We start from the raw sequence: 57,169 nt of genomic DNA, 5'->3' as shown, positions 1-57,169 counted from the left end.
GGTCTGGCCACCCGTCGCGCCGAGATAGGGCTCAAGCTCGGCGAAGTAGTCCTGGCCGATCTCGAGCGTGCCCTTGCCCGAGACTACTGTGAAGCGGATCGGTGCCCGCTCCACGGATACGACCGTGCCGATGAGCTTGGCGAGTTCGGCGACCGGCCCACCGGCCTGACCGGTGTAGACCTTCAGGAGTGCATCTTCCTGCGCTTTGGAGGCATTGTCGTCGACGTAGATCGCTGCCGTCCAGTTGCCTTGCAGGATATTGCCGGGCACATGTGCGACAGCCGCGATGGTATTGCCGCTGACATCGACGCCGTCGACCGTTCCCTTGTCGATGCGCCACGCGACGATGGTGTCGCAGGTGCCGTTGTCAGGGTCTTCGCCGATCCAGCAGGGGCAGAGGACGTTGCAGTTGCAAACCTCGAGCAGACGACCTTCCAGGTGATAGCTCATATGGACCTCCGTTGAAGGTACACAGGTACACGAACACCGGCCTGTTGCCGCAGTCACGGCGACAAGTAGCAAATCAATCCTCTGCTACGGGGGGGGACAAGTCAAGGTCAACGAAGGTCGGGCAGGCGGTCGGGCGAGTGCAGCCGGCCATTCTCGCCCGGGGCTGTCGAACTGGCTCATTGGATACCCGCTTTGGGCGCGCCAACGCGAGACGGATTGCGGCCCGGTGTGATTTTCCAGTAATTTTAAGATTCGCTTGCCGGCGGATGACTGTCGCCGGAGGGTTCTTTGTCCCGGGTCGCGGCGCCGATCGTGATCGTATTCCTGCGCCATGTCGCGGGTGGCTTGCCGAACTCCCGCTTGAACGCGCGATTGAATGAGGCTTCCGATTCGTACCCGGCAGCCTCGGCGATCGACGCCAGCGACGAATCAGTGAGGCGAAGCTGCCGCGCGGCGAGCTGCAGGCGCCACAGCGCCAGATATTGCATCGGTGGCAGCCCGACCAGTTCGGTAAAGCGCTGTGCCAGCCCCGAACGCGAGATGCCAACTTCGCGGGCGAGCGCTTCCACGGTCCAGGCATACACCGGCCGCGCATGCATCAGCGCGAGTGCTCGCGCGACGAAGCGATCACGTAATCCCGCCAGCCACCCCTTGCGATCATCGGCCATCGTGCCGACGTAACGGCGAACCGCTTCGACGAACACCAGCTCCGCAAGCTTGGCCAGCACCGTGGCGCTGCCCGCCTGCGCCGAAGCCGCCTCCTCGGTGGCGAAGCGCAGTGACGATTCGAGCCACGACGCGCCGGATCCGCGCATGCTCACCTTGAACAGCCTGGGCAGCGCGGACAGCAGGGGGTTGCGCGAATTGTCCTGCATGGAGAGAAAGCCGCACACCATGCGAGTGATCTCGCCACCGCCGCCGTGGACGAGTGTCATGACTTCACCCGGTTTCGCCTGGACATGATTGGCCAGTATCGGCGCCAGGAATTCCGGCAACAGATCGGTGGAACTGCCTAACACGTGGGTCTCGCCCTGCGGTACCACGATGACATCGCCTGCTTCCACCTGCAGCGTGCTCGCCGGGTCGCCTGGCAGCATCGCCCAGCACCTTCCTTCTGTCACGAGATGGAACGAGACGACGTTCTCGGAGGGCGGCAGGTATGCCGAGCAAAGCGCCGAATCAGCCTGCCCGATGACGCACCAGGGCGCCGAAAAGCTGCCGTCGAGGTGAACCGCCCCCGTCAACTGGATGACGCGCAACACATCGGAGAGAGCATCCATGGCAGCGGTTGCCCAATGTTGGGGCCACGCACAAGAAATCCGGACGACCGGCTATTCAATCGCGTGCTTACCGTCAGGATACTAGCCCCGTGCCTGAAGGCCAACACACGCAAGAAGATTCGATTGAAGCAGGGCAGCAATAAGGGTTGTGGCGTTCTCCGCGAATCAGGCGGGTGATGCACGCGTTGTATGCGTCTACTCCAGACGAACCTGGCGATTTGCGAATGCACCGGCGCGCACGCTGCGACGTCGTCGGACCTCAATTGTCCCTCGACCGCATTTTTTGCAGCAGCACCAGCTGCAACCCCAACCCCGTCTCCCAAGGAGAACCGTCATGTCCGCAATCCATTCACCTTCTCTGCCCGATACCGATCCCGCCGCCCTCAGGATCCGGCATGCCGTTGCCGGTATTCAACCACCTCTCTCGCAACCTTACGTCGATTCCGCGCGCTACGCCAAATGCGTGGAAGTGTCCAGGCGCGTCCGGTGGGACATTGATGGCGACGTGCTTCGCCATCGGGATTTCGACTTCACGAAGAAATTCCTGCCTGATGGCCTGTCGTTCGTCGATCGCCTGCCGTTCCTGAACGGCAACGAGCGCCGCCTGCTGTCGCAGATCCAGGGTCGCTCGTATGCCAATATCTTCGGCCTGGTCGAGCGGTTCATCGGCGCCAAGATGCTTGAGGTGAGCCGCGACCACTGGCTTGGCGACCAGATCGCGCTTGAGGCGCTGGTTCGCTTCACCGACGAAGAGCTAAAGCACCAGGCGCTGTTTCGCCGTATCGAGACCATGATCGGCGCCCGGATGCCCGCGGGATACAAGTTCGAACCGCAGCCCGATGACGTCGCGTCGTTCGTATTGGGCAAGTCGACCTGGTCGGTGCTCGCGCTGACCTGCCTCATTGAACTGTTCACGCAAGCCCACTACCGGGCCAGCATTGCGCCGGACAGCGAGCTCTCACCCCTGTTCAAGGATGTGTTCCTGTTCCACTGGAAAGAGGAGTCGCAGCACGCGATTCTGGATGAACTGGAATGGGTCCGTGAGAACGCGAAACTTTCGCCGCAAGCACGCGATGCGGCCGTGGACGACCTGATTGCGCTGGTCCGCGCCATCGATGTCATTCTGCAAGCCCAGGCGGCAGCGGACGCGCGCTACTTCATCGAACTTTGCAACCGGCCCACGACAACGGCCGAGAAGGATAGCGTGATGAACACCGTCCTTGCCGCCTATCGCTTCCAATACATCGTGTCGGGCGTGCAGATCCCGCGCTTCGGCGAAACGCTCAACGCCATGATCTCGCCGGCGCAAGCGCACCGGATCGGGGCCGCGCTCGCGCCGATCATGGGCTGACAGGCAATCGAAAACACGGGCCACCGGCAAAACCGCGACTTGATTGGAGACCGTGATGGATATGCAGATCCGTAACCCAACGACGGTGAACCCGGCGCCCGTGATCGCATTGCATTGCTCGGGTGCGGGTGCGGGGCAATGGCGGCAGCTTGGCAGCGCGCTCGACCCGCGCCACGCGCTCTTCGCACCCGAGCATTACGGCTGCGACAGCTCTGGCCCATGGAGCGGCGTGCGCGCCTTTACCCTGGCAGACGAGGCGGCTAGAACGATCGACATCATCGATCGTGCCGGTTGCAAGGTGCACCTTGTCGGCCACTCCTATGGCGGAGGCGTCGCGCTCCATGCTGCTGTCGAGCGACCGCATCGAATTGCCAGCCTTGCCCTCTATGAGCCGTCCGCCTTTCACCTGCTGAAAGCGATCGGCGCGCACGGGACGGCCGCGTTCGCCGAGATCCGGGCGATTGCCACGAAAACCGCGGAGGCGGTGTGCACCGGCGACTACATCGGCGCGGCCATGTCGTTTGTCGACTACTGGAGCGGCCCGGGCGCGTGGGCCGCGCTACGGCCGTCCGTGCAAGCCGCGCTGGCACGCTGGACGCCAAAAGCACCGCTGGATTTTCGCGCGCTGATCGAGGAGCCGACGCCTATGGCCGCATACGGCGACCTCGATTTTCCCGTGTTGATCATGCGCGGCGAACACGCGCCCACGCCGACGCGACTCATCGCGGAAGCGTTGCCGGCACTCATGCCCGCCGCCAGTCTTGTTGTCATCGAAGGCGCCGGTCATATGGGCCCGCTTACGCATACGCTCGAAGTCAACGCTGCGATCGTGCGGCATATCGGCAGTGCGGGAGCGCGGCTGGCGCTCGCCTGACTCAGGAACAGGCGTGCTGGCTGGTACTCGTGTGCTAGATTAGCGCCTGACTTCGAACGGGGAGCGTGACAAGTGTGGCGGGATTCAGGTAGATGGATTCGCTGATCACCGCCGCGGCGCGTGCGCTCGCTGCGGGCGACCCCCTCGGCGCGCTGAACCGGGTCGCCTTGCGCGACGACGCGCCCGCGCTCGCGCTTCGCGGCATCGCGATGGCACAGCTCGGGGATCTCCCCCGGGCCAAGGCGCTCGTGCGGAGCGCGGCGCGCGCCTTCGGCCCCAAGGAAGCCGTGGCCCGCGCCAGGTGTGTCATTGCCGAAGCCGAGATCGCACTCGCCTCGCGCGACCTGGGCTGGCCCGCCAGGGTGCTCGACGCAGCCCGATCAACGCTCGAAGCGCACGGCGACCACGTCAACGCCGCGCATGCGCGGTATCTCGAAGTCAGGCGCCTCCTCCTGATCGGGCGCCTCGACGACGCCGAACATACGCTCGCCGGAGTCGTCTCCTCGCCCTTTCCACCTGCCGACTATCCACCTGCATTGAAGACCGCGCACGAACTGGTCGTCGCCGGGATCGCAATGCGACGCCTGCAATCGAAAACGGCGCGTGCCGCGCTCGATCGGGCCCAGCGCGCCGCACGCCTCGCGGGAATCCCAGCGCTGACGGCGGAGGTTGAAAACGCATCCCTCATCCTGAACACGCCCGCGGCGCGCCTGGTTGCGCGTGGCGAGGAGCGGCTCCTGCTGCTGGATGAGGTGGAAGCGCTGCTGGCGTCGAAAGCGCTCGTCGTGGACGCATGCCGCAATGTCGTGCATGACGCCGGCAAGGCGGTCTTGCTCGCCAGGCGTCCCGTGTTGTTCGCGCTAGCACGCACACTGGCCGAAGCGTGGCCCGAAGACGTAGCCCGGGAAACGCTCATCGCACAGGCATTCCGGACGAAGCACGCCGATGAATCGCATCGCGTGCGGTTGCGCGTTGAAGTCGGGCGGCTTCGCACCGTGCTTCGGGAAGTGGCCGGCGTGAGCGCCACGAAGCGAGGATTCGCACTGGTGCCGGGCCACGCGCGCGAGATCGTCGTGCTGGCGCGTCCCGTCGAAGACAAGCACGCGGCAGTGCTGGCCTTCCTTGCCGACGGTGAGTCATGGTCGAGCTCGGCCCTGGCGCTTGGCGCCAGCCAGCGGACCGTGCAGCGCGCGATCGATGCGCTGGCGGCAGCAGGCAAGGTGCAGTCGTTTGGTCACGGGCGGGCGCGTCGCTGGGTGACCCCGCCCGTGCCGGGATTCGCGACGACCTTGTTACTCCCCGCGCCCCTGCCAAGTGACTAGGATGTACACATGCAACCAGTGACGAGGACAGAGAAATGAAACACTCGGCAGCCGAAATCATCCGTGAATACGGTCCCTTTCCAGGTATCGACAACGTGCATGGCGTCACCTATGACGGTCAGCAAGTCTGGTTCGCCACCGGAGACAAGCTGAACGCCCTCGATCCGGCGAGCGGCAAGACGCTACGCTCAATCGATGTCGCCGCGCACGCAGGAACGGCCTTTGACGGCCGGTACCTCTATCAGATCGCCGAGAATCGCATCCAGAAGATCGACCCGGCAACCGGCCGCGTACTTGGCACGATTCCGGCGCCCGGCAGCGGCGGCGACTCGGGGCTCGCGTGGGCCGAAGGAACGCTCTGGGTGGGGCAGTACCGGGACCGGAAGATCCATCAGGTCGATCCCCAGACCGGGGCGATTCTCCGCACCATCGAGTCCAACCGTTTTGTCACCGGGGTCACGTGGATCGACGGAGAACTCTGGCACGGCACCTGGGAAGGCGACCAGAGCGAACTGAGGCGAATCGATCCCCGAACGGGCGTGGTCGAGGAGAAGGTCGAGATGCCTCCAGGCGCCGGCATCTCGGGACTCGAGTCCGATGGCGGCGACCAGTTCTTCTGCGGTGGCGGGAGTAGCGGGAAGGTCAGAGCTGTCCGCCGACCCAGGCGAGGCGCCGCGGCTGGCGGGGACGACGGGGTCGCCGCCGATACCAGGAGCAAGTAATCGAAGCGGCCGTCGCGGGCGAGGTTGCGCAAGCGGGGACGACAAGGCGCGCCACCATCGGCGGCAGCAATGCCGCTGCGCGGCAAGACTCAAGCGGCGCGCGACAAGTTGCGGGCGCAGATGGGTTTTGATTAATTGACCGCTCGGTCGGCTTATTTTAGGATGTTCCGGCGCCATAAGGAAAAGAGACCCCGGAGACATCATGCCCCTGCGCCCCCGCCTTGCCTGCGTTGCATCGACTGCCGCCATCCTCGCCCTCGGCGGCATCGTGGATATTCCCATTGGTGTTGCGACGGCCCATGCTGCCTCGGCCCCTGCCGCGCAGCAGGTCGTGATCAAGCGGGACGAGTATGGCGTGCCGCATATCTACGCGGACACCGCCTACAAGCTTTTCTATGGCTATGCCTATGCCGTCGCGCAAGACCGGCTGTTCCAGATGGAGATGGCAAAGCGCAGCACGCAAGGCACCGTGGCCGAGGTGTTCGGCGAGCAGTTCGCCAAGTTCGACCTGGCAACGCGCGGCAACTACTGGCCCGCGGCGATCGAGCAACAAATTGCAGCTTTGCCGAAAAGGGAGCGTGACATCCTCGATGGCTATGCCGCCGGGATGAATGCGTGGATCGCGCAGGTCCGTGCGCGGCCCGACACCCTGATGCCCAAGCAGTTCAACGACGCCGGCTTCAAGCCTTCGGACTGGAGCGCATTCGACGTGGCGATGGTGTTCGTCGGCACCATGGCGAACCGCTTCTCCGACAGCACCAGCGAGGTGGACAACCTCGCGCTGCTCACCGCCCTGAAGGACCGGTATGGCGAAGCGCGCGGCATGGATCTGTTCACTCAGTTGAAGTGGCTCGTCAACCCGAAGGCGGTCACCACCATCGCAGCCGGCGAGCGTACTTACCCGATACGGCTCGGCGCCGCGTCAGTCACCGGTGGCCTTGCCTACACGTTGCCGCGCTACGACGGACCGCCTCCGATGGCCGAGCGGCCCGCGCGCGGCGACGACGGCATGCTGCTCGCGCTCGACGCGCAGGCCAACCGCGACACCGTGTTCGCCCAGTATGCGCAGAGCGGCGCCAACGGCCTTGCCGGCTTCCCGACCACCAGCAATATGTGGGTGATCGGCAAGCAGCGCGCGCGCGATGCCAAGGCGATCATGCTCAACGGGCCGCAGTTTGGCTGGTTCAACCCTGGCTACACCTACGGTATTGGCCTGCATGGCGCGGGCTTCGATATCGTCGGCAATACGCCGTTTGCTTACCCCTGCATCCTGTTTGGCCACAACGGCAAGATCTCTTGGGGATCGACCGCCGGCTTTGGCGACGACATCGACATGTTTGCCGAGCGCATCGACCCCACCCGGCCTGACTTCTACTGGCACAACGGCAAGTGGGTGCAGATGCAAAAGCGCTCCGAGCTCATCCACGTCAAGGATGGCGCGCCCGTGACACTCGACATCTACCGCACCGTGCACGGCATCGTCATGCAGCGCGACGACGCCACGCATACCGCCTATGCCAAGGCGCGCGCCTGGAGTGGAAAGGAAGTCCAGTCGCTCCTGGCGTGGACCCGCCAGGCGCAGGCGCATGACTGGAAGAGTTGGACAGCCCAGGCCGCACGACAGGCCTTGACCATCAATTGGTATTACGCGGATCGCCAGGGCAATATCGGATACGTACACACCGGCGCCTATCCGCATCGTCGGACCGGGCACGACCCGCGCCTGCCCGTGCCCGGTACCGGGGAATGGGACTGGCGCGGCGTGCTGCCGTTCGCCACCAACCCGCAGGTCTACAACCCGCGCTCGGGCTATATCGCCAACTGGAACAACTCGCCTGAGCAGGGCTACCCGGCCTCCGATCTGTTTGCCTTTCTTTGGGGCGCGGCGGACCGCAACGTCGAAATCCAGCATCGCATCGAGGCGCACGCGACGCTCGACAGCGACGATGCCTGGCAGATACTGAAGGACACCAGCCGCTCGGACCTGAACGTGCGGCACTTCCTGCCGTTCATCCGCAATGCGGCGGCGGCGCTGCCTGCCGATGACCCGCGCCGCCGCCTTGCCGATACGCTGGCGGGCTGGAACGGCATCAACGACGACCCGCGCGACACCGGAAAGTACGCCCGGCCCGGCTCGGCAATCATGAATGCCTGGCTCACGTCGATGCTGGCAAGGACCGTCGTCAAGGCGGTTCCGGCGCCGTTCGACAAGTGGTACATGGCCAGCGGCTACGAGACGACGCAGGATGGCCCCACCGGCTCGCTGAACCTCAGCACGGGCAGCAAGGTTCTCTATGAGGCGTTGCTGGGGCCACGCTCGGCCATTCCCCAGCGCGTGGACCTGTTTGGCGGCGCCGCGCCGGACGACGTGATTCGCGCCGCACTGGGCGACGCCTGGACATCGCTGTCGGCCAAGTACGGGGACGATATCGCCCGGTGGCAACCGCCAGCCGTGATGCTCACCTTCCGCGCGAACAACTTTTTCGGCATTCCGCAGGCGGACGCGGCCGAAGCCATCCGCGTGCCGGAGTACCAGAACCGTGGGACGGAGAATGACCTGATCGTGCTCGGCAGTGCCGCCGCTGCCGGCAAGACGCAGGCATGGGATGTGGTGGCACCGGGGCAAAGCGGGTTCGTCGCGCCGGATGGCACCCGCTCACCGCACTACAGTGACCAGCTCGCCCTCTATACGGGCTTCGGCCGCAAGCCGCTGCGCCTGGAGGCGGGCGAGGTCGCGCGACATACGCGCAGCGAGGAAAAGGTCTTGGTCGCACCTCGGTAGATCGTCGCTGGCAGGGTCTGGCCGACGGTCTCGGCTTGATCGTTGGCGTCGGACCCGGTGGCGGTGTGAGCGCCATCATGGCAGCCAGCGCGCCAAGACGGGAGGCCTCGCTGGCGGGGTGATCGAATGACCACAGCGGACACGAAGACAGCCACACGTCTCCGCGCCGACTCATGACGCTGTTCGTTCGACAGACGTCTGCAAAATCCCCCCAACGATCGTTGCTCAAGCCATCTGTGCTTGCCTTCACTGCTAACAACTGAAAGCGCTTTTCACATTGCGGAATTCACTCCGAATTTCCGCAGCGGTTTGTTTTCGTTTCTCGAAAACGCGTTCCACATCATGAAATTCAAAGCCTATCTCATTGAAAAATAAGGATAAAGCAACTCTTATGTCTTATATAAGACTTCGCCGTGATGCGCCAGAATCGCCATACAATGATTCCACGCTGCTTGCTTCGACATCCGTAGCGGCACACGCAACCCTTTCTTCAATCGCGCTTAGGAATTTCACATGGCCCAGTATCAAGACGACATCAAGGCAGTTGCTGGTTTGAAAGAGAACCACGGCAGCGCATGGAATGCCATCAACCCCGAGTATGCCGCCCGCATGCGTGCCCAGAACAAGTTCAAAACGGGCCTGGACATCGCCAAATACACCGCGAAGATCATGCGCGCCGACATGGCCGCCTACGATGCCGACTCGTCCAAGTACACCCAGTCGCTGGGTTGCTGGCACGGTTTCATCGGCCAGCAGAAAATGATCTCCATCAAGAAGCACTTCAACAGCACCGACCGCCGCTACCTTTACCTGTCCGGCTGGATGGTGGCCGCGCTGCGCTCCGAGTTCGGCCCGCTGCCGGACCAGTCGATGCACGAAAAAACCTCCGTCAGCGCGCTGATCCGCGAGCTGTACACCTTCCTGCGGCAGGCCGACGCCCGTGAACTGGGCGGCCTGTTCCGCGAACTGGATGCTGCCCAAGGACCTGCCAAGGCCGCCATCCAGGAGAAAATCGATAACCACGTCACCCACGTTGTGCCCATCATCGCGGACATCGACGCGGGTTTCGGCAACGCCGAAGCAACGTACCTGCTGGCCAAGCAGTTCATCGAAGCGGGCGCATGCTGCATTCAGATCGAAAACCAGGTGTCCGACGAGAAGCAGTGCGGCCACCAGGATGGCAAGGTCACCGTGCCGCACGAGGACTTCCTGGCCAAGATCCGCGCCATCCGCTACGCCTTCCTGGAACTGGGCGTGGACGACGGCGTCATCGTGGCCCGTACCGACTCGCTGGGCGCTGGCCTGACCAAGCAGATCGCCGTGACCAACACGACGGGTGACCTGGGCGATCAATACAATTCCTTCCTCGATTGCGAAGAATTGTCGGCCGACGAACTGGGCAATGGTGACGTCATCATCAAGCGCGACGGCAAACTGCTGCGCCCCAAGCGCCTGCCTAGCAACCTGTTCCAGTTCCGCGCCGGCACGGGCGAAGCGCGCTGCGTACTGGATTGCGTCACCGCACTGCAAAACGGCGCTGACCTGCTGTGGATCGAGACCGAAAAGCCGCATATCGCCCAGATCGGCGGCATGGTCAGCGAGATTCGCAAAGTCATCCCGAACGCCAAGCTGGTGTACAACAACAGCCCATCCTTCAACTGGACCCTGAATTTCCGCCAGCAGGTGTATGACGCGATGAAGGCCGCGGGCAAGGATGTGTCGGCATACGAGCGCACCCAGTTGATGAGCGTGGAATACGATCAGACCGAACTGGCGAAGCTCGCTGACGAAAAGATCCGGACCTTCCAGGCCGACTCGTCGCGCGAAGCAGGTATCTTCCACCACCTGATTACGCTGCCGACCTACCACACCGCCGCACTGTCGACCGACAACCTGGCCAAGGAATACTTCGGCGACCAGGGCATGCTGGGTTATGTGGCTGGCGTGCAGCGCAAGGAAATCCGTCAGGGCATCGCCTGCGTCAAGCACCAGAACATGTCCGGCTCGGACATCGGCGACGACCACAAAGAGTATTTCAGCGGCGAAGCAGCCCTGAAGGCGGCAGGTAAAGACAACACCATGAACCAGTTCTGATACCAGTAGTACGCCCCAAACATAGCGCCAACCCAAAACGGGTTGGCGTTTTTTTATCCGGCGACATAGCTCGCGGGGGGCCTCATCGAACGTTTTCCAGTGCGCGTGAAACTGGAGTGCACGGTTCGCCACCTAGGAATTGAGGTGGACGGCGCTCTGGAGATGGCAGATCAAACAGAAGTCTGAATGGGAGCCAACCGACTCGGCCGGGGCTTCATGGTGTGGCTTCGAATGGCTCCGCGAGGAATAGGCGATGTAGTCGACGAATAGGTCGGCTAGTCTGCGGCCCACCCTGCGCCTGCCGTGCGGGCCATTGTATGGCGCCTTCCCTTGGCAGTTCGGATCTTTGGGAAAACCAAGGGTCCAAATCAGGCTTTTGAATGCCTTAGGGCCTCGAAGCTACGGCGCACACAGTCTGTCAGCCGATTAGCCAGGAATCCCACCGGAAAATGGTCCGATGTCACGGCGTAGCTATTGAACGGAACCTCTTCGGAAAAAGGTATCTCGGAAACATTTTGTATCCGAAGCGCTCGGGAATCTATCGGACTTATTATAGATGTTCCGAGGCCCTTGCTAACCATCGTGCAAATTGTCGAGGCGTATGGTGTCTCGATGGAAAGATGCCTGAGGTCATTGGGGAAATGACGATCTATCTGGTTTCGGTTGGGGCTACCCATGGGCAGCGATATGAAGTGTTCATTTTCAAAATCGCTTGGATACACGACATCATGCGTGGCCAGTCTATGCGAACTATTGACGATTGCCACACCGCGAGCGGTATTGATCAGTTCAAAATCCAGGCTCGGCAAATCAGTGATAATAGAGCAGAATCCAACGTCACAAAAACCAGTCGCCGTCCATTTTGCGACGACATCGGAGCGCCCCAGATTAACCACAATCGGTATGTCCGGAAACATACCCCTGAAAATCTGAAGGGCATCCGGCAACACGCAGTGTGCAATCGAGCCTACCGCGCCCACGCGGAGCAGGCCGGTCCCTCGGCGGCGAATCGAATCCGCACTTTCTCCCAGAGACTCCAGGCCGAGAAATGCGCGCTCCACATCGGCATAAAATGCCTCCGCTTCCGCCGTCGGGATCAGCCGCGTCCCGATTCGTTGGAATAGCGTGAACCCGACCGTCTGCTCCAGGAGCGAGATCCATCTGCTGACATTCGGCTGAGAGGTGTGGAGGAGTCCGGCTGCCGTGGTCATCGAACGCGTCTTCATCACAGCCCTGAACGCCTCGACTTGCTTGAAGTTCATATGAGGTCCTCAAAAGCGCACATTTTGGCCGACCCGCTCCGGCCCTGCACGCCGGATCCTATCATATCAATTTTGTATTAATAGCAGCGAAACACTGATTTGACGCATGGTCTGCTTCATTCCAAACTGGTTGTATCCTTCTAACAGAGTGCTGCCATCATGGAATCGAAAGTTAGCCGTCGACTCAAACAACCTCCGGCGAAAGAGGTTATTGATTACATTTTTCAGCCCCGCACGACCAGAGAATTCTTCGCGAAAAATTTCGCGATTCTGACTCAAATCAATTTCGCTCATCTGTTGATGCTTAACGACCAGGGCATTCTCGACCGGGCGACGTCGATTCGCCTGGCCAATGCTCTGATAAAGATGCAGGAGGACGGCCCCGAAGCGGTCGAGCTCGACGCAGCACGAGAAGATGCTTATTTCAACTACGAAGCTCATCTGATCAAGCTGGTAGGTCAGGACATCGGTGGCCGCTTGCATACGGCACGCAGTCGCAACGATATGGGCGCCACCAACGATCGTATTCGCGCTCGTGCTTTCATTCTACGCATCAGCAGGGCATTGACCGATGTCGCTGCCGTCGCGGCGGCGCAAGCGGAGAGATTCGCCACCTATGTGATGCCTGGATATACGCACATGCAGGCTGCGCAGCCCATCACCTATGGGTACTATCTGTCGGGACTGGTCGATGCCTGGTCCCGGGATATCGATCGCCTCATGCATGTCCTGGAAACGACAGACAATTGCCCACTTGGCGCCTGTGCCTTGGCCGGCACCTCGTTTCCCATCGATCGGACGTCGACCAGTTTGCTGCTGGGCTTCTCCCGGCCCATGCCGAACTCGCTGGACGGGGTTGCATCACGCGACTTCGCATTGGAGTTGAGCGCGGTGCTCTCGATCATGATGATCACTTGCAGCCGGATGGTGCAGGATTTTTACATCTGGTCGACGCCGGAGTTCGGATTCCTGTCGTTCCCCGACAGCATTGCCGGCACGTCCAGCATCATGCCGCAAAAGAAGAATCCGGTCGTTCTGGAGTATTTGCGGGGGAAGACGTCCCATCTGATCGGACTGACGTCGGCCGCACTGACGGCCGTCAAATCTACCCATTTTTCGCACTCGGGCGACAGCAGCCGGGAAAGCACGAGGACGTGCTGGGAAAGCTGCGAGGAAGCCGTAAAGGCTCTCGAACTGATGAAACTGCTTGTGGAACGCGTTGAGCCAAATCGGCCGCGCATGGCAGACCGTGCTGCGCAGGACTTCTCGGCTGTCACCGATCTGGCCGACCTGCTGGTCCGGAAAGCCGACCTCTCGTTCCGCGACGCGCATCACATCATTGGCGCTGTCGTTCGACAAGCGCTTGATCAAGGAATCCCTGCTACAGGGATTACGGCCCAAATGATCGATGCCGCAGCGCTCGAACAGGTGGGGCGAAGGGCCTCGCTATCGGAAGACGATATCGGCGAATGCCTGGATCCGGTTCGCAACGTTGCCGCGCGCCGGTCGTATGGCGCGCCGGCTCCGGATGGCGTCCTCCAGCACATTGGCGAGCAAAGACGCTCGCTCAAAGCGAAGACAGATGCCATCGATGCGGTTGGTCACCGGCTCGTCGAGGCGCAGACGTTGTTGGAACGGCGTACCCGCACGCTTGTTTCCCCTGAGTCCGACCAAGGCGCGTAAATCCTGCGCCTATTCACCGAGGAATCGAGCGATGTCCAAGTTCGTCGTGGTTTTCGCCTTTGCCATGGGTATCGTTTCGGCAGCAAACGCTGAAACCTACCCGGACAAACCAATCAATCTCGTAGTGCCGTTCGCACCCGGCGGCACCGTCAATCTCACAGCGCGCCTTCTTGCCACACGGATGTCGGAAGTGTTGGGGCAGCCGGTTGTTGTCGACAATAGGGCCGGGGCCGGAGGGAACATCGGAGCCGCCTATGTTGCGCGAGCGAAATCCGACGGCTATACGCTCTTGTACGCAACGCCGGCAAATCAAGTGATTCAGCCACTGCTATCCAAGAACCTGCCATTCTCGCCGTCAAGAGATTTCAAGCCGGTCGCGCTATTTGCTACGGTCCCGAATGTGTTGGTGGTGTCAGAAAACACCCCCGCCAGGAATATGGCCGAACTGCTGCGGTATGCCAAGGCAAATCCCGGAAAGCTGAACATGGGATCGGCCGGGATGGGATCGGCGAACCACATGGTCGGTGAACTGTTCATGCTCAGGACCGGCACGGCGTTCACCCATGTTCCCTACAAAGGTGCTGGCCCTGCTACTGCGGATCTCCTGGCTGGTCAGGTACAGGTGCTCTTTGTCAATCTTCCAACGGTGCAACCCTACATAAAGCCGGGCAAGGTTCGCGTGCTAGGCATTGCGAGCAAGGAGCGAAGCCCGGCGATTCCTGACATTCCGACTTTCGAGGAGTTGGGTATCAAGGATGCGAACACAGAATCGTGGTCTGCCTTGATGGCTCCGGCTAATACAAGTCCGCAGGTGATCAAGAAGCTCCAGGATACCGTGATCTCGATTGCGAACGACAAGTCCACGATCCAGCAATTGACTGCCCAAGGCGCACGCCCTTTGCCAGGCACGGCTGCCGACCTCCAGGAGCTGATCAACGAAGACAGCAAGCGTTGGACTGAAGTCATTCAGCATGCGAAGGTCCAGATTGACTAGCCGGCGCGGATGAATCTCATCGTCATCGCGCCGAAGGGTTAAGCACGCGGCATCACCAGGTCCAGGGACCACGCCTGCGGCGTTGCAGGCGTGGTCGGCCGCATTTTCTGACGAAGCCCGTCATCAGGGAAATATCGTCACCCGCGGTTCCGATGCCCCGCTTCGCCTCGCATACCTTTATCGACGAGATTCAGGCAGAGTCGTCCGTGCTTCCCCGAGCAGCCGCTGATTTTTCCGGCGTGCCAGAAATCCCGGCTCGACAGCCTGCTTCGCAGTGCTACGCATTGCCTGCGCAGCTGAACCTACTTGTGTAGGGCTCGCGCGAAAGCTGGCGCGTATGGCGCCCGTAAAGCGGGCTTGGCTGGAAAGGTCCCGCCACTATGCGATCCCCCTGTATGGCGAGGTTTCGCAGCTTAGAATTTTTCATGTCGGCGCGAGCACGAATCGCGCGTTGGCCCGGTATAGGTACGTCCCTCCGAGGCAAAGAGCCTGTACAGTGTCGCTTCGAAGACGCTACCGCAATCCAAAAAAGCCGAGTACAAACAGGACGATAACCACAGCTCCCACAAGCCAGATGATGTTGTTCATAACACTCTCCTTGAGTTCTACACTCACTTGGATACCATGCGCCGCGCGGGTCGCGAGCGACTTGGGAAACGTGCAGCGATACCGAGCGTTCCGCCTCAACAAAGACCTGGTGCATTGCGCCAGTTGCCGCCTGCCAGATATGCGTGCCTAGCGACAGCGACCCGATAGTCGCTGGCGCGCGCAGATTGCAAAATTACATTCTCACACTCGACGGGGTACGTCTGTACGGTAGCGGTCCAACAGCCGAGGGCGCCATTGAATTGAATGAGGCGTTCGCCGCGTGGGCCTGCGTTTTTCCGCCTGGTTTGCGTAGGACGGGCGGAGCCTGTGCGGCGGGAGGTACGCGGGCGAATCTGCTCTACACGCCAGACGCGCTTCTGCTCTGCTGGACGGCCTCCCAGCATCGTCCGCACCCAAGCATCGTGCGATCACGCTGACAAGCAAAGCCCCTCAGGAATACAGGTCACCGATCCGCGACCGCCAAGTGCGCGTATGAACCTCGGCGTGTCCGCCATCGTACCGACCTGAAGGCGAAATGGTGCCAGTCTTAGCCTGTCGGGGGCTGCGTGACGAAGGACAGGATCTTTCGTGATGCCAAGCCGGGCGGCTGCCTTCTTCAGGGCAGTTTGCGTACCGGAGCACTCCGCGTCCGCAATCACTGATTCGATCCGAATCGAGGTAGTTCAAATGAAATCCATCCCTCTTACCAAATTCGCCACCAGTGTCGCATGCATTGCGCTCGTGACGGGCTTCCATGCTTCGCTTAGCCAAGGCGCAACGAGTGCCCCGGCGGCATCGCTCACGAACCCCAATCCCACGCACGAGACGGCTGGCCAGGGCATCAACGATACGGAGATCACGACCAAGGTCAAGGCTAGCCTGCTCGATCGAAAGAATCTGAGTTCCACGAACATCCACGTGCGCACCCGCGAAGGCGTGGTACGGCTGACCGGCAGCGTTCCGTCAGCGGCACAGAAGCAGACGGCAGCCGATGTCGTCCACGGCGTCACCGGCGTGAAGTCAGTAGAGAATCAACTGCTCATCCACAAGTCGTGACGGGTCGGACAGCACGCGGCGAGCCTCATGGCCGGCAACGCCATACAGCCTTGCCGGCCTTCGCCGCTGACAGTGACAGGCTGAATCGCGCCGACACAGGAGCGATCATGCACAAACTGGTCTGGCCGGGATTGGCATTGGAATGACCACAATGTCCGGCGTCGTACCGACAGCCCGATCTGATTCCATCGGACAGGTCATGGCGCATGGCGCGGATATCTTCGCATCGGATTCGCAGATTCCGGTCCCCTTGGCGAGCTAGCCAAGGGTTCTAGCGAGGGCGATGGGGACCAATGACTGATGTCCCGGGGAACATCACCTTTTCATGCCCACCGGAAATCCGGCAGGACGTCACGGTGTTCCGCAACGCTGACGCCTCCCAATTCGCTAATCATCAGCTTCACGGATTCTTTTGTTCCCTTGCTGCAAGTTGCAACAAGCATCATTTCTCCTTGCGCAAGCTGCGCTTGCCGCCGGGCGATCCCGCCCCGCCGAATGCGTGCGCCAAGCCATCCGCCAAGCCGCCACCCGGACAGCGCACCGATAGCGCCGCCCCCCACGCAGGCGGAGCACAAACGCCAGCCCTCATGGTTCCCAAGATGTGGCGCCCCAACAAAGCCAAAATGGCATGGTTTCGTAGCGAAGTCGGTACGATGGCGGACACTGTGCGGGTCGGCAAGACCGCGCCCGCCATGGCCTGGGCACCGGGAGTTTCAAGCCGCCGTCACGGCAGGCAACAGGCGGTCGAACTCCCGCTTCACAACGGCATAGCATTCGCACGCGTGTTTTTCGAGCGCCGGCCGGTCGAGTACCGAAATATGTCCATGACTGTAGCGAATCACACCTGCGTTCTGCAGCTTCAATGCCGCTTCGGTGACGTCGGAGCGCCGCACGCCAAGCATGTTCGAGATCAGTTCCTGCGTCATCGTCAGCTCATTGGATGGGAGCCGGTCGATGCTCAGAAGCAGCCAGCGGCATAGTTGCTGTTCAATAGTGTGATGCCTGTTGCAGACTGCGGTATAGGCCATCTGGGTGATCAGCGCCTGGGTGTACCGCAACAGCAAATGCTGTATGGGACCGCCGAGGGTAAACTCCTGCTTCAGTACCTTGGCGCTTAGCCGGTAGCCATGGCCAGCGCTTTGCACGATGGCCCGGCTCGGTGTCGTCTCGCCGCCCATGAACAGGGCAATCCCGACTATCCCCTCATTGCCGACGTCGTCTGGTTCGACTGCACGCGTGCTCGATGTGCAGATGAGCATGCCCCATCGCTTGATGGCGGCCAGCGCGGAATAAGCCGGGACCGAACTCGACCTGAGCGCGCCCAAGTTGCCCGCCATGCTGTGCGGCAGCGAGCTTATCCCGCCGGCGCGTCAGCCTGCTGGCCTAATTGCCGCAGCAGGGCACCCACGTAAATTGCGGACGCAGCCGCGTTTCGCCGCGTGCATAGCTTTAGTGGCCGCACTGCCCATTTCTCACGCAGCGTCAACACGCGCACGCCGTCACAGTTGATCGACTGCAGCACCGAGCGCGGCACCATCCCGACCCCCGCGCCCGAGCGCACCATTGCCACCACCGCCGCGAACCCGGACACCTGGATGCGTACGTCCATGTGATGTCCCAGTGCTGCGGCCTTGCCCACCATGAAGGTATGGATGGCCGCCCCGCTTTGCAGGCTGACGAAGGGGCGGCTCAGGCAGTCCAGGAACGCTACCGACTGGCGCGCGGCCAGCGGGTCACCCTCGGGCACAACCATGACGACCTCATCCTGACGGTACGGCAGGAACACAAGTTCGGGATGCTCGTCATCCCATGTGACCACGCCGACGTCGGCGCGCCCTTCGGCCACGGCGGCCACGATGTTGTGGCTGAGACGCTCGTCCAGGGAGATACGTACTTCGGGGTAGTCGCGCAGGAACGTCTGCAGATCCCCCGGCAAGAACGAAGCGATCGCACTGCTGTTAGCAAAGATCGTGACCTGCGCCCGGACACCTTCGGCATAGGGAGCCAGGTTGGCGTGCATCTGCTCCAGCTCGGCAAGGCAGCGGCGGCAGTGCTCCAGCATGACCTGGCCAGCGCGTGTCAGCGAAACGCCGCGTGCCTCCCGCACGAACAGCCGGGTGCCCAGCGCTTGCTCCAACTGCTTGATGCGCAGGCTGGCCGACGAGGGTGCCAGGAAGCATGTGGCGCCGCCTCGCGACACGTTGCCTGCGTCGGCCACTGCCACGAATAGTTTCAGGTCTATCAGGCTGTAGTGCATAAGGTTTCGTATTTTACAAAAACTGTTTTCCAAACATCTCGTTTGTCCTGCATTTCACCCAGTGAAAGACTAAGCGCCAGCAATGCCTTGTGTCATCGATTTTGTGAAAAACGAACTGTTACTGGGAAAAACCCCTATGTGCTTGACTCTGGAAACCGACAATCTGGCCGCGCTGACCCGCGCGATCGACGCCGCAATGGCATTGCCGCCGGATCGCTTGCCCGGCGCGGTGCAACACGCCTTGCAGGCATCTTTCGCCGACGGTAACTGGCTAACGCCGGCACAGCGCCAGCCGGACCCGCAGCGCTATGCGCGCCACGTGCTGCAGGCCGACCCGCAGGGGCGCTATACGGTCGTGGCGCTGGTGTGGCAGGCCGGGCAGTTCAGCCCGGTGCACGCGCACCACACCTGGTGTGCGCTGACGGTGGTTCAGGGAGAACTGCAAGAGCACTACTACACCTGCGACCGCCAGAGCCTGCGCGCCACGCCGCTTCACTGGCAGCCGCGCGCCGTGGGCGCGGGCAGCAGCGGAACGGACGGCCTGGACCAGGTCCATCGGCTGGGCAACGCTGGCGCGGGTGTGGCGATCTCCGTCCACGTGTACGGCGTGGAGGCCGCGCGCGTAGCCACCGGCGTAAACCGAGTCCTCGCGCTGGCCCCTTGAATCCGCTGGATTGCGCAAACATCGAAGCGAGCAAACACATGCAGACCATGAATCATTGGCAGCGCATTGAAGCCGCCCTGCTGGGCGAAGCCACCGACCGCACTCCCGTCGCGTTGTGGCGCCACTTTCCGGAAGACGACCTGGACGTGGACAAACTTGTGCGGCACACATTGGAGTGGCAGCGGAAATGGGATTTTGACCTGGTCAAATTCATGCCACCGGGCACATACGGCGTTGAAGACTGGGGCGCCGCCACGGCATACCAGGGCAGTGCCAACGGCGCGCGCGCGGTGGTGGCGCCACCGGTGCGAACCACGGAGGATTGGCTTCGGATCCGGCCGCTGGATGTGAGACAGGGCTCCTATGGCCGCCAGAACGAGGCGCTGCGCGCCGCCGCGCGGTCCCTGCGTGGCGCGGTGCCCATCCTGCAAACCGTGTTCAGCCCGCTAACCACGGCGCGCAAGTTGAGTACGGACAAGCTATTTGCCGACCTGCGCTGCGAGCCGGATGCGCTCGAGGCGGCGCTGCGGGTAATCACGGACACCACGATCCGGTTCGCTTTGGACTCGCTGGAGGCCGGCGCGCACGGCGTGTTCTTCGCGACGCAACTGGCGTCGAGCCGCATGCTGACGACCCAGGAATATGAGCGTTTCGGGCGCCGCTACGATCTGGAGGTGTTCGCGGCGTTGCGTGGCCAGGCGCAATTCAACATGCTGCACGCGCACGGCGATGACATCATGTTCGATCTCCTGGCGACGTATCCGGTCGAGATGTTCAATTGGCACGACCGCCTGACTAAGCCTGGCCTGGAGGCGGCGGCGGCGCGCTTCCCGCGCCTGCTGGTGGGTGGGTTGAACGAGCACGACACCTTGCTTCATGGAAGCGAACAGGAAATTGCGGATGAGGTGCGCAACGCCATATCGCAAACGGACGGCCGCCGCCTGATGGTCGGCCCGGGCTGCGTTCTGCCAGTTGCGACATCGGACTCGGCGATACGCGCCGTGGTCCGCGCCGCGCGCGCCCCCCAGGAGCAAGCGCTGTATGCTTGACGCCGCCGCGAGCCGGTACCAACCAAGAATAGGGCAGCGCCTAATTGCCGCCTACAAAGATCAAGGAGATAACATGCGTCACGTCCTGGCCTGCCTGGCCGCTGCGGCGGCCCTGGTTCCATGTCTGCAGTCCTCCGCGCTGGCGGCGGACTGGCCCGACCCGTCCAAGCCCGTGCAGATCATCGTGCCCGCGCCAGGCGGTGGCGGCACGGCCGACACCCTGGCCCGTGTGCTAGCCGAGCAATTGCACAAGCAACTGCACGCCACAGTCATCATCGAGAGCCGGGGCGGTGCCAACGGCAATATCGGGGTGGGGATGGCCGCCGGGGCCGTGCCGGATGGGTACAAGTTCCTGTTTTCGTGGGCGGGCACGCTGGCGGTAAATCCCAGCTTGTATGCCAAGCTGCCGTTCGATTCGCAAAAGAGCTTCACGCCGGTGGCGCTGGTGGCCGATGTGCCCAATATCCTGGTGGTCAACAAGAGCCTGCCGGTCAAGAACCTGGCCGAGTTCATTGCGTATGCCAAGGCCAACCCGGACAAGCTGAATTACGGTTCCACGGGAAATGGCAGTTCCATGCACGTGGCCGGCGAACTCTTCATGCGCGAGACCGGCACCCGCCTGATCCACGTGCCATACAGTTCCCCCGGCCAGGCCACCACGAACCTCCTCGCTGACGATATCCAGGCCATGTTCCAACTAGTGCCTGGCATCCTCGGGCAGGTCAAGAGCGGCAAGGTGCGCGCGCTGGCCGTCATGTCGAACCAGCGTTCGCTCGCCCTGCCCGACGTACCGACCGTTGCCGAGCTGGGCCAACCCAAGCTGATGTCCTCGACCTGGTTCGCGATGCTCGCGCCCCGCAACACGCCAGAACCCATCGTGATGCGCATGAACGCGGCACTGAACGAAGTGCTGCGCGACCCGGAGGTGATCCGCAAATTCACCGAGATGGGGGCAACGCCGCTGGGCGGCACGCCGCAGCAACTGTCAGCGCACCTGGCGGGAGAACTTGTGAAGTGGCGAGCGGTGGTGAGCCAGGCGAGTATCAAGATTCAGTAGGGGCGCGCTCCGGTGTTGTACATCGGCAGGGACAGGACGTGATCGCGCTGGCTCAGCCAGGAATCGTCTGGCGTACCTGTCACCGCCTGGAAGTTGAACCGTTGCTGCGGGCGACGGGGTACGCCCCAGAATGCGCTAGACGTTGAAGGAGTCGTCATCCGTGAAGTCGTCATTGCCCAGCCCGTCATCCAGGAGGCCATTGTCCAGCGCCGCCCCGGGTTCCCCCAGCGGCGAGCGGTCTTCATTGCCGTAATAGTTGTTGACGACCGTCGTTTCGCTTGGCAGCGCACCTGCGGCTGGCTGTCCAAGGAATCCGCTTGCGCCCCCGCCACCGCTATTGCGATGGAACAGATTCTCGATACCCTGGAACAGGAGCGCACCCCCGGCTACGCCGGCAGCCGTGGTGGCAATGCCGCCCAGCGTGCCACCCAGGCCGCCGCCCAGAAAGCCGGGCCGAGGCGGCTGCGCGGGCGCGGCCTGGGGGGCCGCCGGCGGTACGGCGACAGGCGCGGCCGTCGCCTGCGGCGCGGCGGGGCTTGCGGCAACGCGGCCGGCGCTATTGCCCCAGGCATTGTCCGCGTCGAGAAAGCGATTGGCGCCGCCGGCCTGCGCCATCTGCAACTGGCTCTGCAGCGTGGCGATCTGCGCTTTCGCTGACGCCAGCGCCTGGTCAAGCATCATGGCGCGCTGGACCAGCAGGTAGGCGGCATCCGGTTGCCGGGCGGCCGCTTCGGCGATGAGGGCGTCCGCCTGGGGGTCCTTCATGCCGGCCCTGGCTTGGGTCAGCTGAGTCAGGAAGGCTTCCAGTGCTTGCATTTCTTGGGGGGTCATGGCACCTCCTACGCGGGTTGTCTTCGCGGGTTGTCTTGTGTGATGGCAGTTTAAGGGCAGAGACTTAAGCAAGCCTTAAAGGCCTTGGTGCCGATGTGCCTGCCGGTCCGCGTTCACCAGCCAGCCCGCCAGCGTGGCCAACGCGTTCAAACAAGGCTACGTCACCTACGGCAGCGATAGCGGGCACGACGCATCGGGCGGCGGCGCCTTCGCGCTCGACAACGAAGCGCTCGCCAATTTCGGCAGGCTGCAGTTCAAGGCGAAGCACAACGCGGTCAAGGCCATCATCAAGGCACGCTACGGACCGCTGCCTACGCACAGCGACTTCATCGGCGGATAGCAAGGAGTCTCCAGTGTGTTGCATCCACCGTTCGAATCCCCGTCAGGGGCGGTCATTCGGCTATCATGCTGAGTCCGGCCATGCCGGCAACTACCCGTCATGGCATGGAAATTCGGGTTTGCCCCGGTAAAGTATTTGCGCTCGTTGTCGATACGCAGTGCAGGCACCGCTCCGATCAATTCGCCTAACCCGCCGTCATGGCCAAACATACGCAGCCCAGCCGTAGCAAGCGTTTCCCGATGCGGGTTGGCTGCGCATTCCTGCTGTGTTTGCAAGCCCTGTCTTGTAGGGAATCGGTTGCCTCGCCGGGGGCTGCGGCGTTCTCGACTTCGTTGCAGGTTATCGCGGCAGAGACGCCGCCATGCCTTGCCATCGGTTCGCTTCCCGGTACATCGAAAGTGCCTGTGGAGGCACAGATAGCCCATCCCGAAGCCGAAAAGTGACCCCCCAAGCGCGACGCATCGAGTTTTCCTCCCTGCTAGCTGGGCTGGTCAGCCTCGTTTTATTGTTCCTATGCGGTTGTCAACAGCGAGACAACGCTTCGTCGGGCGCAGCCGTGCCGGCCAGGACCTCCATTACAGCGTTGATATGGGCGCCAGACTGGCCGGAGGAGATGCTCCGGATTGCTGCTGAATTCAGCAAACTCAATCCAGACGTCCGCGTGAATGTGCAGTTCATGGTCGGCAATTCGGTCGAAGAGAATATCAAGCCCCGGATTGCTTCCGGCAACTTGCCGGATCTGGTGAGTGTCAACCCGAACGCCTATGCGGCTGAATTGGCCGATCAAGGCATCCTGGCAGACGTGAGCGCGACATCGGCATGGAGCAACATGCTCGGCCCTCTCAAGGGTGACTGGACCAGTCGCCAATCCAGGCGTTTTGGCATTGCCGGCGGAGTGGCTACAACGCTGATCTATTACAACAAGGCACTGTTCGCGAAGGCTGGGGTCAAGGAACTGCCAACCAATTTCCAAGAGTTCCTGATGGTTTGCGAGCAGCTCAAGCTTGCGGGCTTAACACCCATCATGTGGAGCGGCGGCTTCCCGAACATGCTCGGCAACGGCCCCTTCAGCTTCGGCTTTGGCAACAATGTGGTGGCGCGCGAGCCAGACTGGAAGCAGAGAATCGGTGATGGCACGCTGGACCTGAACACGCCTCAGGTAGCAGCTATCTTTGCCCGGATTGCGCTGATGCCGCAACGTGGTTACGTACAAGATGCCTTCATGGCGACGGATTACGACGAAGGCATACGGCTGTTCAAGGAAGGCAAGGTCGCGATGGCTTTTCACGGCAGTTGGGCAGCCGGCCCTTTGCTGCACGGCAACCCTTTCGAGGTTGGCGTGTTTATTCCGCCCTGGAACGCGCCGGGCAAGCGGGTGGTGCCTGTGATCGGCAGCGAAACCGGGTTTGCGGTGTGCGAGACGCCCAACAAGGCCGCAGCCATGCGTTTTCTCGAATTCATTGCCGGGAAGGGGTTCTCCATTCTCCAGAGAAAACGCCAGAACATCCCCCCATTCAAGCAAGTCGCGGGAACGCTCGCAAGCGATCAGAAGATTGTCGACTACACAAACATGGTCAGCCGCTATCCGGTGACCGTCAGCCCATACTATTCGGTTCTACCCTCCAACTCGATCGAGCAGCTCCATCGATTGATGCAGGAAGTGCTGGTCAGGAAGATCACGCCCGGACAGGCCGCCAAGCTCCTCGACGAGTCTGTCAAGAATGAAGCAAAGATGCACTACCGATGAGCTCAATCATAGGTTCGCTGCGAAGCGCTTTCGCATATCTCTCGCTGGACCTGCTGCGCCGTGTCGAAATTCGCTACCGGCTGATGACTGCGTTCATCCTGCTGTCGCTGATACCGATACTTATATCGGGCTACATATCGTATGTGGAGTCGACCGCCGCGATCAAGGAGAAGGCGGAGGTATTCTCGAAAGAGATGGTCAAGCAGGTATCCAAGAACATCTCGTTGCGGATGGAGCAGATCGAGACGGAAAGCAGCCTTCTTGTACTCTCCGATCGCGTTCAAGGCGCGCTGACAAGCGTTGTGGATGGCAGTGCAAAGGAGCGGAGCGAGGCGCGCCAGGATATGACACGCCTGCTCCTGCAGCACTACGGATCGGTTGACTTCATCAACCAGAAGTATCTGCTCGACAAGAACAACCGGATCATGGACACCCAGGTCTTCGCGCAGCTGAGCCGGGGTGTGCTGCGTCTGGTCAAGCAGGCTCCCGATCGCAATGGCCGGCCTTACTGGGGCAGTTACGACAACGGCGTCGGGCAACAAAATCTCGGGATGGTGCGCGCCATCATCGGCAAGAGCAACAACCGGCAGATTGGCAATCTGGTTCTGGTCATCAGCCCCGAGCATTTTTCGACAATTTTTGATGACGTCGCCCTAGGGAGTGGAACGGAAATCTACGTTCTCGATGCCGGCAACAACAAAGTGGTTGTCCGCGCCGACGGCATTTCCACGAACACCGAAGGGATGGCCGAGCCTGACCTGATCAAGAAAATCGCAAGCAACGAGCTACACGGGGAGCCGAGTGGTTTCGTCGACTTCGAGGGCAAGCGCGAGGGGCGCTACCTTGCCGCGTACGCAGCAATTCCCGGCACGACATGGTTTGTCGTCAGCACAATCCCAGAAAAGAAGTTGACGGCAGAGGCACAGTCCGTGCGCAATCAGATCGTACTGGTTGGCATCTCGGGGTTCCTGCTTTCGATCTTCCTGGCCTACTTCATTTCCCACAGCATTTCGGCACCGCTCAAAGAGCTGGTGCGAAAGATGCACGATACCGGCAACGATGCGGGAGCCGAGGCGGAGGCGCATGCGCGCACTGATGCCGGCGGCAAGGATGAACTTGGCCGGCTCGCGCAGCGTTTCGAAAGAATGAGTGGGGCGATCAGCCAGAAAATCCAGAAGATCAACGAGATCAACGCCTCCCTTGAGCAGACCGTCGTCGAGCGAACAGCGGAACTCGTCTCCAGGGAGCAGGAGTCGCGAACGTTGATTGAGAACTCCCCGGACACGATTACCCGCTACGACCGGGACCTCCGCCGCACTTACGCCAATCCCGCGTTCTGTGCCTCGGCAGGGCGCACCCTAGGCGAATCGCTCGGCAAGCGGCCCTCGGAGGTTCCCGGCGGCGCCAACGCGCTGATCTACGAGGAGAAAATCGCCGACACCATTTCAAGCGGGAGAAGTGGGCAATTCGAGCTGAGATGGCTCAGCAAGGATGGACGGGAACACTGCACCCATATCCGCCTGACGCCAGAGATTGACCGGTCGGGCAAGGTGAACTCGGTGCTGGCTGTGGGTCGTGATTTATCGGACCGGATGGCATTCGAGGCGACAATCTGGAAACAGGCCAATTTCGATGCGCTGACCCATCTTCCGAATCGCCAGATGTTTCACAGCCGTCTCGAGGAGGAAGCCGGCATGGCGCATCGCTCCCGGCAGCGTATGGCCTTGATGCTGATCGACCTGGATCGCTTCAAAGAGGTCAATGACTCCCTGGGACACGACACAGGAGACATCCTGCTGATCGAGGCCGCCAGGCGCATCATCTCGTGCGTGCGCGAATCGGATATCGTCGCGCGCCTTGGCGGTGACGAATTCACCGTCATTCTGCCCAACATGGACGATACCGAACGCATTGAACGGATCGCAAAGGCCATCATCCACAAGCTGGCCGAGCCCTTCAAGCTCGGCGCGGATGAGACCTTCATTTCCGCCAGCGTCGGCGTCACACTTTATCCCGACGACACCGGCGAACTGGATGTCCTTTTCAAGAACGCAGACCAGGCCATGTATGCGGCCAAGAACGCCGGGCGCAACCGTTTCAGCTACTTCACGCCCGACTTGCGTGTAGCGGCGGAAAAGCGCCTGCGTCTCACGAGCGATCTACGTGCCGCCCTGCCTGGCGGACAGTTCCAGGTCTACTATCAGCCCATCGTCGACCTGGAGACCGGGGAAATCTACAAAGCCGAGGCACTGATCCGCTGGCTGCACCCCGAACGCGGCACGATCAATCCGCAGGATTTCATTCCATTGGCCGAAGACACGGGGCTCATCGTTCCGATCGGGGATTGGGTGTTCAAGCAGGCCGTGCACCAGGCCCGTCAATGGCGCGGCCGATTCCATCCGTCTTTCCAGATCAGCGTCAACATGTCACCGATGCAGATACGGCAAGACGGCCTGGTTTGCAATCAATGGTCCGACTATCTCGTGCGGGAAGGGATGCCGGGGCAGAGCGTTGTGGTTGAAATCACCGAGGGCCTGTTACTGGACGCCGAACTGAATGAGAAGCTGCTGACCTTCCGTGATGTGGGAATCGGGATTTCGATCGACGACTTCGGTACTGGTTACTCGTCCCTGGCTTATCTCAAGCGCTTCGACATCGATTACCTCAAGATCGACCGCTCGTTCGTACATAACCTCGGCTTTGATGGCGACAATCAGGCGCTTTGCGAGGCAATGGTCATGCTGGCGCACAAACTGGGATTGAAGGTCATTGCCGAGGGCGTGGAGACGACGGAGCAACGCGATTTTCTCATCGCCGTGGGTTGTGATTTTGCCCAGGGCTTTTTGTATTCCCAGCCGGTTCCGCCTGATCAGTTTGAGGTGTTGGTGTGGCCGAATATCGAGGAAGGGGCTGGCAGTCCGGCCTGCGCCACGCTTTAGTGACTGAAGGCGCCAGCCCGTGCCGACCACGCAATATTTGGGTGTCATCCGGTAGGGGGACGGACTCAATCCGACCCCCCGAGCAGGAAGCGAAGGGCATCGCGCCACCAGGCATCGTCTACCCGCTCGAACCAATCGTTGTGCTCGGCACCAGGCACTACACGCAATTGCCGAGGCGCTACCAGCCCGTCATGCAGTGCGACGCCAAAGCGCGCCGGGACAATGCTGTCGCGCTCCGCAACCACCACCAAAACGGGCCGGGTGAACGACGCCAGGTTGGCCGCGCTGTCGTAGCGATCCCGCAGCAGCCACGACACCGGCAGCCAGGGATAGTGGTAGCCGGCAACATGTTGCAGCGTGTCCCATGGCGTGATCAGCATCAGGCCTGCTGTCTTGTCCCGCTGGCGCACGCTGGCCGCCGCCGCAACGCCGGCCCCCAGCGATTCGCCGATCACCAGCAGCGGTGCGCCATATTGGCGATAGGCCTGCGCGATGATCTGCTCGGCGTCATTCACTAGGCTGACTTCGCCCAACGGTCCCGGGCGCGGTCCGTAGCCCGGATACTCGGCGAGAATCACGCGTGCGCCATGGGGCGCCAGAGCCGCGGCGTACGCTCTGCGGTGGCCGGCATGTCCGGCATTGCCATGGAAAACAATCGCCGTGGCACGCACTGGCCCGGTGGGTTCTGCAACCAGGCCCTTGACGTCTTGCGAAGACGGCCATGCCCTTAGGCCGCCAGCAACCAGTTCTGACAACTCAGCCTTAGCGGGGAAATACAGGAACTGATTCTGCAGGGCTGCAAGGGCAGGGGACGGCAAGAGACTCCCAAGCCATAGTGCAAGCCCGGCGGTTTTCGTCGCCATGCGCATTGCTGTGGTTTGGATCTGCCGTCCGGGACTGTCCCATTCCCTGCCGATGACGTGGCTGGGCTGGCGAACTGACGGCCGAATTGGGGCATTCATCGGCATCCCGGCATCCTTTACCATCAGGCAGCGCCGTCCCTGTGCGACTTGTGCTGCGACGCCATCGGTTTCTGCGGGGCGGGTGGCACGGATTCATAGTGACCGAGCTGGATCGTGTGGTTGTCGTGACCGCCCGTGATGTCGTTCAGGCGCGACTGGTCGTCGGGCGTGTCGAGCGGATCGAATTCGCACATCGTGGTGCGGCGCTCGACCGGCGAGGTTTTGCCGCAACCCGCGTTCCCCGGCAGGGCGGCTGTATGAATTGCTTCGGGACTATAAAGCATGGTCGCCCTCGTCCGGCAACGGCAGTTAGACCATTATTAGCGATATAGGGCGGGAACGCCATGTGGGGTAATGGCCGACCTGGGGCGAGCCGGCGACGCATGTAAGCCATGCGAGCACGTGAAAGGGGGGCAAGCAGGAGCCTCCTTCCTAGTGCACCGCACAACGATAGTTTCGATCCCTGCAGATGACCCGGCGATGCCTTCGTGACGGCGTCGCCGTGATTTCTGCTGCGAGCAGATTCGCATCGCGCGTGAGCCGCCAATGCCCATCGGGGTCTTTGCGCAGGATGGTGAGTGTATAGCCGGAGCGGTGGATGGCAGCGCTGCCGCCAGGCGGCGTGACGGTCATGCGGACGTGGTTTCGGAGACCAGATTGGCAACAATCGTTGGCATATGGGTGCGGCCGAACGTTAGCTCGAGCCATCGGCCACTATTGCTGCGTGAGCATCAGGTTCAGGTTCTGAACCGCAGCGCCGGATGCGCCTTTGCCAAGATTATCGAAAACCGCGGACAGCAGGACGTGCCCGTGTTCCATGTTAGGAAATACGCTTAAGCGCATGTCGTTCGTACCGTTCAGCACTTGCGGATCCAGGTGCTTTAAGGTGCACGATTCGTGCAGCGGCAAGACATGTACGTGGGCCGCCTCGGCATAGTGGCGTGCGAGGCATGCGTGTAACGTGGCGCCATCCACGTCGGGTGCCAACAGCCGCAACTCCAAGGGCACCGTCAGCACGATGCCCTGGCGGAACGCACCCAACGCAGGGACGAAGATGGGACGCTGCGCGAGCCCGGCGTGCTGCTGGATCTCCGGGGTGTGCTTGTGCGCGAGTTCCAGACCATATACCTGGTATGAAGGCGCGTTGACGGCACGCTGCCCCTCATGTTCCTCCACGCCGGCACGCCCGCGTCCGGAGTAGCCCGACACCGCATGAATGCTGATAGGGTAGTTGCCTGGTATGAGCCCAGCCTGCAACAGGGGACGCAGCAAGCCAATTGCACCGGTCGGATAGCAACCGGGATTGGTGACCCGACGTGCGTTCGCAATGCGCTCAGCCTGTCCCAGCGTCATTTCCGGAAAGCCGTATGTCCAGTCCGGCTGTGTGCGGTGGGCGGAACTTGCGTCGATGACTCTGACGGCAGGATTAACAATGGCGTCCACGGCCTCGCGCGCGGCGGCATCAGGCAAACAGAGGATGGCGATGTCGCAGGCGTTGATGGCTTCTGCGCGACGCCGCGGATCTTTGCGTTCCGCAGCGGCAAGCGTGAACAGTCTAAGGTCGGTCCGGTTGCGCAGCCGTTCGTGGATTTGCAACCCGGTGGTGCCTTGGTCGCCGTCGATGAAAACAACGGGAGAGCTCATACGTGGAATACTCCGGTGACTGTGTGTTGTAACAAGTAGAACGAGCCCCTATGTTCCATGGACCGCTAGAATAGGGAAAGTTGTATTTCATAACGTGAATATTCAGTTTTTCTGAATCTGGACGCCGACATGCGAGAGATCAGCCTGGACCGTTTGCGCACTCTGGTCGCCATTACCGACCGTGGCTCATTTGCCGATGCGGCGCGTGCGTTGCACCTGGCGCCGCCAACGGTCAGCCTCCACATCGCTGAACTAGAAGACCGCATTGGGGCGCCACTCCTGTCACGGAAGCGCGGACATGTCAGGCCGTCGGCGATAGGAGAGGTGCTGGTGGAGCGCGCGCGTCGACTGCTGGCCGATGCGGAGCAGGCGTTAGACGATATTCAGCGCCAGGTGCAGGGGCTCGAAGGGCGCGCGCGGCTCGGTGCGTCGACTGGCGTGATCGCGCACCTGTTGCCGCAAGCGCTTGAGGTGTTGCGCCAGCAACATCCCGCTATCGACATTCAGGTTGCAGTACTCACTTCGCATGAAACGCTGTCCCGACTGGCGGATGGAACGCTGGATGTTGGGCTGATCGCACTGCCTCAGCCCCCGGTGGCCGGACTCGTGATAAAGCCTTGGCGCCGCGACCCCGTGATGGCCTTTGTGCCGGCGCATTGGCGGTGTCCGGCCCGCGTCACGCCTGAATGGCTCGCCGCCCAACCTCTGATTCTCAATGACGCGACCACGCGTCTCTCGCGTCTGACTGCGGAGTGGTTCGCGACCGGGGGGCACCATCCTGCTCCGCGCATTCAGCTCAACTACAACGACGCGATCAAGAGTCTGGTAGCGGCAGGTTACGGCGCGGCGCTGTTGCCCCATGAGGCCACTACGCCATTGCCCGACAGCCGCATTGTCATGCGTCCGCTGCGCCCGGCGTTGTGGCGTCGGCTCGGCATCGCACATCGTGCGGGGTACGTTGAGCGTTCCACGCAACACGTACTTGATGTGTTGTGGGATCTGCGATTGGCGTAGGCGTTGCTATTTTCCGCTTCGGTTCGTTCTCGCTGGGACAGTAGCCTTATTGCACGCCACGACGAACGAATGGCCGGCTTGTAGAAATTGGACTGACCGGATTGGGGTCGATAACGGAAAAACGCAACTTCCGGCCGCAAGCCGCCATGCCGCGGGAGTGTGACGCGCCCGCCCAACGGACATCATGCCGTCGGCATGTCAGCCGCGCCCTCCGGAGCGAAGCGAGAGGGCCTGTCCCGCAGAACGCCTTACTTCCCGGCCAGTGCCGGGAATTGCGGGCTCGTCACAACCTGCTTCAGCAGTTCCTGCACGGCGGGGCCAAAGGCGTCAGCCACGTTTTTGCACGCGCCGGCGGCAGTCCAGCTCGTGTCGAACGGATATTTGACCGAGACCTTATAGCCCTTGTCAGCGGTCGACTTCACGACCATCGTGATCTGCCAGTACGCAGGCGACACGGAGCTGAAACTTAGTTCTTCGATGCGTCCCTCGATCGGGGCACCTTTCACGTCATAGGATTGAGCCATCAGGAGCTCTTCCTGGAAGGCGTCCTTGATGTACTGCGATGGCGTCTTGCCCGGCGCTACCCTTACCGGACCGTTCAGACGACACAGCGGGCTCTCATCGACGCCCGGCGCCAGACCGACGTCGGCAACGCTGACCTTCTTCGGTTGCAGGCTCTGCTGGATGGCGATGACATTGGCGGGGGAGGCCTTGTAAGGGATCGAATTCGTCGTCTCGCAACCGGTCAATAGAGCGCCAGCGGCGCAGAGGGTAGCAACAAGGGCGATCTTGCTTTGCTTCATGTCTTTCTTCCAGATGGGTTAAAGGGGCCTTGACGGTATGCGGGCCCGCAACGATAAACGGACGAATACCGGGGCAAATGAACCCCACCTTAGGAGGGGCCGCTGCTTGTCTGCCATGCGGCAAGCGCAAATGGCAGCTTCCGGCAGCCACAACCGGCCATTGAGCAAGCCGCACGACGTGCGGTGGAGCGACTGCTTTGCTCTCCAAACTGTCTCGCATTACCCCGAGCGCACGCTCACCCTCTCCCGGCAATCCGACCTACTCGCCGACCTGATCCGCATCACATTTCCAGCGGACACCCCCACAAAGCTAAGCGTGCAGGAGCTAGCGTACCAACTAGACGCTCTGCGCAGCGACGCCCAGATCATCGCCCAGGAAGGCTGCGCCGACCTGCTACGCGTAAGCGCAGGCCTCGGCTCCGTTCTAAAACTGCTGGATTACGACAGTGACGATGTAGAAGACAGTCACGGTTTGCATTGCTTGCTGATGCCGTTGAAGCGGCAATTGGATGCGGCTTTGAATCGGGTGCAAGGATTGCTTTGAGGTAGGGGAGGAGGGGGCTTGTGGCAGGGTGAGACGCGTCGCTCTTGCTAGCTCCCGCCCTCTCCCCCGCCCCTCTCCCGCAGACGGGAGAGGGGAGACAACAGAGCGGAGGTTGAGAGGCTCTGGTGTCTTTGAGCCGAGGCGGCGAGCGCCGCCCGGCTTGTCAGCGTGCTACAGCTTACTTAATACCCAGGCGCCACAACGAAGTCACTTCAGCCGCCCGCGCAGCATGCAGCGGGTCAGTCATATCAGTAGCCTTCGGATGGCTAGGCTTCACCTCCAACCGCCCCAGCACCTTCAACCCAGCCTCATCAATCCACGCCAGCAACTGGTCCCGCGAACGCAGCCCCAGGTGTTCAGCCAGATCAGACAGCAGCAGCCAGCCTTCACCCTTCGGCTCCAGATGATCAGCCAGCCCGGCAATAAATCCCTTCAGCATCTGGCAATCCGGGTCATACACCGCGCGCTCAATCGGCGAGTTCGGACGTGCCGGCACCCACGGCGGGTTACACACCACCAGCGGCGCACGGCCTTCCGGGAAGAGGTCGGCCTCTACCACTTCCACCTGGCCTGCCGCCTTGAGGCGGTGGATGTTGTCGCTGGCGCAGGCAAGCGCGCGCGGGTCCATGTCCGTGGCGATCACGCGCTTGACGCCGCGCTGGGCCAGCAGGGCGGCCAGCACGCCGGTGCCGGTGCCGATGTCGAAGGCGAGGTTGAGGGCGCCGGCGGGTAGCTGGGCCTTGGCGACCAGATCGATGTATTCGCCGCGCACCGGCGAGAAGACGCCGTAGTACGGATGGATGCGTTCAGCGAGCGCGGGAATCTCCACACCCTTCTTGCGCCACTCGTGCGCGCCGATCAGTCCGAGCAGTTCGCGCATCGATGCCACATACGGCGCATCGACTTCCCCATAGGCTTCCAGGCACGCCTCGCGCACATCGGGCGAGCGGCGCAGCGGCACCAGGTGGTCGGCGTCAAAGGGCAGCAGCAGCATGGAGAGCGTGCGGGCGCGCTGGGACTGGGCCTGGCGGTGCAGGTGGAAGGCTTCGGTCGGGGTGGGCTTTGCCTTGGGCACCTTGGAGGCCTTGGCGGCCTTCTTGGGCTTGTCGGCGCGGCGGGCCAGCGCTTGCAGCAGCTGGCGGGCGTTCTGGAAGTCGCCGCGCCAGAGCATGGCGGTGCCTTCGCAGGCGAGGCGGTAGGCGGTGTCGCCGGTGGTGGTGTCGTCGGCGATGACGACGCGCTTGGGCGGCGGCGCGCCGGCTTCGGAGCGCCAGTTCGCGCTGCGTTCTTCGCCGTTTTCGGTCCAGTGGATGGTGGCTTGCTCGGTCATTAGTTTCTTTCTGGCCACTTATGGCGGCCAATGGGGTTGTGCGGATAAGTCTGGCCAACATGGGCTGGCCATTCAAGGCGATCCGGCCCCGCCGCGCGCCGGCTGGCAAGCCGGGGCGCCCTGGCAGGGCTGGCATGGCGCGGCTGGTGGCGTTCCGGTCAGCCGCGCTGGATTGGGTGCTTCAGAGTTCGTACGCCTCGTGGTCGCCCGACATGGCTTGTTCTACCAGCTTGCGGTTCAGCGTCGGGGAGAACAACTCAATAAAGGTATACACAAAGCTGCGCAGGTAGGCGCCTTGCTTGACTGCCAGATGCGTCACATTGGTGCCGAACAGGTGTCCGGCGGGAATGCCGCGCAGGTTGCGGTCGCGCTCGGCGTCAAAGGCTACGCCGGCGACGATGCCTACGCCAAGGCCGATTTCCACATAGGTCTTGATCACGTCGGCGTCGATGGCTTCCAGGATGATGTCGGGCTTGAGGTGGCGCAGCTCGAAGGCTTTGTCGATCTTGGGGCGGCCGGCGAAGTTCGGATCATAAGTGATGATGGGGTAGCCCATCAGGTCTTCCAGCGCCAGGTGCTTCTTTTCCAGCAGGGGATGGTCGGGCGGCGTGACGACCACGTGCTGCCATTGGTAGCCGGGCAGGGAGATCAGGTTCTTGTCGGCGGAGATCCCTTCCGTGGCGATCCCGATGTCGGCATGGTCGTGCAGCACCATGTCGGCGATTTGCGTCGGATTGCCCTGTTGTATTGAAAGGCGCACTTTTGGGTAGCGTTTGGTAAACTCCGCGATCACCCGGGGCAGGGCGTAGCGCGCCTGGGTGTGGGTGGTGGCGATGGTGAAGTTGCCCTGGTCCTGGGCGGCGTAGTCCTTGCCCACCCGTTTCAGGCTTTCCACTTCCTGCAGGATCTTCTCCACCGACTCCAGAATGCGGCGGCCGGGCTCCGTCAGGCTGCGGATGCGCTTGCCGTGGCGGGTAAAGATATCCACGCCCAGCTCTTCCTCAAGCTCGATGATGGCCTTGGAGACGCCGGGCTGTGATGTATAGAGCGCTTTTGCGGCTTCGGTCAGGTTGTAGTTCTGGCGTACGGCTTCGCGCACAAAACGGAACTGGTGCAGGTTCATATATCCGTGTTCGTATAAACAAACAACTTCTTATTAGTTTGAGATATGAGGCCAGTTTATTACGATTCTCGAACTTTGTTAATGAACGGTCGGAACCTCCGCGCACGTGCCTCGTTTCCAGGCAGTCCCGGACGCTCACCGGCCTGGTGAACCCCAATGTCTCTTGCCTATACCGTTTCCGGTCTGCTAGTAGGCGTCCTCGTCGGTCTGACCGGGGTTGGCGGGGGTTCGCTCATGACGCCGCTGCTGACCCTGCTGTTCGGCTTCTCGCCGGCCACGGCGGTTGGCACCGACCTCGCCTTCGCCGCCATCACCAAGGGTTTCGGCACGGTGGCGCACCGCGCCCACGGCCATGTGCAGTGGCAGGTGGTGCGCCGCCTGTGCATCGGCAGCCTGCCGGCCGCGGTGGTGGCCATCCTGGTGCTCAAGAGCGCCGGTGAACTCAACGCGCAGTGGCTGCACGCGATCCGCCTGACCATCGGCGTGTCGGTGATCCTGACGGTATTGTCGCTCCTGTTCCGCAAGCAGATGCTGGCGTGGCTGGCACGCAACCCGCGCTTCCAGCTCGAAGGCCGTGCCCAGGCGGTTGCCACCGTGGTGGTGGGCGCCGTGATCGGGGTGCTGGTAACGGTGTCCTCGATCGGCGCGGGTGCCGTGGGCGCCACGCTCATTCTCCTGCTGTATCCCCGCATGAAGCCGGCCGAGGTGGCTGGCACCGATATCGCCTACGCCGTCCCGCTGACGGCGCTTGCCGGCTTGGGCCACGTTTGGCTCGGCACGGTGAACTGGACGCTGTTGCTGGCCTTGCTGGTGGGTTCGATCCCCGGCATCTGGCTGGGCGCGCAACTGTCGCGGGCGCTGCCCGAGCGGCTGGTGCGCGCCGCGCTGGCTACCACGCTGACGCTGGTCGCCATCAAGCTCGTCTCCTGAATTCAACGAATACTGAACGGACCCACACCATGTATCAGTACGACCAATACGACCAGCGCATCGTCAACGAGCGCGTAGCCCAGTTCCGTGACCAGGTGCGCCGCCGCCTGTCGGACGAACTGACCGAGGAAGAATTCCTGCCGCTGCGCTTGCAGAACGGCCTGTACATGCAGCGCCACGCCTACATGCTGCGCGTGGCGATTCCGTACGGCCTGCTGTCGAGCAAGCAGATGCGCATGCTGGGCCATATCGCGCGCGAGTATGACCGCGGCTATGGCCACTTCTCCACCCGCCAGAACATCCAGTACAACTGGATGGAACTGGAGCGCGTGCCCGACGTGCTGGCCGAACTCGCCAGCGTCGAGATGCACGGCATCCAGACTTCCGGCAATTGCGTGCGCAATATCACCACCGACCACTTCGCCGGCGTCGCGCCCGATGAGTCCGTGGACCCGCGCGTGCTGGCCGAACTGCTGCGCCAGTGGAGCACCTTCCAGCCGGAATTCGCGTTCCTGCCGCGCAAGTTCAAGATCGCCATCTCCGCTTCGGTCGACGACCGCGCCGTGGTGCAGATGCACGATATCGGCATCTACGCCTACCGCAATGCCCAGGGCGAAACGCGCCTGCGCATCCTGGCCGGCGGTGGCCTGGGCCGCACGCCGATCCTGGGTTCGGTGATCAAGGACGACCTGCCGTGGCAGCACCTGCTGTCGTACGTGGAATCGGCCATTCGCGTGTACAACCGCTATGGCCGCCGCGACAACAAGTACAAGGCTCGCATCAAGATCCTGGTGAAGGCCATCGGCGCGGAGAAGTTCGCGCAGGAAGTCGAGGAAGAGTGGCAGCACAGCAAGGATGGTCCCGCCACCATCACGCAGGCTGAGTTCGACCGCGTGGCGCAGTATTTCGCGCCCCCGGCCTACGACAAGCTGGCCGATACCGATGCTTCGTATGAAAAGCACCTGCTGGAAGAAAAGGCCTTCGCCCGCTGGGTGAGCCGCAGCGTGCATGCGCACAAGGTGCCCGGCTACGCCGCGGTCACGCTGTCGACCAAGCCCGGCCCGGCATCGCCCCCGGGAGATGCCACCGATGCGCAGATCGACCTGGTGGCCGACCTGGCCGACCGCTACGGCTACGGCGAACTGCGCGTGGCGCACGAGCAGAACCTGGTGCTGCCGGACGTGCGCAAGCGCGACCTGTACGCGCTGTGGCAGGAGGCTAGGAAGGCTGGCCTGGCTACTGCCAACATCGGCCTGCTGACCGACATCATCGCCTGCCCGGGCGGCGATTTCTGCTCGCTGGCCAATGCCAAGTCGATCCCCATCGCGCTGGCCATCCAGGAGCGTTTCGACAACCTGGACTACGTGCACGACCTGGGCGAGATCTCGCTGAACATCTCGGGTTGCATCAACGCCTGCGGCCACCACCATGTGGGCAATATCGGCGTGCTGGGCGTGGATAAGGACGGCGAGGAGTGGTACCAGGTCACGCTGGGCGGCGCGCAAGGCAACAAGAGCGCCATCGGCAAGGTGATCGGCCCGTCGTTCAAGGCCGACGAAATGCCCGACGTGGTGTCGCGCATCATCGACACCTTCGTGGCCAACCGCCATGACGACGAACGCTTCATCGACGTGCTGGGCCGTATCGGCATCGCCCCGTTCAAGGAACGCGTCTATGCCGACAAGCAGCGCGAACGCGCCGAAGCCTGAGCACCGGAGATAAACGACATGGCAAAGATTATTCAACTGCAACGCGGCGAAGGCGCCAACCCGGTCCCGGTCATCATCGATGACGCATGGACCGTGCTGCGCGGTGCCGAGGGCGCGGCCCTGACCGACGAACAGATCGTCGCCGCCGCGCAAGGCACGGACGCCGTGCTGTTCCCGCTGACCGCATGGCTGGCGCACAAGGACGGCGCACTGGCTGGCCGCGCGGCCGACGTCACCGGCATCTGGCTGGCGCCGGAAGACGAGCCGGCCGACGCGCAGGCCGCGTTTGCCAGCGTGGCCGTGGTGGCGGTGGATTTCCCCGTGTTCCGCGATGGCCGTGGTTTTTCCACCGCCTATCTGCTGCGCACCCGTTACAACTGGAAGGGCGAGCTGCGCGCCATCGGCGACGTGCTGCGCGACCAGCTCAATTTCATGAAGCGCTGCGGCTTCGACACCTTCGCCGTGCGCGCCGACAAGAACATCGACGACGCCATCAAGGGCTTCACGGAATTCACCGTGGCCTACCAGGCATCGGTGGACGAGCCGCTGCCGCTGTTCCGCCGCAACCGCGCCGAAGCGCTGGGCAAGGAAACGGCATGAGCGAGATTGCTATCGTCGAGGCTCCCGTCTCTTCGCTGCGTCCCCCGGCGCTGTGGACCGCGCCGGAGTACACCGGCAGCGTGGCGGATCTCGAAGCCAAGGAGCGTGAGCTTGGCCTGCGCCTGGCGCAAATCGCCGGCAGCTTCTTTCGCGCCCGCTTTGCCTCCAGCCTGGCGGCCGAAGACATGGTGGTGACGGATGCGATCCTGCGCGGCTCCGAGCAGGTGCGCGCGGGCATCCGCGTGTTCACGCTGCAAACCGGCCGCCTGCACGCCGAGACGTTGGCGGTGCTGGACGAAGTCAAGGCGCACTACGGCTACGACATCGAGCGCTTCACGCCGGACCCCGAGGCCATCGAGAACTACCTGAAGAACCACGGGCTGAACGCGTTCTACGACAGCGTGGACCTGCGCAAGAGCTGCTGCGGCATCCGCAAGGTGGAGCCGTTGAACCGCGCGCTGTCGCATGCGGACGCATGGCTGACCGGCCAGCGCCGCGAGCAGGCGGTGACGCGCTCGGAGCTGCCGTTCGAGGAAATGGATGAGGCGCGCGGCATTCCGAAGTTCAACCCGCTCGCCGACTGGAGCGAGGCCGAGGTGTGGGCTTACCTGAAGCGGCATGACGTGCCGGTCAACGCGCTGCATGCCAAGGGCTACCCCAGCATCGGCTGCGAGCCCTGTACGCGCGCCGTGCGCGCCGGCGAGGATGTGCGCGCCGGACGGTGGTGGTGGGAGAGCAAGGACTCGAAAGAGTGCGGGCTTCACGAACAGAACATCAAGCATTGAGGCCAGACGAAATGGGCATCATGAACGAACTGACTGGCGCGCCGGAAGTGGCGCACCTGCTGCAAGTGCAAAACGATCACCTCGACAAGCTCGAGGCGGAATCCATCTACATCATCCGCGAGGTGGTGGCGGAGTGCCGCAACCCGGCGCTGCTGTTCTCGGGCGGCAAGGATTCGATCGTCATGCTGCATCTGGCGCTCAAGGCATTCCGCCTGGGCGACCGCAAGACCGAACTGCCGTTCCCGCTGGTGCATATCGATACCGGCCACAACTACCCGGAAGTGATCACTTTCCGCGACCAGCGCGTGGCCGAGCTCGGTGCGCGCCTGGTGGTGGGCCATGTGGAAGATTCCATCAAGCGCGGCACCGTGCGCCTGCGCAAGGAAACCGACTCGCGCAATGCCGCGCAAGCCGTGACCCTGCTGGAAACCATCGAGGCCAACAAGTACGACGCGCTGATGGGCGGTGCCCGCCGCGATGAAGAAAAGGCGCGTGCCAAGGAACGCATCTTCTCCTTCCGCGACGAGTTCGGCCAGTGGGACCCGAAGGCCCAGCGCCCGGAACTGTGGAGTCTGTATAACGCCCGCATGGCCGCCGGCGAACAGATGCGCGTGTTCCCCATCTCCAACTGGACCGAGCTGGACGTGTGGCAGTACATCGCCCGTGAAGAGCTTGAGCTGCCTCCGATCTACTACGCGCACCAGCGCGAAGTGGTGAAGAAGAACGGCCTGCTGGTGCCGGTCACGCCGATCACGCCGAAGCAAGACGGCGACGTCAGCGAAGTGATCTCGGTGCGTTTTCGCACCGTGGGCGACATCAGCTGCACCTGCCCTGTGGCCAGCGTTGCGGCCTCGCCGATCGAGATCATCGCCGAGACGGCCGTGACCGAAATCACCGAGCGCGGCGCGACGCGGATGGACGACCAGACGAGCGAAGCGTCCATGGAACGCCGCAAGAAAGAAGGCTACTTCTAACCCGGACGCATAGGCGGGCACATCGCGTCGTTGCGAGAGTGCTCGTGTACCAATGTACACGTCGCCCTCACGCGCCTAGCGCTGCCTCCCGCCTATGCGCCGGAGCGAGCGCTGCGAGAGGGAAGAAGAAAGGATTTGACATGAGCACCCAAGCAACACACCAAGGCCTGCTGCGTTTTATCACCGCGGGTTCGGTCGACGATGGCAAGAGCACGCTGATTGGCCGCCTGCTGTATGACAGCAAGGCTGTGCTGTCCGATCAGCTGACCGCGCTGACCAAGGCCAAGAACAAGCGTACCGCCGGCGAGCAGATCGATTTCTCGCTGCTGACCGATGGCCTGGAAGCCGAGCGCGAGCAGGGCATCACCATCGACGTGGCTTACCGCTACTTCTCCACCGCGCGCCGCAAGTTCATCATCGCGGACACGCCGGGGCATGAGCAGTACACCCGCAACATGGTGACGGGCGCGTCCACCGCGCATGCCGCCATCGTGCTGGTCGACGCCACCCGCGTGACCGTGACCGACGGCCGCGCCGAACTGCTGGCCCAGACCAAGCGCCATTCGGCCATTCTCAAGCTGCTGGAGCTGCAGCATGTGATCGTGGCGGTCAACAAGATGGACCTGGTCGAGTTCAGCGAAGAGCGCTTCAACCAGATCCGCGACGCCTACACCGAACTGGCTGCCCAGTTGGGCCTGAAGGACGTGCGCTACGTGCCGGTATCGGCGCTGCGTGGCGACAATATCGTCAACGCCAGCCAGGCCATGCCGTGGTACCAGGGCGAGCCGCTGCTGCCGCTGCTCGAAGCGCTGCCGGTGGAAGAAGCCGCGTCCGAAGGCGACGATGCGTTGCGTTTCCCGGTGCAGCTGGTGATTCGCCAGGACGGCGCCCAGGCGGACGATTTCCGCGGCTATGCCGGCCGGGTCGAGGCAGGCACCGTGCGCGTGGGCCAGAAGCTGCGCGTGCTGCCGACCAATCGCGATGCCGTGGTGGCCGAGGTGCTGACGCCCAATGGCGTGGCCGAATCGGCCAGCGTAGGCGAGACCGTCACGGTGCGCCTGTCGGAAGATGTGGATGTGTCACGCGGTGATATGTTCGTTGCCGCCGGCGCGGACAGCGTTTCGGCCAAGAAGCTGACCGCCGACCTGTGCTGGTTCGACGACGAATCGCTCAACCCGGCCCGCAAGTACGTGCTCAAGCACACCACGGCCAGCGTGTTTGCGCGCGTCTCGTCTGTGGACCGCGTGCTGGATGTGCACACGCTGTTGCACGAAACCGGCCGCCACGACATCGGCCTGAACGATATCGGCTCGGTGCAGATCTCGCTGCAAAAGCCCATCGTCTGCGATGCATACGGCGACAACCCGGCGACCGGCGCTTTCGTGCTGATCGACGAGGCGACCAACCACACGGTGGCCGCAGGCATGATCCGTGCGTTCGCTTAAGGCGAATGAACTGATCAAGCGAACGCGAAGGAGCATGGCATGGGCAAGGTCTACCTGATCGGGGCAGGTCCCGGTGCCGCGGACCTCATTACGGTGCGCGGTGCACGGCTTTTGGGCGAAGCCCAGGTGGTGCTGCACGATGCGCTGGTGTCGCCCGAGATGCTGGCATGGTGTCCGCAGGCGCAGCTGATCGAGGTGGGCAAGCGGTGCGGGCAACGCTCCACCGCGCAGTTGTTCATCAACCGCCAGATCGTCGACCAGGCCCGCAAGCATGATCGCGTGGTGCGCCTCAAGGGCGGCGACCCGATGCTGTTCGGCCGCGCCGACGAGGAATTGCAGGCGCTGGAAGAAGCTGGCATCGAGTATGAGGTCGTGCCGGGCATTACCGCCGCGCTGGCGGCCGCGTCCGCCATCCGCAAGCCCCTCACCAAGCGCGGCGTATCGCGCAGCGTGGCCTTTGCGACGCAGTCCAAGGCAGCCGACACGGTCGACGTGGAGGCCGATGTGAAGGCCGATACGCTGGTGTATTACATGGGCCGCGATCAGGCCGCGTCCATTGCGGCGCAGTTGATCTCGCATGGCAAGCCGGCTTCCACGCCCGCCTGGGTGGTCGAGGCCGCGACGTCGGCGCACCAGCGCAGCAGGCAGTTCACGCTGCGCCAGATGGCGGCGGGCGAGGCGGCGGCATGGATCGATCCGACCCATCCCAGCCTGTTGATGATTGGCGAGGCGCTGGCTTCGCGGGCCAGCGAGGCGGTGCCGCAGGATGCCGATGGCGGCGTGTCGTACGGGGAAACTCGCGCAGCCTGAATCGTGGGCGCGATGTGAAAAAGCCGGACAACGTAGGTGGCGTTGTCCGGCTTTTTCTTTGGGCTTTCGTGGCGCGCCTGCGTCAGACTTTGCTGCTGGCAAGCGTCCCCACGCAGTAGGCCGCAATCGCATCCAGCACGCTCTCATCCTCTCCCACCGCCGTGGCGCAACGGATCGTCACCCCCGGAAGCCGCTGGCGGCAGTCGTCGAGCAGTGCCGGCAGGTCACGCCGCAGATGCCCGCCCTGGCCAAAAAAGACCGGCACCACATTGATATCGGCAACGCCGGCCGCAGCCAGTTCGGCCAGCGTGTCCGGCAGCGAAGGCGTCATCAGTTCCAGGAACGCCAGCCGCACGGCGCTGTCCGGCAAGGCAGCGGCCAGCTTGGCGTGCAGCCGGTCAAACGGCTCCCGCCAGCGCACGTCGCGCGCACCGTGGCCGAACAGCACCAGGGCCTGGCGCGCAAGGGGGGCGGGGGTCGCGGTCATCTTCGGGCCTCGATGCGGGTCTTAATGCCGGTCCACCCAGCGCAACGCGCCAAGCGCCACCAGCAGGTACAGCGTGCCGGGTATCAGCGCCGAGACGATCGGCGGCCAGGTATGCAACAGCCCCACGTGCGAAAACAGCGTGTTGGACAGGTGGAACGACAGCCCCAGCATGATGCCGCCGAACACCTTGACGCCCACGGCGCCGGCCCGCGCGTGCAGGTAGGCGAAGGGCAGGGCCAGCGCCACCATCACGAACAGGGTCAGCGGGTAGATCACTTTCTTCCAGAAGGCGATTTCATAGCGCTGGGTGTCCTGCTTGTTGTCGCGCAGGTGGCGGATATAGCGGAACAGGTCCAGCGTGGACATGCGCTCGGGCTCCACCAGCAGCACGGACAGGATCTGCGGCGTCAGTTCGGAACGCATGGCCAGGCTGGGTACGCTTCGCTGCTCGCCGCGGAAGACCGGCGCCAGGGTGTCGGCCTTGCCCGGCTCGCCCCTGGGCAAATCCAGGAAATGGGTTTCGGTGACGCCGGTGAGCTGCCAGGACTGGTTGCCCTGGTAGCGGCCTTCCTTGGCCACGCGGATCACGCTGAGCCGGTATTGCTGGTCGAATTCGTAGATGGTGACGCCGGTGATGCTCTGGTCGGGCCGCAGGCCGGCCACGTTGACGAAGCGGGTGACCTCATGGCCCAAGGTGGCGTCGCGGTCGCGGTCCTTGACCCACACGCCGGAGCGGAAACCCGCGGAGACGGTGGCGCCCAGTGCTTCCAGCTTGATCTTCTGCGCGTATTGCTCGGCCTTGGGGCCGATGAACTCGCCGAAGATAAACGTGGCGATGGCCAGCGGCACCGCCAGCTTGAACAGCGAGAACAGCGCCTGGCGCGTATTCAGGCCGGCCACCCGGAAGATCGTGTATTCCGACTGGCTGGCCAGTTGCGAGAAGACATAGATCGCACTGATCAGCACGGCGATCGGCAGCACCTCATAGATGCGCGTGGGCGCTTGCAGGATGACGTGGAAGAACGCCACCAGCGAGGTGTAGCGTCCGGCCACGCTCTCCAGTTCGCTGAGCATGTCGAAAAACACGAACAGCGCCAGCACCGCAAACAGGATAAAGGCGAAAACGCCGTAGATCAGCTGCCCGAAATAGCGCTCGTAGACCCGCAATACCCTCATGCCTGGCTCCCCGTGTTGCCGCCCTTGCGGGGCAGGCCGAAGACGGCACGCCAGCCTCCCAGGCTGCGGTTCTGGCGGTAGCGGAACAGCATCACCGCGCCCAGCAGGGCAAGCAGGTGGAATGGCCACCAGGCCAGGGAGAACGGGATCGAGCCGGAGCGCACCCAGGCCTGCGAGAGATTGATCAAGTTACTGTAGGTCAGGTAGATCAGCACCGCGAAGACCAGCGGCGTGTAACGGCCCAGGCGCGGGTTGACATAGGCAAGCGGGATGGCGATCAGTACGAAGTTGAAGGCCAGCAGCGGCAGCGACAGGCGCCACAGCAACTCCCCCAGGTTCTCGTTGGTGGGGTTGCGCAGCAGGTCGATGGTGTCGCGGCTCTTGGTCGGGATGTCGCCTTCCGCCTCGGGTGGTTTGCTGTCCACCTTGACCGCGTACTGGTCGAACTCGACGATGCGGTAGTCGAGCTTGCCGGGCGTGCCGGCATAGCGGCGGCCGTTTTCCATCACCACCATGCGGTCGCCGTTCGGCAGGGTCTGGAACTGGCCCTGGTGGGCCAGCGCCACGCCGATCTTGTCGGCTTCGGCGTTGGCGACAAAGACATTGCGCGCGTACTTCATGTCGGCGTCGATGCCTTCGATAAACAGCACATAGTTGCCCTTGGCCGGCTCGATGAAGCGGCCGGCGGCGATCATCGACAGCACGCCGCGCTGCTCGAAGCGGTCGCGGAACAAGGAGGTCTGCTGGTTGGCCCACGGCCAGGCGAAGATACCCAGCAGCAGCGACAGGATGATGAAGGGCGCGGCAAACTGCAGCACCGGCTTGACCAGGTCGCGCAGCGAGATGCCTGCCGAGAACCACACCACCATCTCCGAATCCTTGTACCAGCGCGTGAGCACGATCAGGGTGGAGATGAACAGCGTGGCCGACAGCAAAATGGACAGGTAGCCGATGGTGGCCAGGCCGATCAGCATCAGCACGTCGTTGGGGCTGGCCTTGCCGTTGGCGGCCATGCCCAGGATACGGATGACGAGCGAGGTCAGCATGAAAGTCAGCATGACCAGGAACACCGCGCCGGCGGTGTAGGCGAGCTCGCGACGCAAGGCTTGTTGAAAGATCATGCGGAGTCGGTTCCGGGCTGCCGGCCGGCGCGGGCGATGTCGGTGCCGGAGGTGCTTGCTAGCAAGCATAGCGGACCGCCGGCAGCAAATCGCGGATAATAGGAGCTTTCGTGGTGGACGAGCCCCTGGAAGGAAGCGCGATGGAATTTAGCACAAAAGCCCTGGATTGGAGCAAAGCGGGCCAAAATGGTTTCCTGGCGACCAAGACCGATTGCCTGGTAGTGGGCCTGTTTGAAGGTCAGAGCCTGGCCGGCGTGGCCAAGGCACTTGACGTGGCGACAAAGGGCTTGGTGTCCCGCATCGTCAAGCTCGGCGATTTCGAGGGCAAGCGCGGTACGCAGCTGATGCTGCACGAAGTGGCCGGCGTGGGCGCCGCCCGCGTGCTGCTGGTGGGATTCGGCAAGGAAGCCGAGTTCGGCGACAAGGCATTCGCCGAAGCCGTGCGCACTTCCCTGCGTGCCTTGTCCGGCACGCGTGCCGCCAATGTGCTGTGGTGCCTCGCCCAGCAGCAGGCGCCCCAGCAGGCCGGCAATGCCCGCGACCTGGCCTGGCGCCTGGTTACCACCGTCACGCTGATCCGCGAAGCCGGCTACCGCCTGCTGGAGCGCCATCCCGGGCTCAAGCGCGCCAACGCCAAGGGCAACGGCGCCGGCAACGGCAATGACAAGCTGCCTGGCCTGCGCAAGGTGGTGCTGACGGTCGACGCGGCCGACGCCAAAGCGGCGGCCCAGGCCGTGGTGCGCGGCGCGGCCATCGCCAACGGCATGGAGCTGACCAAGGACCTGGGCAACCTGCCGTCCAATATCTGCACCCCGACCTACCTGGCCAACACCGCGCGCGGCATCGCCAAGCGCCACAAGCTCAAGGTGGAAGTGCTGGGCCGCAAGCAGCTGGAAGCCCTCAAGATGGGTGCCTTCCTGGCCGTCACCAAGGGCGCCGTCGAGCCGCCCCAGTTCATCGTGCTGCGCTACGACGGCGCCTCGGCCAAACAGGCGCCGGTGGTGCTGGTGGGCAAGGGCATCACCTTCGATACCGGCGGTATCTCGCTCAAGCCCGGCGAGGGCATGGACGAGATGAAATACGACATGTGCGGCGCCGCCTCGGTGCTGGGCACGCTGCAGGCGGTGGCCGAGATGGGCCTCAAGCTGAACGTGATCGCGGTGGTCCCCACCTGCGAGAACATGCCGTCCGGCAACGCCACCAAGCCCGGCGACGTGGTCACCAGCATGTCCGGCCAGACCATCGAGATACTCAACACCGACGCCGAAGGCCGCCTGGTCCTGTGCGACGCGCTGACCTATGTGGAGCGCTTCAAGCCGGCCGCCGTGGTGGATGTGGCAACCCTGACGGGCGCCTGCATCATCGCGCTGGGCCACGTCAACAGCGGCCTCTACGCCCGCAACGACGGCCTGGCGGATCAACTGCTGCAAGCCGGCCGCAAGGCCATGGACACCGCCTGGCGCATGCCGCTGGACGATGACTACCAGGACCAGCTCAAGTCCAACTTCGCCGACATGGCCAATATCGGCGGCCGCCCGGCCGGCAGCGTGACCGCGGCCTGTTTCCTGGCGCGCTATACCGAAAAGTACGACTGGGCCCACCTGGACATCGCCGGCACGGCCTGGAAGAGCGGCGCCGCCAAGGGCGCCACCGGCCGTCCGGTGCCGTTGCTGACGCAGTTCCTGATGGATCGCGCCGGCTGACGGCGGGGCGGGCCGGCGCCGCCTTCCGGCGCCGGCCCGCCCGGTTTCATCTTCACAGGATTGGTTTTCACCCATGACGCGTATCGATTTCCACAGCAACGTGCCCGACAAGCTCGGCTACGCTTGCCGGCTGATCCGCAAGGCCTACGGCGCCGGCCAGAAGCTGGTGGTGCACGGCGCGCCGGAGCAGCTGGCGCAGCTCGATGCGCGCTTGTGGACATTCTCCGCGCTGGATTTCCTGCCCCATTGCGGCGTCGACAGCCCGCATGCCGGCGTGACGCCGATCGTGCTGGCAGCCAGGCTGGACCAGGCCCCGCATCACCAGTTGCTGATCAACCTCAGTGTTGAGACGCCCGCGCAATTCGCCAGTTTCGAGCGCATGATCGAGGTGGTCGGCAGCGACGCCGGCGACCGGGCCGCGGGGCGCGAGCGTTTCCGCCTTTACCGCGAACGTGGCTATGCGCTGGCCCACCACGATATCGCACAGGCCAGCCAGGGCAAGGGGGACGCCGCATGACCGAACGCACCACCTCGCGCGTGATCCCGCGCATCGGGCCCAACGACAGCATTCCATTGCTGACCGAGGTGATCGACCTGCCTGCCGACGGCGCCAGGCCGCCGGTGCAGGACGGGCCGGGCGCGGGCACGGTCGCCCGGTCGGAAGCCGAGGCTGGCGGCCGAAGCCATGCCCAGCCCGCTCCCGATATCAGCTGGCCCGGTGCGCTGACCCATGTCGTCGTGCCGCGCGAGGCGGGGGCGGGCATTCCCGCCGTCGAGGTGCCCGCGCTGCACCAGCCCACCCCATCCGCCCGGGACGGTGCCTATTCGGTTTCCCATGCCGCAGCCCACGCCAGCCCGCCGCCCAGCGCGGACGAACTGCGCGCGGTGCGCAGCGAGTTGCTGACGCGCGTGATGATGCGTTTTCGCACCGAGTGGCCGCAGGTGGTGGAGGCCCATACGGAGGCCACGCTGCAATCGCGGCTAGCCCCGCTGACCGCGCAGCTGGCGTCGGAACTGACGCAGTCGCTGGAGGCCCGGCTGGTGGAGTGGCTGGATGCCACGCTGGAAGAAATTGAGCGGGATCCGGGCGGCATGTGAAAGCCCCAGGCACGGAACGAAGCCGACGAACAGGCCAGGCGGGTGTTCGAGTCTCCGCCGCACAAAAAAAAGCCCGCGATCGCTCGCGGGCTTTTCCTTTCCGGCGCCAAAGCACTCAGCCTCAGTCCGTCACTGCGCCCTTGCTTGCCGTCGAAGCCAGCTTGGAGAACTTCGCCAGCACGCCACGCGTATAACGCGGTGCCGGCTGCTTCCATGCCGCACGGCGCTTGGCCAGTTCTTCGTCGCTCACGTTCAGTTGCAGCAGCAGCTTGTGCGCGTCGATGGTGACCGAGTCGCCTTCCTGCACCAGCGCGATGTTGCCGCCCACGTACGCTTCCGGCGCCACGTGGCCGACCACCATGCCCCAGGTGCCGCCCGAGAAGCGGCCGTCGGTGATGAAACCGACCGACTCGCCCAGGCCCTTGCCGATGATGGCCGAGGTGGGGGCCAGCATTTCAGGCATGCCGGGGCCGCCCTTGGGACCCAGGTAACGCAGCACCAGGATGTCGCCGGCATTGATCTTGTCGGCCAGGATGGCGTCCATGGCGCTTTGCTCGTCCTCGAACACGCGGGCCGGGCCGGTGATGACCGGGTTCTTCAGGCCGGTGATCTTGGCGACCGCGCCTTCCGGAGCCAGGTTGCCCTTCAGGATGGCCAGGTGGCCTTCCTTGTACAGCGCGCGCTCGATCGGCAGGATCACGTCCTGGTCGGCGCGCGGGGTGTCCGGCACGTTTTCCAGTTCCTCGGCCAGGGTGCGGCCGGTGATGGTCAGGCAGTCGCCATGCAGCAGGCCGGCCTTGAGCAGGATCTTCATGACCTGCGGGATGCCGCCGGCGCGGTGCAGGTCGGTCGCCACGTACTGGCCCGAGGGCTTCAGGTTGCAGATCACCGGCACCTTGCGGCGGATGCGCTCGAAGTCGTCGATGGTCCATTCCACTTCGGCCGAGTGGGCGATCGCCAGGTAGTGCAGCACGGCGTTGGTGGAGCCGCCGGTGGCCATGATCAGCGCGACCGCGTTCTCGATGGACTTGCGCGTGATGATGTCGCGCGGCTTGATGTCCTTCTTGATGGCTTCGACCAGCACGCGCGCCGATTCGGCGGCGCTGTCGACCTTTTCCTGGTCCGGGTTGGCCATGGTCGACGAGTACAGCAGCGACATGCCCAGCGCCTCGAACGAGGAGCTCATGGTGTTGGCGGTGTACATGCCGCCGCACGAACCCGACGATGGGCAGGCATTTTTCTCGACACCCTCGAAGTCTTCCTGGCTCATGCGGCCGGCGGTGAATTCGCCCACGGCTTCGAACGACGACACGATGGTCAGGTCCTTGCCCTTCCAGTTGCCCGGCTTGATGGTGCCGCCGTACACGTAGATGCCCGGCACATTGGTGCGCGCCAGCGCGATCATGCCGCCCGGCATGTTCTTGTCGCAGCCGCCGATCACGACCACGCCGTCCATCCACTGGCCCTGGGTCGCGGTCTCGATGCAGTCGGCGATGACTTCGCGCGAGATCAGCGAGTACTTCATGCCCTCGGTGCCCATCGACATGCCGTCCGAGATGGTCGGGGTGCCGAAGATCTGCGGGTTGGCGTCGGCGGCCTTGATGGCGTCCACGGCGGCGTCGGCCAGCCGTTGCAGGCCGGAGTTGCACGGCGTGATGGTGGAGTGGCCGTTGGCGATGCCCACCATCGGCTTGTCGAAGTCTTCCTTCTTGTAGCCCAGCGCGTAGTACATCGAGCGGTTGGGGGAGCGCGCCACGCCTTGCGTGATGTTCTGCGAACGTTTGTTGTATGCCATGGGAATCTCCGGGGGAATGTGCCGGCCTGCGAGGGGCGCCCCGAGGTAGCCGGGGACCGGGCAGGCTCTTGCCATGTTGTGGACGAGAGCATGCCGCTTGCCTTTTATGCTGTCAAATATATTATTCAACCTTTATTGAGTCGATAAACATATCAGGAGCCCATGTGGACCTGCGCCAGCTGCGCTACTTCGTGACGGTGGCGGAGGAGTTACATTTCGGCCGTGCCGCGCGGCGCCTGGCCATGACCCAGCCGCCGCTTTCCCAGCAGATCCAGGCACTGGAAGAGGAGATCGGGGTGCAACTGTTCGCCCGCACGCGGCGCTCGGTGGCGCTCACGCCGGCCGGCCAGCAATGGCTGCCCGAGGTGCGGCGCGTGCTGGCGGACGCCGCCGCGCTGCCGGGGCTGGCCCAGCGGCTGGCGCGCGGGGAGGCCGGCACGCTCTCGCTGGCCTTTGTCAGCACGGCCGACTACGGCATCCTGCCCGACCTGCTGCGGCGCTTTCGCGCGCGCCATCCCAATGTGCAACTGCAGCTGCGCGAGGCCACCAGCGATATCCAGCTGGAGGCCTTGATGGAAGGCACCATCGACGCCGGGCTGGTGATCCGCCCGCAGTTGCCGGCGATGCCGCATGGCGTTTCCTATCTGCCGCTGGTGCGCGAGCCGCTGGTGCTGGCGGTGCCGGAAGGCTGGCGCGCGGGGACGGGGGAGGGCACCGGGGCAGCAGGCGTTTCCCTCAGGGATGCGGCGCACGAGCCCCTCATCATCTTCCCCCGGCGAAGCGCGCCGGCGTTTTATGACATCATTACGGGCTGTTATGCGCGCGAAGGCCTTACGCCGGTCATTGCCCAGGAGGCTATCCAGATGCAGACCATCGTCAGCCTGGTATCGGCCGGCATGGGGGTGGCGCTGGTGCCGGCGTCGCTTTGCAACCTTCGCCGTACCGGTGTGTCCTACCTGCCGTTGCGCGACGCCGGGCCCGATATCGAGACCGGCCTGGTGTGGCGCGAGGCCGGAGCGGGCAGCGTGAGCCCGGTGCTGAGGTCGTTCATCGAGATTGCCGGTGCGCTGGCGTCTGCCATGACGCTGACGCAATTGGCTGGCATAAAGCCGGGCACGGAGCCCGGCACGAATGTAGCCATCCGGCGCGCGGCACGGCCGCAGGCTGAACACTGACATCCGATACCGTCCGGGCGTATTTCATATTTTGTTGTTCGAATTTGTCTGCGGCGGTCTTCCTTCAACCCAATTCCACGGCACACATGCTGATTCATCCCCAATTCGATCCGGTCGCCATTCATCTCGGCCCGCTTGCCATCCGCTGGTACGGGCTGATGTACCTGGCCGGTTTCATCATGTTCCTGTGGTTTGGCCGCCTGCGCATCCGCCAGCCGCATATCGCGGCCCAGGGCTGGACCGTCAAGGACCTGGACGACATGCTGTTCTTCGGCGTGCTGGGCGTGATCCTGGGCGGACGGCTGGGCTACGTGCTGTTCTACAAGGCCGACTACTACCTGAGCCATCCGCTCGAGATCTTCAAGGTGTGGGAGGGCGGCATGGCCTTCCACGGCGGCTTCCTGGGCGTGGTCGTGGCGATGTGGCTGTTCGGCAAGCTGCGCGGGCGGCACTGGATGGAGGTCACGGACTTCATCGCGCCGATGATTCCCTGCGGGCTGGCGGCCGGGCGCATCGGCAACTTCATCAACGGCGAGCTGTGGGGCCGCGCCACCGACCTGCCCTGGGGCATGATCTTCCCGCAGGCCGGCGACAACATCCCACGCCATCCTTCCCAGCTCTACCAGTTCGCCGGCGAAGGCGTGGCGCTGTTCATCATCCTGTGGTTGTTCGCCAGGAAGCCGCGGCCCATGGGCGCCGTGTCGGGCGTGTTCCTGATCGGCTACGGGGGCTTCCGTTTCCTCGCCGAGTTCGCGCGCGAGCCGGACAACTTCCTTGGCTTGCTGGCGCTTAACTTCTCCATGGGCCAGTGGCTAAGCCTGCCGATGATCCTGGCTGGCGTGGCGATGCTGGTCTGGGCCAACCGCCGCGGGCACGCGGCGCAGGCTTCAGTGCGCTGACCTCTGCCACTTCTGCCGGCGGATTGAAGAAAGCGGGCCGAGGCCCGCTTTTCTTATGGGTCCGCCCCATTGGTTTGGCCGCGCCTGTGCGTCGACGACGCTAATGTGATGGCCGCGTGGTCTCGGCACGGTGGCCCCGGCAGGCGCGTCAACGGCGCTTGGGCAGGACTGCTGGCGGTGTATATGCTTGCTTTCAGGCGGGCTGTTTGCCGCAGAGGCTGCCACGCCGATGTGCGCCACTGCCGTCGCAAGCCGGACAGTGGCGGTTTCAGCGGCGCATGCCGTCTGGCTTGAAGTCCGGCCAGGGGAGAAATCGATGGAAATGGCGCGTGAGGCTGCGGGACCCGAGGCTTCCTCGACGCGGGTGCGCCTCGCGGCCGCTTCGGAGCTGCGCGACGATGTTGCGTTGCCTGCCAGGGTCGACGGCGTGGATCTCGTCGTGATCGGGCACGGCGGCGGCGCGCTGGTCTACCAGGGGCATTGCCCGCACCGGGGCACGCTGCTGGCCGAAGGCGCCATCGAGCATGGCGTGCTCACTTGCCGCGGCCACGGCTGGCGCTTCGACTGCGGCTCCGGCACCGTGGTCGAGCGGCCCGAAATCTGCCTGAAGCGGTTTGCCGCCGTCATCGAGGACGGCGCGGTCATGGCGGACCGCGACGAGATCCTTGCGTGGCAGCGCCTGCAGGCGCTGCCGGATCCGGCAGCGCCATCCCCAGGCCCGGGCCCCGGCCTGCGCTCGCTCTCGGAGCTTCCCGGTCCGAAAGGCCTGCCCTGGTTGGGCAGCGCGCTGCAGTTGCAATGGCAGCAGCAGCGGATGCATCTCGTCTTCGAGCAATGGTGCGAGGAATTCGGCCCCCTGTTCTGCGTCCGCATGGCGAACCGGCCAGCCCTGGTGATCGCCGAAGGGGTATTGATCGACAAGATCCTCCGCGACCGGCCCGCGACCTATCGCCGTATCGGCGCGCTGGAGGCGGTGGCGCTGGAGATGGGCGCGCTAGGCGTGTTCTCCGCCGAGGGCGAGGTATGGCGCAGGCAGCGCCGGCCGGTGGCGCAGGCGCTGGACGCGCACCGGCTGCGTGCCTTCTTGCCGATGCTGGCCAGCGTCACGCGCAGGCTGGAGCGGCGCTGGCATAAGGCGGCCGCGCAGCGGCGGCGGGTGGATGTGCAGCACGACCTGATGCGCTACACGGTAGATGTGACGACCGCCCTGGCCTTCGGCTACGACATCAACACGCTGGAGCGCGAGGGCGAGGTCATCCAGCAGCATCTCGAACAGATCCTGCCGATGGTGAACCGGCGCGTCAATGCGCCATTCCCGTACTGGCACTATGTCAGGCTCCCGGCGGATCGCTCGTTCGACCGCGCCCTCGCGGCAATCCACCAGATCATCGGCGAGTTCATCGCCGCGGCCCGCGAGCGGCTGGCGCGGGCGCCGGAGCTTGCCGCGCAGCCGGCCAATTTCCTGGAGGCGATGCTGGTGGCCCAGCAGACGGGGCAGGCGCCGCTGGACGACGAGGAACTGTTCGCGAATATCTTCACGATACTCGTAGCGGGCGAGGATACGACCGCCAATACCGTTGCCTGGATGATGTACTTCATGTGCTGCCACCCGGAGGTGCAGCGCAGGATGCAGGAGGAGGTGGGGATAGTGCTGAGGCAGGCGGACGTCCTGCAGGACATGCGGGATGCCGCCAGGCTGGTGTACGTGGAGGCGGTCGCGCACGAGTCGTTGAGGCTCAAGCCGGTCGCGCCGCTCTTCTTCCTGGAACCGAATGAAGACGTGGAAGTGGGCGGCGTCCGGGTGCCGCGCGGGACGCTGCTGGTGTTGGTGAACCGGCCCAATGCACTGCAGGAGCACAACTTTCCCGCAGCCCGCGAGTTCCGGCCGGAGCGCTGGCTGCTGGGCGCCACTCCGGCGGCCCAGCATCGCAGCGGCTTCGTGCCGTTCGGCTCGGGACCGCGCTTGTGCCCCGGACGCAGTCTCGCGCTGCTGGAGGCCAAGGCGGCGATTTCGATGGTCTGCCAGAACTTTGACATCCGCCACGCGCCCGAGTCGGGCCCGGTCGGGGAGGCTTTCGGCTTTACGATGATGCCGACGGACCTTTGGGTGATGTTCTCGGCGCGATAGTTGAATGGCCAGCCTGGCTGATCAGCCAGGCGGCAGCGTCGTCAATCCACCTGCGCCCCGGACTTCTTCACGATCACCGCCCATTTGTCGAGATCGGCCTTGAGCATGGCGCCGAACTGCTGCGGCGTGCCGGCGAGGACTTCGGCGCCTTGCGCCGCCAGTTTGTCGCGCAGCGTCTTGTCGGCGAGCGCGGCCTGCATGGTCTGCGCGAGCTTTTGCGTGACTTCCTTCGGCGTGCCCCTGACCGCGAACAGGCCGACCCACAGGTCGCCGCTGTAGCCGGGCACGGTCTCGCCGATGGCCGGGATGTCTGGCGCGAACGGCGAGCGCCTGGCGGAGCTGACGCCGAGCGCGCGCACCTTGCCGGCCTTGATATGCGCCAGCACCGAGGGCAGGCTGGCGAAGGCCAGCGGCACCTGATTGCCAAGCACATCGTTGAGCGCCGGCGCCACGCCCTTGTAGGGCACGTGCTCCAGCTTGATGCCGGCCATGCTGTTGAGCATTTCGCCCAGCAGGTGGTTGAGCGTGCCGTTGCCGGCGGAGGCATAGCGGTAGAAATCCGGCTTGGCCTTGGCCATGCTGATCAGTTCGGGCAGCGTCCTGGCGGGAAAGGCGGGGTTGGCCACCAGCACATTGGGCACGCTCGCCACCGGCGAGATCGGCTCGAAATCGCGCACCGGATCGAACGGCACCTGGCGGTACAGCGACGGGTTGATGGCCTGGGTGCTGCTGATGGTCATCAGCAGGGTGTAGCCGTCGGGCGCCGAGCGCGCGGCCGTCTGCGTGCCGATATTGCCGCCGGCGCCGGGGCGGTTTTCCACCACCACCTGCTGGCCGAGGCGTTGCGACAGGTCGGCCGCCACCAGGCGCGCGACGATGTCGTTGGTGCCGCCCGGCGCCTGCGGCACGATCATCTGGATAGGCTTGGCGGGATAAGTCTCGGCCTGCGCGGCGGCGCCGGCGAACAGCGAAATCGCCGCGGCGATGCCGGCCAGGACATGGCGGGTGCGTTGCATGGTGTCTCCTCGATGTTGGGATGGCGGCATAGCAGTCTTTTCCTGCCGATGGCTACGCCTTGCCTGTCGCTGGCAGCGACTCTACACGAGGGTTTTGCGCCGGAGAAATTCAATCGCCGACTACCGCCATAAGATTTATTTATTCCGCTGAACCTGGCTGGGCGGCGCCCGGCGCTGGCTTGAGCGAGCCGCCCTGGGCGATGCGCGCGTCGACGATCTCGCGCAGGATCTCGGCCACCGCTTCCGCCGCGCGCGTGCGCGGCAGCGCGCGGGGCCAGCACAGCGAAAGCGTGCGGCGCAACTCGGGCAGGATCAGGCGCGTGGGCATGGCGGCATCGCTCGGGTCTACCGCCGAGGCCGGCAGGATGGTGCAGGCCAACCCTTCGCGCGCTGCGCCCAGCAGGAAGGGCAGGGAGTCCAGGTCGGCTACCACATTGAGTGCCGCGCCAGCCTGCGCGAAGCCGCGCTCCAGCACTTCGCGCAGGCCCTGCGAGCCGCTCGGCAGGACCAGCGGCACGCCCGCCAGTTGCCTGAGCGCGATGGTGTCGCGGCGGGCACGGCGGCGGCCGGCGGCGTCTGGCGCCTCGGGCGGGTTGCCGATCAGGTACAGCGACTCGCTGGCCAGCATTTCGGGTTCCACCGCGCGCGAAGCCGTGTCGCGGAACAGGATGGCGAAATCGAGCCGGTTGTTGTTGAGCAGCTCCGAGATGTAGCCGCTCATGCTCTCAAACAGTTGCAGGCGTACCTGCGGGTAGCGCGCCCGCACCGCCCGGATCAGCGGCATGCCAAAGGCCGCGGCGGCGGTGGTGGGCAAGCCGATGGCCACCGCGCCGGAGACCTCGGCGCCCGCCGCACGCACGTCGGCGCCGGCACTTTCCACCTGCTTGAGGATGGTGCGCGCATGCCGGTACAGGGTCTTGCCGGCCTCGGTCGGCTTCACGCCCTTGGGGCCGCGGTGCACCAGCGGCACGCCGTATTCGGCCTCCAGCGCGGCAAGTTGCTGGCTCAGCGCCGGCTGCGCCACGCACACCGCTTCCGCGGCGCGGGTCAGGCTGCCGTGGTCGACGATGGCCACGAAGTAGCGCATGGAGCGGATATCCATTGGGTGTCCTTGGTTTGGCGTTTCCCGTGTGAGGTATTTATTCTACTTATGGGCGACTAGGCATTCCCTATTTCCCAGCGGATGCCGCCAGGCGCTAGATTGTGGGCTGGCCGGCCGGTTTCGCGCTTTCGCGCCGCCGGCCTCCACCCCCACGTACCCAAGCATCAACGAGTCCAGCCATGTCCCAACCGCTGCAAGGTATCACCGTCGTATCCCTGGAGCAGGCGATTGCCGCGCCGTTCTGCACCCGCCAGCTGGCCGACCTCGGCGCGCGCGTGATCAAGATCGAGCGCCCCGGCGTGGGCGACTTCGCGCGCGCCTACGATAACCGGGTGCGCGGCTTGTCCTCGCACTTCGTGTGGACCAACCGCTCGAAGGAGAGCGTGACGATGGACGTCAAGCACGCGCAGGCGGCACCAGTGCTGGACGCGCTGCTGGCGCGCGCCGATGTGCTGGTGCAGAACCTGGCGCCGGGTGCGGCGGCGCGTCTGGGGCTTGATTACGAGGCGCTGAGCGCGCGCTTTCCGCGCCTGATCGTTTGCGATATCTCCGGCTATGGCGCCGACGGTCCCTACCGCGACAAGAAGGCCTATGACCTGCTGGTGCAGAGCGAATCGGGCTTTGTCTCGGTCACGGGCACGCCCGGAGAGGGCGTAAAGGCCGGCGCCTCGGTGGCCGACATCGCCGCCGGCATGTATGCCTACAGCAATATCCTGGCGGCGCTGATCGAGCGCGGCCAGACCGGGCGCGGCAAGCGCATCGATATCTCGATGCTGGAATCCACCGTGGAGTGGATGGGTTTCCCGCTCTACTACGCCTTCGACGGTGCCGAGCCGCCCCCGCGCGCCGGCGCCGCCCATGCCACCATCTATCCCTATGGCCCTTTCCCCACCGGCGACGGCAAGACCGTGATGCTGGGCCTGCAGAACGAACGCGAGTGGAACACCTTCTGCCAGCGCGTGCTGGAAGACCCGGCGCTCGCCACGCATCCCGACTACGCCGACAACACCCTGCGCAGCGCCAACCGCGCCGCGCTGCGCGCGCGCATCGTGGAGGCATTTGCCGCGCTCAGCGCCGAGCAGGTCACCGCGCGGCTCGAAGCAGCCGGCATCGCCAACGCGCGCGTGAACACCATGGCCGATGTCTGGGCGCATCCGCAACTGGCCGCGCGAGCGCGCTGGCGCCAGGTCGATACGCCCGCCGGCCCCGTGCCCGCGCTGCTGCCGCCCGGCGTGCAAGAGGCGCGCATGGACCCGGTGCCGGCGGTGGGCGAACATACCGACGCGGTGCTGGCCGAACTTGGCCTGACGCCCGCGCAGGTGGCGGCGCTGCACGGCGCGGGCGTGGTATGAGCGACGCTGCTGCCATCAGGGCGCCCGCCCGCAGCTACCTGTTCGTGCCCGCCACGCACCCCGAGCGCATCGGGCGCGCGATCGGTTCGGGGGCGGATGCGG

General features: G+C 63.8%; 48 protein-coding genes and 2 pseudogenes (2 of these 50 running past the window's edge). 32 read left to right on the top strand and 18 right to left on the bottom strand.

Annotation, left to right across the window (positions count from 1 at the left end; all coding sequences use genetic code 11):
• Both AC1DS6_RS20635 and AC1DS6_RS20630 read right to left on the bottom strand, forming a co-directional pair.
• On the bottom strand, positions 1-450 hold the 5' portion of the coding sequence (locus AC1DS6_RS20635) for a DUF1326 domain-containing protein (RefSeq protein WP_441625446.1). 153 nt of this gene lie to the left of the window's left edge; the window shows 450 of its 603 coding nt (coding positions 1-450); its start codon is at positions 448-450; its stop codon lies off the left edge, out of view.
• A gap of 245 nt (positions 451-695) precedes the next feature.
• Entirely contained in the window at positions 696-1,730 is a 1,035-nt protein-coding gene (locus AC1DS6_RS20630) for an AraC family transcriptional regulator (protein ID WP_441625444.1), read from the bottom strand.
• A gap of 334 nt (positions 1,731-2,064) precedes the next feature.
• Here AC1DS6_RS20630 and AC1DS6_RS20625 point away from each other — a divergent pair, with 334 nt between their 5' ends.
• The 6 genes from AC1DS6_RS20625 (at position 2,065) to AC1DS6_RS20600 (ending at position 10,875) form a co-directional block, all read left to right on the top strand.
• Positions 2,065-3,081: a hypothetical protein gene (locus AC1DS6_RS20625; protein ID WP_441625517.1), complete on the top strand. Its 1,017-nt coding sequence runs from the start codon at positions 2,065-2,067 to the stop codon at positions 3,079-3,081.
• Between the two features lie 55 nt (positions 3,082-3,136).
• The gene (locus AC1DS6_RS20620; protein WP_477103002.1) at positions 3,137-3,955 is read left to right on the top strand and encodes an alpha/beta fold hydrolase; all 819 of its coding nucleotides are present in this window, start codon (positions 3,137-3,139) and stop codon (positions 3,953-3,955) included.
• Positions 3,956-4,047: 92 nt separating this feature from the next.
• Positions 4,048-5,277, top strand: a complete 1,230-nt coding sequence (locus AC1DS6_RS20615) for a helix-turn-helix domain-containing protein (RefSeq protein ID WP_441625440.1) — start codon at positions 4,048-4,050, stop codon at positions 5,275-5,277.
• A 35-nt stretch (positions 5,278-5,312) separates the two neighbouring features.
• The gene (locus tag AC1DS6_RS20610; RefSeq protein ID WP_477103001.1) at positions 5,313-5,999 is read left to right on the top strand and encodes a Vgb family protein; all 687 of its coding nucleotides are present in this window, start codon (positions 5,313-5,315) and stop codon (positions 5,997-5,999) included.
• A gap of 202 nt (positions 6,000-6,201) precedes the next feature.
• The gene (locus AC1DS6_RS20605) at positions 6,202-8,781 is read left to right on the top strand and encodes a penicillin acylase family protein (protein ID WP_441625436.1); all 2,580 of its coding nucleotides are present in this window, start codon (positions 6,202-6,204) and stop codon (positions 8,779-8,781) included.
• Positions 8,782-9,294: 513 nt separating this feature from the next.
• Entirely contained in the window at positions 9,295-10,875 is a 1,581-nt protein-coding gene (locus AC1DS6_RS20600; RefSeq protein WP_441625434.1) for an isocitrate lyase, read from the top strand.
• Between the two features lie 368 nt (positions 10,876-11,243).
• Here AC1DS6_RS20600 and AC1DS6_RS20595 read toward each other — a convergent pair whose 3' ends face one another.
• The gene (locus AC1DS6_RS20595; RefSeq protein WP_441625432.1) at positions 11,244-12,137 is read right to left on the bottom strand and encodes a LysR substrate-binding domain-containing protein; all 894 of its coding nucleotides are present in this window, start codon (positions 12,135-12,137) and stop codon (positions 11,244-11,246) included.
• Positions 12,138-12,296: 159 nt separating this feature from the next.
• Here AC1DS6_RS20595 and argH point away from each other — a divergent pair, with 159 nt between their 5' ends.
• The 3 genes from argH (at position 12,297) to AC1DS6_RS20580 (ending at position 16,458) form a co-directional block, all read left to right on the top strand.
• On the top strand, positions 12,297-13,820 hold the full coding sequence (argH, locus tag AC1DS6_RS20590) for an argininosuccinate lyase (RefSeq protein ID WP_441625430.1): 1,524 nt from the start codon (positions 12,297-12,299) through the stop codon (positions 13,818-13,820).
• A gap of 31 nt (positions 13,821-13,851) precedes the next feature.
• Positions 13,852-14,814, top strand: coding sequence for a Bug family tripartite tricarboxylate transporter substrate binding protein (locus AC1DS6_RS20585; RefSeq protein WP_441625428.1), 963 nt, complete (start codon positions 13,852-13,854; stop codon positions 14,812-14,814).
• A 1,275-nt stretch (positions 14,815-16,089) separates the two neighbouring features.
• Entirely contained in the window at positions 16,090-16,458 is a 369-nt protein-coding gene (locus AC1DS6_RS20580) for a BON domain-containing protein (protein ID WP_441625426.1), read from the top strand.
• Positions 16,459-17,171: 713 nt separating this feature from the next.
• Here AC1DS6_RS20580 and AC1DS6_RS20575 read toward each other — a convergent pair.
• A pseudogene (locus AC1DS6_RS20575) lies at positions 17,172-17,672 on the bottom strand (Crp/Fnr family transcriptional regulator); the annotation flags it as partial.
• Between the two features lie 140 nt (positions 17,673-17,812).
• Positions 17,813-18,715 carry a LysR family transcriptional regulator gene (locus tag AC1DS6_RS20570; protein ID WP_441625422.1) on the bottom strand — a complete coding sequence of 301 codons (903 nt, stop codon included), beginning with the start codon at positions 18,713-18,715 and terminating at the stop codon, positions 17,813-17,815.
• 136 nt (positions 18,716-18,851) lie between these two features.
• Here AC1DS6_RS20570 and AC1DS6_RS20565 point away from each other — a divergent pair, with 136 nt between their 5' ends.
• The 3 genes from AC1DS6_RS20565 (at position 18,852) to AC1DS6_RS20555 (ending at position 21,485) form a co-directional block, all read left to right on the top strand.
• Complete coding sequence (locus AC1DS6_RS20565; protein WP_441625421.1) at positions 18,852-19,379, top strand: cysteine dioxygenase family protein; 528 nt, start codon at positions 18,852-18,854, stop codon at positions 19,377-19,379.
• A complete protein-coding gene (locus AC1DS6_RS20560) occupies positions 19,376-20,428 on the top strand; it encodes a uroporphyrinogen decarboxylase family protein (RefSeq protein WP_441625419.1) in 1,053 nt (350 codons plus the stop codon). Before AC1DS6_RS20565 ends, AC1DS6_RS20560 begins: the two co-directional genes overlap by 4 nt.
• Positions 20,429-20,501: 73 nt before the next feature.
• A complete protein-coding gene (locus AC1DS6_RS20555; protein WP_441625417.1) occupies positions 20,502-21,485 on the top strand; it encodes a Bug family tripartite tricarboxylate transporter substrate binding protein in 984 nt (327 codons plus the stop codon).
• A 135-nt stretch (positions 21,486-21,620) separates the two neighbouring features.
• Here the strand turns inward: AC1DS6_RS20555 and AC1DS6_RS20550 are convergent, their stop codons facing one another.
• Positions 21,621-22,316: a DUF2076 domain-containing protein gene (locus AC1DS6_RS20550; RefSeq protein WP_477103000.1), complete on the bottom strand. Its 696-nt coding sequence runs from the start codon at positions 22,314-22,316 to the stop codon at positions 21,621-21,623.
• Between the two features lie 127 nt (positions 22,317-22,443).
• On the opposite strand from AC1DS6_RS20550, the pseudogene AC1DS6_RS20545 reads away from it, so the two are divergent.
• The 3 genes and pseudogenes from AC1DS6_RS20545 to AC1DS6_RS20535 form a co-directional block, all read left to right on the top strand.
• Positions 22,444-22,656 (top strand): annotated as a pseudogene (locus AC1DS6_RS20545) (tannase/feruloyl esterase family alpha/beta hydrolase); the annotation flags it as partial.
• A gap of 505 nt (positions 22,657-23,161) precedes the next feature.
• On the top strand, positions 23,162-24,403 hold the full coding sequence (locus tag AC1DS6_RS20540) for an ABC transporter substrate-binding protein (RefSeq protein WP_441625515.1): 1,242 nt from the start codon (positions 23,162-23,164) through the stop codon (positions 24,401-24,403).
• Positions 24,400-27,342 (top strand): bifunctional diguanylate cyclase/phosphodiesterase, encoded by a 2,943-nt coding sequence (locus tag AC1DS6_RS20535; protein WP_441625414.1) that lies wholly within the window; start codon positions 24,400-24,402, stop codon positions 27,340-27,342. The genes AC1DS6_RS20540 and AC1DS6_RS20535 overlap by 4 nt, the downstream gene beginning before the upstream one ends.
• 65 nt (positions 27,343-27,407) lie before the next feature.
• Here the strand turns inward: AC1DS6_RS20535 and AC1DS6_RS20530 are convergent, their stop codons facing one another.
• The 3 genes from AC1DS6_RS20530 to argC form a co-directional block, all read right to left on the bottom strand.
• The gene (locus AC1DS6_RS20530) at positions 27,408-28,205 is read right to left on the bottom strand and encodes an alpha/beta hydrolase (RefSeq protein ID WP_441625412.1); all 798 of its coding nucleotides are present in this window, start codon (positions 28,203-28,205) and stop codon (positions 27,408-27,410) included.
• Between the two features lie 122 nt (positions 28,206-28,327).
• Positions 28,328-28,588: a hypothetical protein gene (locus AC1DS6_RS20525; protein ID WP_441625410.1), complete on the bottom strand. Its 261-nt coding sequence runs from the start codon at positions 28,586-28,588 to the stop codon at positions 28,328-28,330.
• Between the two features lie 430 nt (positions 28,589-29,018).
• Positions 29,019-29,948, bottom strand: a complete 930-nt coding sequence (gene argC / locus AC1DS6_RS20520) for an N-acetyl-gamma-glutamyl-phosphate reductase (RefSeq protein WP_441625408.1) — start codon at positions 29,946-29,948, stop codon at positions 29,019-29,021.
• A 129-nt stretch (positions 29,949-30,077) separates the two neighbouring features.
• On the opposite strand from argC, the gene AC1DS6_RS20515 reads away from it, so the two are divergent.
• Complete coding sequence (locus AC1DS6_RS20515; protein ID WP_441625406.1) at positions 30,078-30,962, top strand: LysR family transcriptional regulator; 885 nt, start codon at positions 30,078-30,080, stop codon at positions 30,960-30,962.
• Positions 30,963-31,210: 248 nt separating this feature from the next.
• Here the strand turns inward: AC1DS6_RS20515 and AC1DS6_RS20510 are convergent, their stop codons facing one another.
• Complete coding sequence (locus tag AC1DS6_RS20510) at positions 31,211-31,765, bottom strand: hypothetical protein (RefSeq protein WP_441625404.1); 555 nt, start codon at positions 31,763-31,765, stop codon at positions 31,211-31,213.
• A gap of 130 nt (positions 31,766-31,895) precedes the next feature.
• Here AC1DS6_RS20510 and AC1DS6_RS20505 point away from each other — a divergent pair, with 130 nt between their 5' ends.
• The gene (locus AC1DS6_RS20505) at positions 31,896-32,309 is read left to right on the top strand and encodes a DUF1484 family protein (protein WP_441625402.1); all 414 of its coding nucleotides are present in this window, start codon (positions 31,896-31,898) and stop codon (positions 32,307-32,309) included.
• Positions 32,310-32,487: 178 nt separating this feature from the next.
• Here AC1DS6_RS20505 and AC1DS6_RS20500 read toward each other — a convergent pair whose 3' ends face one another.
• Together AC1DS6_RS20500 and AC1DS6_RS20495 are read right to left on the bottom strand one after the other, a co-directional pair.
• Entirely contained in the window at positions 32,488-33,639 is a 1,152-nt protein-coding gene (locus AC1DS6_RS20500) for a 50S ribosomal protein L11 methyltransferase (protein WP_441625400.1), read from the bottom strand.
• A gap of 181 nt (positions 33,640-33,820) precedes the next feature.
• Positions 33,821-34,762, bottom strand: coding sequence for a CysB family HTH-type transcriptional regulator (locus AC1DS6_RS20495; protein ID WP_477102999.1), 942 nt, complete (start codon positions 34,760-34,762; stop codon positions 33,821-33,823).
• Positions 34,763-34,918: 156 nt separating this feature from the next.
• Here AC1DS6_RS20495 and AC1DS6_RS20490 point away from each other — a divergent pair, with 156 nt between their 5' ends.
• The 7 genes from AC1DS6_RS20490 (at position 34,919) to cobA (ending at position 42,015) form a co-directional block, all read left to right on the top strand.
• A complete protein-coding gene (locus AC1DS6_RS20490) occupies positions 34,919-35,692 on the top strand; it encodes a sulfite exporter TauE/SafE family protein (protein ID WP_441625396.1) in 774 nt (257 codons plus the stop codon).
• Between the two features lie 29 nt (positions 35,693-35,721).
• Positions 35,722-37,401, top strand: coding sequence for a nitrite/sulfite reductase (locus AC1DS6_RS20485; RefSeq protein ID WP_441625394.1), 1,680 nt, complete (start codon positions 35,722-35,724; stop codon positions 37,399-37,401).
• An 18-nt stretch (positions 37,402-37,419) separates the two neighbouring features.
• Complete coding sequence (locus tag AC1DS6_RS20480) at positions 37,420-38,001, top strand: DUF934 domain-containing protein (RefSeq protein ID WP_441625392.1); 582 nt, start codon at positions 37,420-37,422, stop codon at positions 37,999-38,001.
• Complete coding sequence (locus AC1DS6_RS20475) at positions 37,998-38,786, top strand: phosphoadenylyl-sulfate reductase (protein ID WP_441625390.1); 789 nt, start codon at positions 37,998-38,000, stop codon at positions 38,784-38,786. Before AC1DS6_RS20480 ends, AC1DS6_RS20475 begins: the two co-directional genes overlap by 4 nt.
• A gap of 11 nt (positions 38,787-38,797) precedes the next feature.
• Entirely contained in the window at positions 38,798-39,760 is a 963-nt protein-coding gene (cysD, locus tag AC1DS6_RS20470; protein WP_441625388.1) for a sulfate adenylyltransferase subunit CysD, read from the top strand.
• 140 nt (positions 39,761-39,900) lie between these two features.
• Positions 39,901-41,205 (top strand): sulfate adenylyltransferase subunit 1, encoded by a 1,305-nt coding sequence (locus AC1DS6_RS20465; protein ID WP_441625386.1) that lies wholly within the window; start codon positions 39,901-39,903, stop codon positions 41,203-41,205.
• 39 nt (positions 41,206-41,244) lie between these two features.
• Entirely contained in the window at positions 41,245-42,015 is a 771-nt protein-coding gene (gene cobA / locus AC1DS6_RS20460; RefSeq protein ID WP_441625384.1) for a uroporphyrinogen-III C-methyltransferase, read from the top strand.
• An 82-nt stretch (positions 42,016-42,097) separates the two neighbouring features.
• On the opposite strand, the gene AC1DS6_RS20455 is transcribed toward cobA, so the two are convergent.
• The 3 genes from AC1DS6_RS20455 to lptF are packed head-to-tail and all read right to left on the bottom strand — an operon-like array spanning position 42,098 to position 44,799.
• Positions 42,098-42,502: a sirohydrochlorin chelatase gene (locus AC1DS6_RS20455; RefSeq protein ID WP_441625382.1), complete on the bottom strand. Its 405-nt coding sequence runs from the start codon at positions 42,500-42,502 to the stop codon at positions 42,098-42,100.
• Between the two features lie 21 nt (positions 42,503-42,523).
• A complete protein-coding gene (lptG, locus tag AC1DS6_RS20450) occupies positions 42,524-43,678 on the bottom strand; it encodes an LPS export ABC transporter permease LptG (RefSeq protein WP_276289849.1) in 1,155 nt (384 codons plus the stop codon).
• On the bottom strand, positions 43,675-44,799 hold the full coding sequence (gene lptF, locus AC1DS6_RS20445; RefSeq protein ID WP_276289850.1) for an LPS export ABC transporter permease LptF: 1,125 nt from the start codon (positions 44,797-44,799) through the stop codon (positions 43,675-43,677). Before lptF ends, lptG begins: the two co-directional genes overlap by 4 nt.
• Before the next feature lie 140 nt (positions 44,800-44,939).
• Here lptF and AC1DS6_RS20440 point away from each other — a divergent pair, with 140 nt between their 5' ends.
• The 3 genes from AC1DS6_RS20440 (at position 44,940) to AC1DS6_RS20430 (ending at position 47,600) form a co-directional block, all read left to right on the top strand.
• Positions 44,940-46,502, top strand: a complete 1,563-nt coding sequence (locus AC1DS6_RS20440) for a leucyl aminopeptidase (protein WP_441625379.1) — start codon at positions 44,940-44,942, stop codon at positions 46,500-46,502.
• A 73-nt stretch (positions 46,503-46,575) separates the two neighbouring features.
• The gene (locus AC1DS6_RS20435; protein WP_276289852.1) at positions 46,576-47,019 is read left to right on the top strand and encodes a DNA polymerase III subunit chi; all 444 of its coding nucleotides are present in this window, start codon (positions 46,576-46,578) and stop codon (positions 47,017-47,019) included.
• Positions 47,016-47,600, top strand: coding sequence for a hypothetical protein (locus tag AC1DS6_RS20430; RefSeq protein ID WP_441625377.1), 585 nt, complete (start codon positions 47,016-47,018; stop codon positions 47,598-47,600). Before AC1DS6_RS20435 ends, AC1DS6_RS20430 begins: the two co-directional genes overlap by 4 nt.
• Before the next feature lie 121 nt (positions 47,601-47,721).
• Here the strand turns inward: AC1DS6_RS20430 and ilvD are convergent, their stop codons facing one another.
• A complete protein-coding gene (gene ilvD, locus AC1DS6_RS20425) occupies positions 47,722-49,395 on the bottom strand; it encodes a dihydroxy-acid dehydratase (RefSeq protein ID WP_441625375.1) in 1,674 nt (557 codons plus the stop codon).
• Positions 49,396-49,559: 164 nt separating this feature from the next.
• Here ilvD and AC1DS6_RS20420 point away from each other — a divergent pair, with 164 nt between their 5' ends.
• The 3 genes from AC1DS6_RS20420 to AC1DS6_RS20410 all read left to right on the top strand — a co-directional run bounded on the left by AC1DS6_RS20420 (position 49,560) and on the right by AC1DS6_RS20410 (position 53,597).
• On the top strand, positions 49,560-50,570 hold the full coding sequence (locus AC1DS6_RS20420; protein ID WP_441625373.1) for a LysR family transcriptional regulator: 1,011 nt from the start codon (positions 49,560-49,562) through the stop codon (positions 50,568-50,570).
• Positions 50,571-50,656: 86 nt separating this feature from the next.
• Complete coding sequence (gene lgt / locus AC1DS6_RS20415) at positions 50,657-51,469, top strand: prolipoprotein diacylglyceryl transferase (protein WP_035875993.1); 813 nt, start codon at positions 50,657-50,659, stop codon at positions 51,467-51,469.
• A gap of 316 nt (positions 51,470-51,785) precedes the next feature.
• Positions 51,786-53,597, top strand: a complete 1,812-nt coding sequence (locus AC1DS6_RS20410; protein ID WP_441625371.1) for a cytochrome P450 — start codon at positions 51,786-51,788, stop codon at positions 53,595-53,597.
• Between the two features lie 41 nt (positions 53,598-53,638).
• On the opposite strand, the gene AC1DS6_RS20405 is transcribed toward AC1DS6_RS20410, so the two are convergent.
• Both AC1DS6_RS20405 and AC1DS6_RS20400 read right to left on the bottom strand, forming a co-directional pair.
• The gene (locus tag AC1DS6_RS20405; RefSeq protein WP_441625369.1) at positions 53,639-54,613 is read right to left on the bottom strand and encodes a Bug family tripartite tricarboxylate transporter substrate binding protein; all 975 of its coding nucleotides are present in this window, start codon (positions 54,611-54,613) and stop codon (positions 53,639-53,641) included.
• Positions 54,614-54,752: 139 nt separating this feature from the next.
• Positions 54,753-55,715: a LysR substrate-binding domain-containing protein gene (locus tag AC1DS6_RS20400; RefSeq protein WP_477102998.1), complete on the bottom strand. Its 963-nt coding sequence runs from the start codon at positions 55,713-55,715 to the stop codon at positions 54,753-54,755.
• A 179-nt stretch (positions 55,716-55,894) separates the two neighbouring features.
• On the opposite strand from AC1DS6_RS20400, the gene AC1DS6_RS20395 reads away from it, so the two are divergent.
• The gene (locus AC1DS6_RS20395) at positions 55,895-57,067 is read left to right on the top strand and encodes a CaiB/BaiF CoA transferase family protein (protein WP_441625365.1); all 1,173 of its coding nucleotides are present in this window, start codon (positions 55,895-55,897) and stop codon (positions 57,065-57,067) included.
• A protein-coding gene (locus tag AC1DS6_RS20390; RefSeq protein WP_441625363.1) for an HpcH/HpaI aldolase/citrate lyase family protein crosses the window boundary here: on the top strand, positions 57,064-57,169 show its 5' end (the start). Its footprint extends 734 nt past the window's final position; 106 of the gene's 840 nt are visible here — the first part of the coding sequence; it begins with the start codon at positions 57,064-57,066; the stop codon falls past the right edge of the window. Before AC1DS6_RS20395 ends, AC1DS6_RS20390 begins: the two co-directional genes overlap by 4 nt.

The sequence above is a fragment of the Cupriavidus sp. 05L310 genome (assembly GCF_056398185.1).
This window is presented reverse-complemented; position numbering and strand designations above follow the sequence as displayed.

Excerpts from the sequence above, each read along its gene's own strand:
- AC1DS6_RS20630 (WP_441625444.1), bottom strand. The coding sequence starts at position 1,730 with ATGGATGCTCTCTCCGATGTGTTGCGCGTCATCCAGTTGACGGGGGCG.
- AC1DS6_RS20625 (WP_441625517.1), top strand. The coding sequence starts at position 2,065 with ATGTCCGCAATCCATTCACCTTCTCTGCCCGATACCGATCCCGCCGCC.
- AC1DS6_RS20620 (WP_477103002.1), top strand. The coding sequence starts at position 3,137 with ATGGATATGCAGATCCGTAACCCAACGACGGTGAACCCGGCGCCCGTG.
- AC1DS6_RS20615 (WP_441625440.1), top strand. The coding sequence starts at position 4,048 with ATGGATTCGCTGATCACCGCCGCGGCGCGTGCGCTCGCTGCGGGCGAC.
- AC1DS6_RS20610 (WP_477103001.1), top strand. The coding sequence starts at position 5,313 with ATGAAACACTCGGCAGCCGAAATCATCCGTGAATACGGTCCCTTTCCA.
- AC1DS6_RS20605 (WP_441625436.1), top strand. The coding sequence starts at position 6,202 with ATGCCCCTGCGCCCCCGCCTTGCCTGCGTTGCATCGACTGCCGCCATC.
- AC1DS6_RS20600 (WP_441625434.1), top strand. The coding sequence starts at position 9,295 with ATGGCCCAGTATCAAGACGACATCAAGGCAGTTGCTGGTTTGAAAGAG.
- AC1DS6_RS20595 (WP_441625432.1), bottom strand. The coding sequence starts at position 12,137 with ATGAACTTCAAGCAAGTCGAGGCGTTCAGGGCTGTGATGAAGACGCGT.
- argH (WP_441625430.1), top strand. The coding sequence starts at position 12,297 with ATGGAATCGAAAGTTAGCCGTCGACTCAAACAACCTCCGGCGAAAGAG.
- AC1DS6_RS20585 (WP_441625428.1), top strand. The coding sequence starts at position 13,852 with ATGTCCAAGTTCGTCGTGGTTTTCGCCTTTGCCATGGGTATCGTTTCG.
- AC1DS6_RS20580 (WP_441625426.1), top strand. The coding sequence starts at position 16,090 with ATGAAATCCATCCCTCTTACCAAATTCGCCACCAGTGTCGCATGCATT.
- AC1DS6_RS20570 (WP_441625422.1), bottom strand. The coding sequence starts at position 18,715 with ATGCACTACAGCCTGATAGACCTGAAACTATTCGTGGCAGTGGCCGAC.
- AC1DS6_RS20565 (WP_441625421.1), top strand. The coding sequence starts at position 18,852 with ATGTGCTTGACTCTGGAAACCGACAATCTGGCCGCGCTGACCCGCGCG.
- AC1DS6_RS20555 (WP_441625417.1), top strand. The coding sequence starts at position 20,502 with ATGCGTCACGTCCTGGCCTGCCTGGCCGCTGCGGCGGCCCTGGTTCCA.
- AC1DS6_RS20550 (WP_477103000.1), bottom strand. The coding sequence starts at position 22,316 with ATGACCCCCCAAGAAATGCAAGCACTGGAAGCCTTCCTGACTCAGCTG.
- AC1DS6_RS20535 (WP_441625414.1), top strand. The coding sequence starts at position 24,400 with ATGAGCTCAATCATAGGTTCGCTGCGAAGCGCTTTCGCATATCTCTCG.
- AC1DS6_RS20530 (WP_441625412.1), bottom strand. The coding sequence starts at position 28,205 with ATGGCGACGAAAACCGCCGGGCTTGCACTATGGCTTGGGAGTCTCTTG.
- AC1DS6_RS20525 (WP_441625410.1), bottom strand. The coding sequence starts at position 28,588 with ATGCTTTATAGTCCCGAAGCAATTCATACAGCCGCCCTGCCGGGGAAC.
- argC (WP_441625408.1), bottom strand. The coding sequence starts at position 29,948 with ATGAGCTCTCCCGTTGTTTTCATCGACGGCGACCAAGGCACCACCGGG.
- AC1DS6_RS20515 (WP_441625406.1), top strand. The coding sequence starts at position 30,078 with ATGCGAGAGATCAGCCTGGACCGTTTGCGCACTCTGGTCGCCATTACC.
- AC1DS6_RS20510 (WP_441625404.1), bottom strand. The coding sequence starts at position 31,765 with ATGAAGCAAAGCAAGATCGCCCTTGTTGCTACCCTCTGCGCCGCTGGC.
- AC1DS6_RS20505 (WP_441625402.1), top strand. The coding sequence starts at position 31,896 with ATGGCAGCTTCCGGCAGCCACAACCGGCCATTGAGCAAGCCGCACGAC.
- AC1DS6_RS20500 (WP_441625400.1), bottom strand. The coding sequence starts at position 33,639 with ATGACCGAGCAAGCCACCATCCACTGGACCGAAAACGGCGAAGAACGC.
- AC1DS6_RS20495 (WP_477102999.1), bottom strand. The coding sequence starts at position 34,762 with ATGAACCTGCACCAGTTCCGTTTTGTGCGCGAAGCCGTACGCCAGAAC.
- AC1DS6_RS20490 (WP_441625396.1), top strand. The coding sequence starts at position 34,919 with ATGTCTCTTGCCTATACCGTTTCCGGTCTGCTAGTAGGCGTCCTCGTC.
- AC1DS6_RS20485 (WP_441625394.1), top strand. The coding sequence starts at position 35,722 with ATGTATCAGTACGACCAATACGACCAGCGCATCGTCAACGAGCGCGTA.
- AC1DS6_RS20480 (WP_441625392.1), top strand. The coding sequence starts at position 37,420 with ATGGCAAAGATTATTCAACTGCAACGCGGCGAAGGCGCCAACCCGGTC.
- AC1DS6_RS20475 (WP_441625390.1), top strand. The coding sequence starts at position 37,998 with ATGAGCGAGATTGCTATCGTCGAGGCTCCCGTCTCTTCGCTGCGTCCC.
- cysD (WP_441625388.1), top strand. The coding sequence starts at position 38,798 with ATGGGCATCATGAACGAACTGACTGGCGCGCCGGAAGTGGCGCACCTG.
- AC1DS6_RS20465 (WP_441625386.1), top strand. The coding sequence starts at position 39,901 with ATGAGCACCCAAGCAACACACCAAGGCCTGCTGCGTTTTATCACCGCG.
- cobA (WP_441625384.1), top strand. The coding sequence starts at position 41,245 with ATGGGCAAGGTCTACCTGATCGGGGCAGGTCCCGGTGCCGCGGACCTC.
- AC1DS6_RS20455 (WP_441625382.1), bottom strand. The coding sequence starts at position 42,502 with ATGACCGCGACCCCCGCCCCCCTTGCGCGCCAGGCCCTGGTGCTGTTC.
- lptG (WP_276289849.1), bottom strand. The coding sequence starts at position 43,678 with ATGAGGGTATTGCGGGTCTACGAGCGCTATTTCGGGCAGCTGATCTAC.
- lptF (WP_276289850.1), bottom strand. The coding sequence starts at position 44,799 with ATGATCTTTCAACAAGCCTTGCGTCGCGAGCTCGCCTACACCGCCGGC.
- AC1DS6_RS20440 (WP_441625379.1), top strand. The coding sequence starts at position 44,940 with ATGGAATTTAGCACAAAAGCCCTGGATTGGAGCAAAGCGGGCCAAAAT.
- AC1DS6_RS20435 (WP_276289852.1), top strand. The coding sequence starts at position 46,576 with ATGACGCGTATCGATTTCCACAGCAACGTGCCCGACAAGCTCGGCTAC.
- AC1DS6_RS20430 (WP_441625377.1), top strand. The coding sequence starts at position 47,016 with ATGACCGAACGCACCACCTCGCGCGTGATCCCGCGCATCGGGCCCAAC.
- ilvD (WP_441625375.1), bottom strand. The coding sequence starts at position 49,395 with ATGGCATACAACAAACGTTCGCAGAACATCACGCAAGGCGTGGCGCGC.
- lgt (WP_035875993.1), top strand. The coding sequence starts at position 50,657 with ATGCTGATTCATCCCCAATTCGATCCGGTCGCCATTCATCTCGGCCCG.
- AC1DS6_RS20410 (WP_441625371.1), top strand. The coding sequence starts at position 51,786 with ATGGAAATGGCGCGTGAGGCTGCGGGACCCGAGGCTTCCTCGACGCGG.
- AC1DS6_RS20405 (WP_441625369.1), bottom strand. The coding sequence starts at position 54,613 with ATGCAACGCACCCGCCATGTCCTGGCCGGCATCGCCGCGGCGATTTCG.
- AC1DS6_RS20400 (WP_477102998.1), bottom strand. The coding sequence starts at position 55,715 with ATGGATATCCGCTCCATGCGCTACTTCGTGGCCATCGTCGACCACGGC.
- AC1DS6_RS20395 (WP_441625365.1), top strand. The coding sequence starts at position 55,895 with ATGTCCCAACCGCTGCAAGGTATCACCGTCGTATCCCTGGAGCAGGCG.